We start from the raw sequence: 57,671 nt of genomic DNA on the forward strand, positions 1-57,671 counted from the left end.
ATGGCAGATAAAGAGAGTGAAAACAAGGCGTTACTCGAGCCTTTTCTGTCGGTGACAAAAAACAGCGGTGAAGTTATTCAACTCCACCCCAATAAAAATAACACCGTACAACCGGTCGCTTTAATGCGCCTGGGTCTGTTTGTTCCTACATTGAAATCCACAGCGCGCGGTAAATCAGGCGCGATGGCATCGACCGATGCTACGAAAGAGCTGAAGAACCTTTCTTTAGTAAAATCGGAAGGTTACGAAAAGATTACCATCACCGGTGCAAGGCTGGATATGGATAATGATTTCAAAACCTGGGCCGGTATTATTCAGTCTTTCTCGCGTTATCCCTCAAAGGGCGACACCGTGACGCTGCCGTTTATCGATTTCGTTAAGATGTGCGGGATCCCTTCGGCAAACTCCTCGGCCGCGTTGCGTAAGCGTTTAGATGCCTCTCTGCGACGCATTGCCACCAATACGTTGTCCTTTGAAGGTAATGGCAAAGCCTATCACACACACCTTGTGCAATCGGCGTATTACGATCGTGAAAAGGATCTGGTGCGCATTCAAGCCGATCCTAAGTTGTTCGAGCTCTATAACTTCGACCACAAAGTGTTACTGCAGCTGCGGGCCATTTCGCGTTTGAAGCGTAAAGAATCAGCTCAGGCGTTGTATACCTATCTCGAAAGTTTGCCGACCAATCCGGCGCCAATTTCTCTGGCGCGTTTGCGTATGCGTTTAAACCTGGGCTCGAAAACCACCACGCAAAATCACGTGGTTCGACGTGCGATGGAGCAGCTCAAAGAGATCGGCTATCTCGACTATTCGGAAGTGAAACGTGGCCGCTCAGTGTTCTTCATCATCCACAGCAGGACGCCAAAACTCGATGGCATCAGCAACCTCGAAAGTATCGATTCGCTGGAAGATATCGAATTCGAAGAGTGATTTTACCCGTTCACTGTAGTCAGCAAATCCCCTCAAGCAGTGTCACTTTTTGAGCAAAAGTGACACATGCTCTTCTCATAGCATTCACTGTAATCAGACACCCTCAAGCCATTCACTGTAATCAGCAACGTTCACTGTAATCAGAAACCTTCTGCTTTTGTCATGTCTTCTGATATGTCTTCAACCGCGTTGTGCCCTTTCTAAGCTACTTTTAAAGATAGTGAGTACTTACAAGGGCGGCACCGCTTCACTCAAATTCCCTTTTTATGGCCTTTCTACTGATCACAGTGAACGTTTGTTCAAGCGCTCGCTTTCACTGATTACAGTGAATGCTAATCACAGGGCTGCGTACTGAATACAGTGAACGATAAAATGCAACTTCATGATTTATATGTATCAATAAAGCCAGGTCCAACGTGATTCACTGTAATCAGCAGATTAACTGTTAATACAGCCAGTAAAAGTGACAGGGTTGGTCACTAAGCTGATTACAGTGAACGTTTGGCCTGCCTTCTCACTACAGTGAACGAAAGCGAGGGAAGTTCGTACTGACGCTTATATGCTGCTTTAAGAGCACGTCACGCTGTCACTGATTACAGTGAACGCTGTCACCACTTCCCCTGCCCCACCGGTTTTGCAGCATGACAATCAACAGCTCATCGCGTCGCTTTTACTGAATACAGTGAACGTAGATGCTGATTACAGTGAACATCAGCATCAATCAGCTGTCATCAAGAAAGCCATTTAACGTGATGCATGTGCTGATTACAGTGAATGTCTGAGGGGGCGTTCCGTTGATTTCGGTGAATCGCTTATGGCGATTTCAGCTACATCCATTTGACGGTAAAGATCGGTTTACTGATTACAGTGAACGCTCGTATCAAAGTACTAAACAAGCTTTGCTGATTACAGTGAACGTTCTTCACCGGGTCATAACTTTTACTGATTACAGTGAATATTCTGTCCAACTTGCAGATTTGACTTACTGATTACAGTGAACGTTTAATCGAAGCGCGATAAGCATCTAGTGACTACAGTGAATCTTTTTCTATGATGAGCACACGGTTTTCACTGATTACAGTGAACGTTAGGCGTTGAGAATGAAATGTCATCAAGTTTTACTGATTACAGTGAAGATCCCAACAATGTGAACTTCGTCGTTGCTCGCTTGCCTGCTCCTTTCGTCCACATAGGCTCTACTGATTACAGTGAATCTTTGCCTGCCACTTGCTGATTACAGTGAACCTTTTACTGATTGCAGTGAACATTTGCCCTCTTCGGCTTGCTGACTACAGTGAACGTTCCAGCAATTTCAGCCACAACCACCCTCCTCCTTTCTCTATTTAAAAGCCTACCAAGGAAAAACCAGCTACTGATTACAGTGAACCTTTGTCCCAATGAGCAAGAAAACAGCGGTTCAAAGTTGTACAAATAAACGTAATGGCTAAATAACGATCACTGATTACAGTGAATCTTTGCGTTAAACTGCTCTTAATCAAGGTGTTTCCATATAACTGATTCTTCCTGTGCAGAAGAGATATATTTGCCTCGTGTGCTGGATTTATGTATAAAGTCATAAATCCTACATGTGTGGAGCAAGTATGGCTAACGATGAGAAGCAAGTTCTGAAGGTTGCACAACGTTCAGAAAGAATGCTGATGAGCCTGACAGAACAGATTCAGGCGCAGAAAGAAGAGTTGCGGGAAAACACGTTCTATCAGGTTTACGCTAAAGCGGCGTTAGCCAAACTGCCAAAATTGACGCGTGCGAGTGTGGATTACGCTGTAAACGAGATGGAAGAGAACGGTTATCCGTTCGATAAGCGTGCAGCGGGCAGCTCAACCAAGTATGCGATGTCGATTCAGAACATCATTGATATCTATCACCATCGCGGCGTGCCTAAATATCGCGACCGCCATCATGAAGCCTTCAGCATCTTTGTCGGCAACCTTAAAGGCGGCGTGTCGAAAACGGTCTCTACCGTTTCGCTGGCACATGCATTGCGCGCCCATCCGCATCTGCTGTTTGAAGATTTGCGTATTCTGGTCATCGATCTGGACCCGCAATCCTCCGCCACCATGTTCCTGAACCACCAACGTTCAGTAGGATTAGTGGAAGCTACCGCTGCGCAGGCGATGCTGCAGAACGTCAGCCGTGAAGAGTTGCTCAACGAATTTATCGTTTCATCGATTATTCCGGGCGTTGATGTGCTGCCGGCGTCAATTGATGACGCCTTTATTGCCTCGCGTTGGGAAGAGCTGTGCGCCGCTCACCTGCCGGATCAGAACATCCACGCGGTGCTGTATGACAATGTGGTGGCCAAGCTGAAGAAAGATTACGACTTTATCTTTATCGATAGCGGCCCGCATCTTGATGCCTTCCTGAAGAACGCCATTGCCGCTTCGGACTTGCTAATGACACCGGTACCTCCCGCGCAGGTGGATTTCCACTCCACGTTGAAGTACTTAACGCGTTTACCGGAGTTGATTGGCATCATTGAAGAATCGGGTGCAGCCTGCCGTTTGCAGGGCAACATCGGCTTTATGTCTAAACTATCGAATAAAGCGGACCACAAGCTGTGTCACAGCCTGGCGAAAGAGATTTTTGGTGGCGATATGCTCGATGCTGCCTTACCACGCCTGGATGGCTTTGAGCGCTGCGGAGAGTCGTTTGACACGGTTATCTCGGCCAATCCATCAACCTACGTGGGCAGCACCGAGGCCTTAAAGAATGCGCGTTCAGCGGCGGAAGATTTCGCGAAAGCCGTATTTGACCGTATTGAATTCATTCGCCTGAACTGAGGTTACTATGAGCGCAAAAAGAATCACCATTGGCCGAACCTTCAGCCAGACACCATTGCAGACTGAGGAAAGCGCCGATGGCCATTCTCAGACCTTTATCCTGGCGACGGGTAAACGCGCCCTGTTCACGCTGGAACACATCCCTGCGAAAGAAATCGAAGAGAAAACTTTCGTTAAGATGGAAACCAATGGCCGCGATCAGTCTGGCCTGACGCCAGAATCGCTGCGCGACATCATTCGTACTATTAAATTGCAGCAATTTTTCCCGGCGATTGGCGTAAAGCGTGACGACCGCATTGAGATTCTCGATGGTTCACGCCGTCGTGCTGCGGCTCTTCACTGCAAAACCGGGCTGGATGTGCTGGTCACTGAAGTGGCTATCTCTGCGGAAGAAGCGCGTCGTTTAGCGCAGGATATTCAGACCGCGCGCGAGCACAACCTGCGTGAAGTGGGCATGCGTTTGCTGGCACTTAAAGATGGCGGATTATCGCAAAAGGAAATTGCGCAAAGCGAAGGACTTTCTCAGGCCAAAGTAACGCGTGCATTGCAAGCCGCAAGCGTGCCGCTTGAGCTGGTGACGCTGTTCCCGAATCATTCTGAGCTGACTTATCCAGACTATAAATCGCTGCTGCAAGCTTACGAGAAGCTGCAGGAAACCGGACAAACGGTTGATGCACTGATCGATACCATCGGCATGGATGTTGATACCGTATGCGCACGCGATGGTTTAGCGGAAGATGAAGTGAAGAACGGCATTCTGCGTTTAGTGCGTAACGGCAGCCAGACGCTGATTCAGTCACCGGCGAAAGACAAAACCGTTGCGACGCCTTTGTGGAGCTTCGCCGATAAAGATCGTTTTGCGCGTAAGAAAACGCGCGGACGCATGTTCAGCTACGAGTTTAATCGCCAGTCAAAAGAGTTGCAGGAAGAGCTGGATAGAGTGATTAACGAGACGCTCAACAAGTATCTAAATCAGTAAGCGAAATGCCGCCTTCGGGCGGTTTTTTTTATGCCCTTCTCAATGCCTCGCCAGCGCAATTTCAGCGCTAACTGTATGAAATATCGATTGTCGCTGCGGAAATTTCAGGCTGAAATCGCCATCATTTCAACCAGCAGCTAAAAGGCATCCGGTTCTAACTCACCAATACCGATAAACTAACTGCAGCCAATTTAACCAGCTGCGCGCTAAACCGGCAATCGCCAGTGAAGGCATAAAAGCCGAGCAGCAACCGAATGAAATTTCATCCATTCGCCCAAGCGATTTCATCTCTATTGCCATGAAAAATATAGCTTTTTAAATAAAATTTCAGGCTGAAATCGCCAAATAAGATTGTAATTTCAGCCATCAACTCAAGACCCAAAGCGAGATTAGCCAGATGATATTCAATGATTTATCCACAGAAAACGTGGATAACTTTCAAGACTAACCTTACTCAATCAACGCCAGCGCTGATGAAAATTGCCAGACTGCATCGCGCACGCGCACCGGTTTATTAATCAACCCCAACGCATAAAAACGATCGGCGATTGTCTGCTGCTCTTTAATCACTTCGAAGGCCATCGCACGCGTTTTGTGGCTGCGACGTGTCAATGCGCGTTCTACTGACGCAACTTCCAATCCCAGCTCCTGAGCCAGTAATATTGAAGCTTCGTGACGATGACTATCGATGAACAAACCCGTTTGCTGCAAACTTTCCACCAGCTGTCTGAGGATGTCATCGTGTTGTTCAACGTAATCTCGTCGCGCCAGATAGAACTGATGATTGCGTACGCGCCCTTCACCATTAACCAAAATCCGCAGCTCGGGATTGCTCTCAGCGGCGCTGAGCAACGGATCCCACATCATCCACGCATCAACCGAGAGATAATCACTGGCGGTCAGTGGATACTTAGGCGGCGTATACACCACTTTGAGTTCATCCAGGCCAATGCCCGCTTCTTCCAATAACTGCAGCAGTAGCCAGTGAACGTTCGAGCCTTTATTAACCGATATGCGCTTACCACGCAGATCGCTGATAGTGCGAATATCACTGTTATGCGGCACCACAATGCCAACGCTGCTTGGCGCCGGTGGCTCCCACGCGATATAAGTCACCGCATTGCCGCTCGCCTGGGCGAAGATCGGCGGCACTTCGCCGGTAGTACCAAAGTCGATTTCGTTGTTTTGCAGTGCATACAGCAGCTGTGGCCCAGCAGGAAACTCACTCCACAGCACGCTAATGCCTTGCTGAGCGAAGCAGTGTTCGAGGCTTTGGCGGGCTTTTAACACGCCGAGATTACCAAACTTCTGATATCCGATTCGTAACTCGCGTTCCTGCGTTCCATGCGCATTGGATGAAGACGTAGAAACAAGCGCTTTGCGCCGTCCTTTAATCATTCCCTGATTCGCCAGATGCGTGCGTAAGGTGTGGCGGCTAATACCCAGCAGCGCGGCGGCCTGGGTTTGATTCTGATCTGTCATCGAAAGCGCATTGCTAATCAGGCTGCTGATAACGCGATCAAACAGTTGCTGCGGCTGGTTGGTCAGCTGTTGCTGAAGATAACTATCGAGCGTTGAATCGTTTGACTCGTTAAAGCCATGTTCACTGTAACCAGCAAGTCGCAGCTGTGCGGGCGTCAACGTCTCTTCGCGGCTCAACAACACGGCGTTGTGCAGCGTGTTCTCCAGTTCACGGATATTGCCCGGCCAGCTGTATTCGCGCAGCACTTCAAGCGCATCAGGTGACAGACGTCGTGCCGGACGGCCTAAGCGTCGTGCGTAGAGAGCGAGGAAGTGTTGCGCCAATAGTGGAATGTCTTCACGGCGCTGACGCAGCGGCGGCAGCGGAACCACCGCAATATTCAGGCGATAGAACAGATCTTCGCGGAAACGTCGTTCACGAATCGCCTGTGCTAAATCCACATGCGTAGCCGCGATAACCCGCACATCCACCTTGATCGCTTTGCGCGAGCCCACACGCGTAATCTCGCGCTCCTGCAACACACGCAACAATTTAACCTGCAGTGAAGGGCTAAGCTCACCAATCTCATCCAGCAGCAAGGTGCCGCCTTGCGCGGATTCAAACCAGCCGGGATGAGACTGCGTCGCGCCGGTAAAAGCCCCTTTCTCATGGCCAAACAACTCGGCTTCAGCCAGACTTTCCGTTAACGCACCGCAGTTAACCGCCAGAAAAGGGCCGTGACGCCGCTGGCTGTGATGATGCAGATAACGCGCCACCACTTCTTTGCCTGTGCCGGTTTCGCCGACAATCAGTACGGTGGCATCCGTGGGGGCGAATTTATCCAGCAGCGATTGAAACGCCAGAGAGGCGGGATCGACTAAGCGCGGAGAATCGGTGTGATTATTAAAATTGGTTAGCATGGCATTGAGTCCGTTAACGAGCATATCGCTACGCTAAATGCTCACGCCAACTATTAACACCATGTAAAAAGCATAAGCAGTTGCATATGCAGCAATAGCTGTTGCGTCATAGTTGCAATTGCAACTCGATATGCCGTAATCAACAACCTTAACCCTCTGAAATACAGCACTTCACGCTAATCAACAACCTGGCACGCTTTCTGCTAACAGCTATATAACCAAATAAGCAGTTCAAAATGATCATTTTTTAATAAAGTTATATAGGAAAAGCATAATGGTCGATTCCGCGAACGATAAAATTAATGTCTTCTGGTTTTTACCGACGCACGGTGATGGACGCTACCTCGGCACCACTCAAGGCGGACGCCCGGTCGATTTACCCTACTTACAGCAAGTGGCGCTTGCCGCCGACAATCTTGGCTTCTACGGCGTATTAATTCCCACTGGCAAAAGCTGCGAAGATTCCTGGCTGGTTGCCTCGGCGTTAGCGCCTATCACCAAACGTCTGCGCTATTTAGTGGCGGTGCGCCCGGGCCTGCAGCCGCCAACGCTGGCAGCTCGCATGGCGACAACGCTTGATCGTCTATCCGAAGGACGTTTATTGATTAACGTGGTGACCGGTGGCGATCCCGTCGAGAACAAAGGCGACGGCATTTTCCTCAACCACAGTGAACGTTATGAAGTCACCAAAGAATTCCTCGACGTTTACAGCCGCCTGATGCGCGGGGAGAAAGTGGATTACGAAGGCAAACATATCCACGTTGAAGGTGCGGAGGTGCTGTTCCCGCCGGTGCAGGAGAATGGTCCGCCGCTCTATTTTGGTGGTTCATCTGAGGCGGCGATTGATGTGGCTGCGGAACAGATCGATACCTATCTCACCTGGGGCGAGCCGCCAGCACAGGTTGCCGAGAAGCTGGAAGTGGTGCGCGCGCGTGCGCAACAGCGCGGACGTAAACTTGAATACGGCATTCGTTTGCACGTGATTGTGCGCGAGACCGAAGAAGAAGCCAAAGCGGCGGCAGATAAGTTGATTGGCCATCTTGATGAAGAGACTATTGCGCAGGCGCAGAAAATCTTTGCGCGTATGGATTCTGCCGGTCAGGCGCGGATGAGCGCATTGCATCAAGGTTCGCGCGACAATCTTTATATCTCGCCGAATCTCTGGGCTGGCGTTGGTCTGGTACGCGGTGGCGCGGGCACAGCGCTGGTCGGCAGCCCTGAGCAAGTGGCTGAACGTATCCGTGAATATCAGGCGTTGGGCGTCACCAATTTTATTCTGTCCGGATATCCGCATCTTGAAGAAGCGCATCGCGTGGCCGAATTGTTGTTGCCGCTGCTCCCGCTGGCGAATGCGCAACAGCAGCGTGAACGCACCATTAATACCGGGCCGTTTGGTGAAACCATTGGTGGTGATAAGCGTCCTTCAAAACAGACGAGCGCCAGCTAATGCAGGAGAAGGCAATGGCAACGACACAGGTAATCATTGTTGGCGGTGGCTTTAGCGGCACAGCGTTGGCAATTCATCTCGCACGAACCTCATCGAGCAGATTACTGATTACAGTGGTCGAACCGCGCGCCAGTCTCGGCGGCGGCGTTGCCTATTCCACGCAGGAGCCCGCACACCGCATCAACGTGCCCGCTTCGCGCATGCAGTTAAGTGGAGAAGAGCAGGGCGCGTTTGATCACTGGTATCGCCAGCAGCCGGAATGTTCACTGGATTCAGTAGCGCACTGCGACGACGGCTCGGTCTATCCGCAGCGCAGCCTGTTCGGTCGCTATCTGGCAGAACAGTTTGCGGAAGCTGCGCAGGCGTATCCGCACATCACGCTGCGACATGTGCAGGCCAGCGCCGTGGCCTGGGAAGGCGAGCAGCTGTTACTCAGTAACGGCGAAACGTTGCAAGGTGATGTGCTGGCGTTAGCGATCAGTCATCCGCCGCCTTCGTTGCCGCGGGCGCTGCAACCGTTCTCGGCGCATCCGGCATTGATTGCTAATCCGTGGCAACACGGCGTACTGGACGCCATCGTTCCAGAATCCTCGGTGGCGATTATCGGTACCGGCTTAAGTATGGCGGATGTGGTGGCTTCACTGGGCACCAGACAGCATCGTGGCCCGTTAATCGCATTCTCGCGCCGTGGGCAGCTTTCACGCGACAACCTAAGCGGTGAGTGGCCTGAATGGACGTTAGCCCCGCAGGAAGCGTCCAGCGCGCGTCTGTGGCTGCGACATATCCGCGCCGAGGTCGCGCGTTCCGCTGAACAGGATTTGCCGTGGCAGCGTGTGCTCGATCAGGTGCGTGTGCAAGGTCAGGATATCTGGCAATCGCTGCCTTTGCGCGAGCAGCAGCGCTTTGTCCGCCATTTGCGCTCGTGGTGGGACGTGCATCGCTATCGTATAGCACCGCAGGTATCAGCGGTGATCAACGCACGTCGTCAACAGGGCAATCTGAAGGTGCTGGCCGCGCGCCTTATCGACATCTCTAAACTCGGCAATCAGCTGCAAATAACGCTATGCCCGCGCGATGGTGCCAGCGAAACCCATCGCCTCGATCATCTGATTGTCACCACCGGTCCCGGCCATGAAGCCTTAACCGCCAGCCAGCCACTGCTGCAATCGCTCAGTCGGCAAGGTTTGATTCGTGCTGACCAGCTCGGTTTTGGTATTGATGTCGACAGCCAGTCGCGCACGCTAAATCTCACCGGCCAACCCAACGCACGACTGTTTGTTGTCGGTCCCGCTGCGCGTGCGCGCTTCGGTGAATTGATGGGATTGCCGCAGGTCGCCGATCATGCCGCCGCCGTGGCGCAGCATATTTTACATGAACTGCATATCGCTCATGCCGAGCGATGTCCCCCTTCAGCGCTTTAATCTCTCAACATCCTAAAAATTAACTGACGAACGCCGGGTCGTAACACGATCACGGCCTCGCTATGGAGATTGCTATGCCATCGCAACGTGAAATTCGCTTGAACGCATTTGATATGAACTGTGTCGGACACCAGTCGCCGGGTTTGTGGGCGCATCCGCGTGACCGTTCCTGGCAATACAAAGATTTGGAGTATTGGGTCGATTTGGCGCGCCTGCTGGAGCGCGGCAAATTTGACGGCCTGTTTATCGCCGACGTGCTCGGCGTTTACGACGTACTGAACGGCAACGGCGATGCGGCGATCCGCCAGGCGACGCAGGTGCCGGTCAACGATCCGCTGGCGTTGATTACGCCCATGGCGCTGGTCACTGAACATCTCGGCTTTGGTCTCACCGCGTCGCTGTCGTTTGAACATCCCTATCCGTTTGCGCGCCGCTTATCGACGCTCGATCACCTGACCAAAGGCCGCATCGGCTGGAACATCGTCACCTCGTATCTGGAGAGCGGGGTGCGCAACATTGGGCATAAAACCCAGACCGATCACGACAGCCGCTACGATTATGCCGACGAGTATCTGCAAGTGGTGTACAAACTGCTGGAAGGCAGCTGGGAGCAGGATGCGGTATTGCGTGACCGTGAACGCCGCATTTTCAGCGACCCGCGCAAAATCCATCCCATCAATCATCAGGGCACCTTCTTCAACGTGCCGGGCATTCACCTGTGTGAACCGTCACCACAGCGCACGCCGGTGCTGTATCAAGCGGGTGCATCGAGTCGCGGCAAACAGTTTGCGGCAGAACATGCTGAATGCGTGTTTGTTGCTGCGCCGTCAAAAGTGCTGCTGAAGAAAACCGTCGCTGATATTCGCCGCCGCGCGGCGGAAGCGGGGCGCGATCCTTACAGCATCAAAATCTTCAATCTGCAAACCGTGATTGTCGGCGAAACCGATCTGGCGGCGCAGGCGAAGTGGAAAGAGTACACCAGCTGGGTCAGCTACGAAGGCGCGCTGGCGCTGGTGTCGGGTTGGACCGGCATCGACTTCGGCCAGTATCAGCCGGATCAGGTACTGAAATATATCCACACCAACGCCATTCAATCGGCGGTCGAAACCTTCTCCACCGCCGATCCCGACCGTCAGTGGACGGTAAAAGCGCTGGCGGATTGGGTTGGGATTGGCGGCTTTGGCCCGCTGATTGTCGGCAGCGCGGAAACCGTCGCGGATGAGCTGCAAAGCTGGGTGGAAGAGACCGATGTCGATGGCTTCAACTTCGCCTACGCACTGACGCATGAAACCTTTGAAGATGTGGTGGAGCTGCTGATCCCGGAACTGCAAAAACGTGGCGTCTACAAAAAAGAGTATGCGCAGGGCACGCTGCGCGAGAAGTTATTCGCCGCCGGTCCGCAGCTGCAGGCACCGCATCCGGGCGCGGGCTATCGCGTTAAATCCTCCACGCTGCAGGAGGTCTCATGATCGAAATAGATAACCTCAGCAAACACTATCGCGCGCCCGACGGCCGCATCACTGAGGTGCTGAAATCCATCAGCCTGCAGGTGCCGCAAGCCAACATTACCGCCGTTGTTGGGCCGAGCGGCGCGGGTAAATCGACGCTGGCGAAGTGCATAAGCTTGCTGGAGCAACCGAGCGCCGGCAGCATACGCGTTAACGGCAGCGATCTCTCGCGGCTGGATGGCGAAGCGCTGCGTCAGGCGCGTCGTTCAATTGGCACCGTTTTCCAGTCTTCCGCGCTGCTGCAACGCAAAACCGCGTGGGAGAACATCGCCTTGCCGCTGCACTATCTCGGCGTGGTGGATCGCGATATCGCCGCACGCGTGGGCGAATTGCTCGACAGCGTCGGTCTCAGCCACAAAGCCAAAGCCTATCCCGGCCAGCTTTCCGGTGGTCAGCGGCAGCGTATTGGCATCGCGCGGGCGCTGGCGTTGCGCCCGTCAGTGTTGCTGGCGGATGAGGCCACCTCAGGACTCGATCCCGAAGCCACCGTCACCGTGCTCGACCTGCTAAAAAAACTGCGAGATGACTACAAGCTGGCGATAGTACTGATCACCCATGAAATGGATGCGGTGCGTCAGGCGGCGGATGCGGTAGCGGAAATTCGCGATGGCCAAATCGTGCAGTACGGCGTGGTGAAAGAGTTGCTGGCGCAGCCAGATTCGTTGCTGGGACAGCGCCTGTTCCCGCTGGCGGCGCAGGCGGGCGATGCCGAACTGGTGTTGCAGCTCAGCTATCGCACCGATGTGCCGGTCGCCAGCGACTGGATATCGCGCCTCAGCCAGCAGTTTGCTTTGCGGATCGATCTGCTCGGTGCGCACGTTGAACAGGTGAACGGTCTGCAAGCGGGCCGCCTTAAGGTGGGCATTCACTATCAGCAGGAACGCGTGCCGCTGGCGCGTTTGCTGTCGCAGCTTGAACAGCTGGGCTTAGTTGCCAGCGTTTCCGGCAGCGTGTTGCCGTTGCGGGAGGCGGTATGAGCGTATCAGTGATGAGTCAGGATACGCCGTGGCCAGAAATCCCGGCGTTGATGCTGCCCGCTCTGGGCGAAACCGCATTGATGGTGGTGATCGTGATGCTGTTCGTGGTCACCTTCGGCGGCATCGTCGGTGTGGTGCTGTTTAACACCTCATCGCGCGGTCTGTTTCCGCATCGCGGTATTAACCGGGTGCTGAGTTGGATTGTGAACATGGGACGTTCGCTGCCGTTTCTGGTGCTGATGGCGGCCATCATTCCGTTCACCTTCTGGCTAACCGGCACCACCATCGGTATTCCCGCCGCCGTTGTGCCTATGATCGCCGCAGGCATTCCGTTCTTTGGCCGTCTGGTGGACAACGCGCTGCGTGAGCTGCCTGCCGAAGTCACGGCGGTGGGTTTGGTATGCGGCGGTTCGCGCTGGCAGATCATCCGCTCGGCACAACTCATTGAAGCGCTACCGGCGATTGTTGCGGCGGTGACGCTCAACCTGATCTCAATGATTGAGTACTCCGCGATTGCCGGCACCATCGGCGCGGGCGGGATCGGTTATCTGGCGGTGGTGTACGGTTATCAGCGCTTCGACAACCACATCATGATCGCCACCATCGTGGTGCTAATCGCCCTCATTCAAACCATTCAATTTCTCGGCGACCGTTTGGTCACCGCATTACGCCATCCTCAGGGGACATCATTATGACAACACAAGATTTCGAACTGCGTAAAACCCGCCGCTGGCCGTGGCTGCTACTGATTATAGTGGTCGTTGTACTCGCAGCAGGCGGCTGGTTCTGGCGCGGCCAACAGGCGCAGGCGGTGGTATTTGGTACCACGCTGAAAGTGCATTTTGAACCGGCGATGGCGGGTGAGCAGAAGCTGATCGAATACGTTGGTGAACACATCGCGCCGGATTACGGCCTGAAGCTGGAAGCGGTTGGCGTGCAGGATCCGGTGCAAGCCGACCGTGCGGTAGCGGAAGGGCAATATGCTGCGACGGTGTATCAGCATCAATGGTGGCTGAAGCAAGTGGTGGATGCCAACGGCTTTGCGCTGACCTCAACGCTGCCGCTATTCCAGTGGGCGTTTGGCATCTATTCCGATCGCTACACGTCGGTGGCGGATCTGCCGCAGGGCGCGACCATTGTGGTGCCGGATGACGGCGCCAATCAGGGCCAGGCATTATGGTTGCTGGCGCGTCAGGGCTTAATCACGCTCGATCCTAACGTCGAGCCGCGCACGGCCAAACTGAAGAACATTGTCGGCAATCCGCACGGCTTCGTGTTTAAAGAGCTCGATCTGCTGACCATGCCGCGTGCGCTCAATTCGGTGGATGCGGCGATTGGTTACGTCTCGCAATTCGACGCCGGTAAAGTGCCACGCGAAAAAGGCATTCTCTTCCCGCCTGCACCGCGCACTTTCGCCTCTCAGCTGGTGATTGGCACACCTTATCTGGACCAGGAAAACATCGAGAAGCTGAAAAAAGCCTTCTCCGATCCGCGCGTCCAGCAGTGGTTGAAGACCACCGACGATCCGCTGGTAAAAGGCGTGCTGGTGCCGGTCTCAGCCGAGTAAATTTTTGCTGCTTGCACACCCGGACGCGTCAGGCGTGTCCGGGTTTTTGTGTTGGCGAAAATTCAATTATCTAATTGATTTTAATGTAAATTAATATCAAGAATTGTTGTTTTGGTACAGCCAGCAAAACGCTTATAACAACCTCACCTGCACTACAAAACAACAACGTGAGGCGTTATGAGTTCTCTTCCTTTAGAAAACACCATCCCGGTTTCCGAACCGGTACGTTCGGTCAGTGACGTGGCAAGACTGATCAACACTCGCAGCAAAAATGACAACTACGCGCGCATGATTGTGTTCCTCGCGCTCGGCGGCGTGTTTCTCGACGCCTACGATCTCACCACGCTGTCGTACGGCATCGATGATGTGGTGCGTGAATTTCAGCTCTCGCCGCTGCTCACCGGTTTAGTCACCTCCTCAATTATGGTTGGCACCATTGTCGGTAATCTGGTGGGCGGTTGGCTGACGGATAAATATGGCCGCTATTCGGTGTTTATGGCCGACATGCTGTTCTTTGTGGTTTCAGCGATTGCGGCGGGCTTAGCGCCGAACGTCTGGGTGCTGATTGGCGCGCGCTTCCTGATGGGCGTCGGTGTCGGGATCGATCTGCCGGTGGCGATGTCGTATTTGGCGGAGTTCTCCAAATTCGCCGGTAAAGGCAACAAAGCCGCACGACTCGCAGCCTGGTGCCCGATGTGGTACGCCGCGTCAACGCTGTGCTTCCTGTTGATCTTCGCGCTCTACTTCCTGCTGCCGAAAGAGCATCTTGACTGGCTGTGGCGCGCGTCGCTGCTGTTCGGTGCGGTACCGGCGTTGCTAATCATCGCGGTGCGCAGCAAATTCATGAACGAATCGCCCCTTTGGGCGGCGAATCAGGGCGATCTGAAATCGGCGGTGCGCATCCTGCGTGATTCCTACGGCATCCATGCACACGAAGCGGAACATCAGGCGCCACCGGCCGCTGCTGCGCCGAAAGTGAGTTTCCGCGTGCTGTTTGAGAAACCGTGGCGCGAACGCACCATCGTCGCGGGCGTGATGAACATCTGTATCTCATTTGAATACACCGCCATTGCTTTCTTCTTGCCGTCGATTCTGGCGCAGTTCCTCGGCGCGGGCGTGTTTGAAACCATCTCCGCCTCGCTGGGCCTCAACGCACTGTTCGCCTTCACCGGTGGCCTGCTCGGCATGCGTCTGGCGTGGAAATATCCGTCGCGTCACGTCGCCATCGCTGGCTTTGCCCTGCAATTCTTTGCGCTGATCGCGCTGGCGTTGATAGGTCATCCGGAAGCCATCGCCGGAATCGTCTTTGCGGTATTGATGCTCGGTTTGTGGCTGTTTGCTGAAGGCTTCGGCCCGGGCGCGCAGCTGATGGTTTATCCGGCGCTTTCCTATCCAACCTCAATTCGCGCGACCGGCGTAGGCTTCAGCCGCGCGCTTTCCGGCATCGGCAGTGCGTTAGCACTGTTCATCCTGCCGATTCTGCAGGCCGCGCTCGGCACCAACATGTTTTGGGTGGTTTCGCTGGCAGCGATCATCCCGATCTTCTTCCTGTTGGCGGTGCGACACGAGCCCACGCTGCATGACATCGACGATCTTTCACATCAGGAGTCACCATGAGTTTACTGGCAACAGGTACCGATTATGAGGCGCTGGCAGCGCACTTCCGACCGATCTTCACGCGCATCGCTGAAGGAACGGTAGCACGCGAGCGGGAACGCATTTTGCCGCATCAGCCGATTAACTGGCTGAAAGAGGCGGGATTCGGCACGGTGCGCATCCCAAAAGAGAAGGGCGGTTGGGGCGCATCGCTGCCGCAGCTGTTCCAGCTGTTAACCGAACTGGCGGAAGCCGACTCGAATCTGCCGCAGGCGCTGCGCGCCCATTTCGCCTTTGTCGAAGACCGGCTGAACCAACCGGACAGCGCGGAACGCGATCGCTGGTTTGGCCGTTTTATCGATGGCGAGCTGGTGGGCAGCGGCTGGACGGAAATTGGCACGGTCAAACTCGGCGATGTCATTACGCGCGTCACGCCAGGCGAAAGCGGCTGGACGCTCAGCGGCGAGAAGTTTTACAGCACCGGCACGTTGTTCGCCGACTGGATTGACGTCTATGCACGCCGCAACGATAACCAGGGCGACGTCATCGCTCTGGTGAACGCTCACCAACCCGGCGTGACCCGTGAAGACGACTGGGACGGATTTGGCCAGCGCTTAACCGGCAGTGGTACCACGCGTTTTGACAGTGCCCATGTCGAGCAGGAACACGTCTACGATTTCGCCACTCGCTTCCGTTATCAAACCGCCTTCTATCAGCATGTGTTGCTGGCAACGCTGGCGGGAATTGGTCGTGCGGTGGCACGCGATGGCGCACAGGCGGTGGCGGCGCGAAATCGGGTTTACAGCCACGGCAACGGCGGCGTTACGCGTCAGGATGCGCAGATTCTTCAGGTCATCGGGGAGATCACCAGCCTGGCCTTTGCGGTAGAAGCCACGGTGATCCGCGCGACACATTCACTGCAATCAGCATATGTTGCCCACGTCAGCAGCGATGAAGCGCAAGTTGCCGCAGCGAATGTGCTGGCCGAAGCCGAAGCGGGCCAGGCGCAGGTGATCGCCAGCGAACTGGTAACGCGCGCCGCTACCGAGTTGTTCAACGCGTTGGGCGCATCAGATACGCGCGTCAGCAAAGCGCTGGATCGTCACTGGCGCAACGCGCGAACCGTATCGTCACATAATCCGGTGGTGTACAAAGCGCGCGATATCGGCGACTGGAAAGTGAATGGCACCGCCCCGACGGGGATTTGGCAGATTGGCAGAGGCGAGGGCTGATAAACCAGGTGCGCATGAATGCGCACCCTACAAAACCTTGAAATGCGCACCCTACGAATCCCTGAATTGTAGGGTCGCCATTTATGGCGACCATAACTCACAAACCTCTCAAATCATCACGTTACATCTCAATGTGAATCAGAAACCAATTTAAAACTGTTCAGTTTTAAGCCAAAATTTATATTCTCGATTGCTGATTTATTAATTATGATTGGCCCTGATTTTTTTGAATGGATATCAATAATAGGGAGCAACAGAATGCAATCAGCGCGACGCCTTAGGTTAGGCGCGGAACGTGATTAAAAAGGGGCTGAGACATGACTGAACGCGATATTTTCAGTGAACTAATGACGGGTATGCAGGAGCTGAAAGATCATCAAGACGGAAACATCACGCTTAAGACATACAAGGTCAGCAAGTGCGCGCCGTTGACCATTGCACCACAGGAACTGTGTGATTTACCCGAAAACCTCAACCTGTCTCAGGCCGTTTTTGTGCGTATTACGAATAAAAGATAAATCCAGGCCATTTATCAGGCCCGGATTAATTAATAATTTACTTCTTATCCAGCGACCAGGTCGCGCTGCGCACATCCACTTTCACTGGCAACAGACCCACGCGCGTAAAGGTATCCGCTAACGCCTGCTGCTCATCAAACACCTGTGGTGACATGCGCGATGCGCCATAAGGCAGACGTTTAATGGTGGTTTGCCAGATGGCTTTATCCAGGCCGGTCGATTTCGACAGAATCGCTGCCGCGTCATCCGGGTTCTTGTTCGCCCAATCGCTGAGTTTGCTCAGTTCATCAACTACCTGTTTCGCGGTATCAGGATGCCCTTCCGCAAACGGACGGCTGGCGAGATAGAAGGTGTAATGCGGCACCAATCCTTCTGCGTTGCGAATTTCACGCGCACCGGCGTTGGCTTCCACTTCTGCCAGGTACGGATCCCAAATTACCCACGCATCAATTGCGCCTTTCTGGAACGCAGCGCGCGCATCGGCAGGCGGCAGATACACCGGCGTCACGTCTTTGTAGTTAAGTCCCGCATCTTCCAGCGCTTTCACTAGCAGATAGTTAACGTCAGAACCTTTGTTCAGGCCGACGCGTTTGCCTTTCAAATCGGCCACGCTCTTAATCGCGGAATCTTTCGGCACCACGATGGCTTCCGTTTTCGGGTTAGCCGGAGAATGACCGAGATAGATCAAATCGGCTTTCGCGGCCTGCGCGAAGGCGGGCGGCGCATCGCCGGTAGCCGCCAAATCAATGCTGCCGACGTTTAAGCCTTCCAGCATCTGCGGGCCAGCCGGGAATTCCACCCAACGGATAGCAATGCCTTCCTTTTTAAAGGTTTCATCCAGCGTGCCGCGATATTTCAGCAAGGCAAAGATGTTGGCTTTCTGATAGCCGATGGTGACGGTTTCTGGGTTAGCGGCAAAGGCGTATGTGGAGAGCAGGCCAACGCTGAGAGCTAAAGCGCTCAGGACTGGAAATTTTGCTTTCATGATGATTCTCGTGTGGTTTTTTTGCCACCTTAGCAAAGCCCTTATATAACCAATAAATAACTAATTTCGATCGCTTATAACCGTTTTTTATGTGATCTGGATCATTCACTGTAATCAGCAAACAGGGTTTGGTTTTCCATAGATGCCCATATAATTAGCACGGTAATAATTTGTATAACAAATCAAAATGCCATTACCAAAAGCTTCTGTCAGGATAAGCCATTCCGCTGCCTGCATAAGGTTTTACCCGTTCTATGAAGTGGTTTTCACGAAGCGCAGTGCTGTTTTCTGCCAAAACCTGTCTTGCCGCCTTTCTGGCTTTTTACATTGCTCTGGAACTCAATCTCGATAAACCGGCCTGGTCACTGACTACAGTGTACGTTGCCTCGCAGCTCTATTCGGGCTCGACGGTATCGAAATCGGTTTTCCGTTTCTTCGGCACCCTGCTGGGCGGGCTGTTTACGCTGCTGATCTATCCCGCCACGGTGCAGGATCCGCTGCTGTTCAGCCTGTGCATCTCGCTGTGGGTAGCGGTTTGCCTCTATCTTTCGCTGCACGACCGCACGCCGAAAAGCTACGTGTTTATGCTGGCGGGCTACAGCGCGGCAATCATGGGTTTTCCCGACGTGGTGTCGCCATCGGCCATCACCTACACGGTGATTTCCCGCGTTGAGGAGATCACCGTGGCGATTGTTTGCAGCAGCCTGGTGCATCGCCTGCTATGGCCGGTCTCGATGCGCAATCTGTTAGAGCAGAGCGTTAACCTGTGGTATCAAAATGCGCGCAAGCTGTGCAGCGAGTTGGTCACGGCGATGCCCGCTGAAAAGTCGGTGGAGCGCGAAGATATCTTGATTCAGATGGCCAACTATCCGCTCAATGTCGAAACGCTCATCACGCATTGTGTGTATGAAGGCGATGCCGCGCGGCGTCTGGTGCGTTTAGTTAGCGTGCAGTATCAGCATCTCTCCTATTTCATCCCAACGCTGACGGCAATCGAATCGCGCCTCAACCTGCTGGCGCAGCAGCAAATCCGTTTTCCCGACTACATCGCTGAAGTCTTCCAGCAATTTTTGCTGTGGCTAAACGGTGAAGATCAGCTGCCGGTGCGCGACAAGCTCAGCCACGCGCAAGAGCAGCTGAAACAGGCGTGGCAACAGGGCAGGCTTAACAGCGAAGAGAGCATTCTGCTAATGGGATTACTGGAACGCCTGCTCAATTTTGTGCGCATCGTTGATGCCTATCAAAGCGTTAGCGAACGCGTCAGTGAATGGACGCCCGCCGTCAAAGCCGGAAAGATGGCGCGCGCGCACAAACACGTCGATAAGGGATTGTTGCTGCTGTCGTCGTTCACCGCCTTTATCGCCACCTTCGTCACCTGCGTATTTTGGATCGGCAGCGGCTGGGTGGATGGCGCCACCGCGCCGATGATGGCGGCGGTGCTGTGTTCCTTCTTCGCCGGCATGGACAGCCCAATTGCACCGATGAAGCTGTTCCTGAAAGGTGTGCTGATCTCCGTGGTGATCAGCCTGCTGTATATCACCTTGCTGATTCCGCAGGCGGTGACCTTCGAAGCGCTGGTGATTTGTCTTGCGCCGGGCTTGCTGGCGCTGGGATTGGTTATCGCTAATCCGTCGACCAACCTGATTGGCCTGATTGTCGCCACGCAGATTCCTGGCTTGATTGGCATGAGCCACAACTTTAAGCCCGATCTACAGCTTATAGTGAACGCTATCCTTTCGACGCTAGTGGGCATTACCTTCGCGGTGGTGATCACAGCGCTAATCCGCAACAAGCGTCCGTCGTGGACCGCCAAACGTGCGGTGCGCAAAGGTATCCGCGAACTGCTGCATTTTATCGCCACGGTGCGGCTCAACAGCGTCACGCTGACCGCGCGGCAGCAGTTTGTCTCGCGCACGCTGGATAAGGTCAACATCATCCTGCCGCGTAAACGTGTCGATCCAGTGCCAGAGTTGGTCTCCGGTGGCAATTTGATTGCCGAAGCCTGGCTGGGCGCAAACTGCTACGACTACTACACGCGTCATCGGGAGCTGCTGCTGGCGCATCACATTGAAAGTGCGGCGATGTTCCACGAGCTAAGTCAGTTTCTTAAGCGCCGGCTGAAGTCGTTGCAAACCACGCCGCAACCGGAATTGCTGGTGGAACTGAACACGCTGTTGCTGCGACTGGAAACGGCGGCAATGCAGGAGAACACGCTGTTTGCGCCCATGTTCCATCTGTTCAATATCCGCTTATCGTTGTTTCCTGCGGCGCGCTGGCCGGAAAACCATTACAGTGCTGAACAGCATGTTTAAAACGGAGTTAAGCAGATGAAAATGATCGGTTTGATTGGCGGGATGAGCTGGGAATCCACCGCGCTCTATTACCGTATTATCAATGAACAGGTGAAGCAGCAGCTGGGTGGTTTGCACTCCGCGCGCAGCCTGATGTACAGCGTCGATTTCCACGAAATCGAAAAGCTGCAGGCCGCAGGCGAGTGGCAAAAAGCGGGTGAGATATTGGCAGACGCGGCGATCAGTTTGGAGAAAGGTGGCGCAGATTTTATCGTGCTCTGTACCAACACCATGCACAAAGTCGCGCAGCAGATCACCGATGCGGTCAGCATTCCGCTGCTGCATATCGCCGATGCCACGGCGCAGCGCATTCGTCAGGCGGGCGTGAAAAAAGTCGGTTTGCTGGCTACGGCGTTCACCATGGAGCAGGAATTCTATAAAGGCCGGCTTAATCAGTCGGAGATTGAGGTGCTGGTGCCCGATGCAGCAGGACGCAAAGTGGTGCACGACATCATCTATCAGGAACTCTGTCTTGGCGTGATACGTGATGAATCACGCGCGCAATACCGCAAGATTATTGCCGAGCTGGTGGAGCAGGGCGCAGAAGCCATCATTCTCGGCTGCACCGAAATCACCTTGCTGGTGAAAGCCGAAGACGCTAGCGTTCCGCTGTTCGATACCACCTTAATCCACGCAGAAGACGCCGTAAAACTCGCTCTCTCGTAGGGTCGCCATTCATGGCGACCAAGCGCACCTCACCTATTTATCAGGTGCGCTTCAACTTCCGCGCCAAAATCTGCAACTGCTGCGCAATCTCCGCCACATCCACTTCATCCTGCTGCGGTGCCGCCGTGGTTTCACGCAGTACCAACTCGGTTTCCAGCGTCTTCTCTGTCACATCGCCGCCTTCCAGCTGCGCCAGTAAGCGATCAACACTCACCGCGCCCAACTGCTGCAAATCCTGCCGCACGGTAGTTAACGGCGGCTGATACCACGCGCTTTCCGCCGTATCGTCATAGCCAATCAGCGAAATCTCCGCCGGGATCCTCACGCCATGTTGATGCAGCGCCCGCATCGCGCCGAGCGCCATCTGATCGTTGGCCACCAGCATCGCCTGCGGCAGATGGTCGGGCAACTGCGCCAGCAGCGCCTGATAGCCCGAAGCCGCGCTCCAGTCACCGCTCAACACGCAGAATGGCGTGAGTTGATGCGCCGCCAGCGCCTGCTGCCACGCAGCGAAACGTGCGCGCGCCGATGCAGAACTTGCCGGGCCATTTAACACGCCAATCTGACGATGGCCGAGCGCTACCAGATGATCAACCGCCTGCTGCGCACCGGATTCGCTCTGATACTGGCATTGCGCTACCGCGGCGCTGCGCTCCACGTCGAGAAACAGCACCGGTTTGTTGTCGCACTGTTGCTGAATCTGCGCGGCCTGCGCGGCATCAAGCGGCAGGTTGATCAGCAGCGCATCCACGCGCTGTGCCAGCAGTTCATTCACGGTGTCCTGCGGCGCGCTGTCGGGATTCGCCATGGCGATCACCAGATGATAACCCTGCGCTGCCGCGCGTTGCTGAATCGCCGAAGCGATCTGCGCAGGCGCCATCAAGGCTAAATCACTGGTGGCGAGTCCCAGCGTACGGGTGTTTTTTCCCGCCAGCTGCTGCGCTACGCGATTCGGCACATAGTTGAGCTGCTGCATCGCGGCTTCTACTTTGGCGCGGGTGCGCGGCGAAACCTGTTCGGAATGGTTGAGGACGCGGGAAACGGTTTGATAAGAAACCCCAGCCAGATGAGCAACATCGTCGAGGGTTACGGAGCGCGCAGTCATGAATCTCTCCTGAAGATTAAGCTGCGAGTGTAGCAAATTTTTCCCTGCTGACACGCACTTAAGCCGCTACACTGCCAAAGGTAAAAAGAGGAGAACCGGATGCAACTCAATAACCATCAGATTCAGGATATCAACACCTTGGCGGCTTGGCTGGCGCTGGATCAGATGCCACAAGATGGCACGCTCGACATCGATTTAGCCATTCTCGCCGGTCACGCGGTACTACCGAACGTGGAAGCGGTGATTGCCGTGGCGAAAAAGTATCAGCTGCCGTTATTGATCAGCGGCGGCATTGGCCACTCAACGCCGTTGCTGGTGGAGATGCTCGCCGCGCATCCGCTGTATCGCCAAATCGACAGCAAAGGCAAAAGCGAAGCCGAATTGTTAGGCGATGTCGCCCGCGTCTTTGCCGCGCTGCCGGACGATCTGCTGCTGCTGGAAACCGCCTCACGCAACTGCGGGGAAAACGCCGCCTTCAGCCAGCAGCTGCTGGATGAGCACAAATGGCAACCGCAGCGCGTATTGCTGGTGCAGGATCCGCTGATGCAGCGTCGTACCTGGGAAACCTTCCGCTATCAATGGCGCGATCGTGCGGATGCGCCGGAATTTATCAGCTGGCCGGTGTTTGTGCCGCAGGTGAAGATGGACGCGGGCATGTTGCGCATTATTGGTGCGCCGCCGCAGGGATTGTGGTCGATGGAGCGTTTTCTCTCGCTGCTGATGGGGGAAATCCAGCGCTTGCGTGACGATGAAAATGGTTACGGGCCGCGCGGCAAAGGTTTCCTTGGCCACGTCGAGGTGCCAGAAGAGGTGGAAGCGGGCTGGCAACGCCTGAAGCAGTTGCCAGGCGTGCAGTCAAGGCTATGATGTACCAGTCACTCACACTATCTGCGTAGGGTCGCCATTTATGGCGACCTGGTGCACATAAATGCGCACCCTACGAAAAACCAATCCGGAGATTGTCATCCACGCCGATCCGTTTTATCGACCCTGCACGTACACCTGCAAATTGACATACACCGCGTTCAGCAACGGCGTCACCACGCCGCTACGCTCGCCGCGCACCAGCAGATCGCCAATCACCTGATCGGCCTCAATCTCAAAGCCCTGAGTTAAATCGCGATACATTGACGAGGTCATCGCCGCTTTGGGATTATTGAGCGTCTCATAAATCTTCGCCGTCACCGCCGGGCGCTGCTGATAACCTTCCGCGCTTAGCACCGACAACACTTCACCAAATACACTTTGCAGCAGCGCTTCGCCGCCTTGTGACGTCAGCACCTGTTGCGTATTACCGCGCGCGAGACAACACACCGCACCAAGAGTGCTGAGCAGCAACCATTTTTCCCACAGCTCGCTGATGATGTTGTCGGCAAACACCGTATCAAACTGCGCCGTACGCAGTGCTTCATTCACACGCTGCAAACGCGCATCGTTGTTACCGTCCAGCGCGCCGTAATAGAGGATATGCAGCGGCGTCATCTGCAGCACTTCGCCGTTTTCACCTAACGTGGCGTTGATTTTGCACAGGCCGCCAATCACCTTGTCGCCAAAGCGTGCACGCAGCGTATCGATATGTCGCATGCCGTTGAGGATCGGCATGATCAGCGTGTCAGGACCGACAGCGGGCGCGATGTCGGTCATCGCCTGATCCAGCGCGAAGCTTTTTACCGTCAAAATAATCAGGTCAAAATGCCCATCCAGCGAACCGGCCTGCGCCAGCTGCGGCTGAATCACTTCGCTGCCGGCGGGCGTTTTTAGCACCAGACCGGTCTGCTGCAGTTGCTGAAAGCGGCGCTCGCGCACCAGAAAAGTCACATCACGTCCTGCTTGCGCCAGACGCGCACCGAAATAGCCGCCGGTGGCGCCGGCGCCGACTACCAGAATACGCATGGTCAATTTTCCCGTTGAGAGTGAAAGCCTTACCTTAAAGTGAGCGGCGACGGCTTTCCAGCCCGTAAATGCTGAATCAGATACAAGATTTTAACGATGTTTAAAAAAGGCTCAAACTGTTCGTATTTACTCGTACAATAGGTTTAGGCTGTTGCGCAGCGGCGGGCAATGGTGCGCGCCGCATAATCAGTCGAATGACTAAGGACGCATCATGCCCCGAACCCTCCCCATCGAACGTTATCGCAACATCGGCATCTCCGCGCACATCGATGCCGGTAAAACCACCACCACTGAGCGCATCCTGTTTTACACCGGAATGAGCCACAAGTTAGGTGAAGTGCACGATGGCGCGGCAACCACCGACTGGATGGCGCAGGAGCAGGAGCGTGGTATCACCATTACCTCGGCGGCGGTGAGCTGCTTCTGGCCAGGCATGGACGGCAGCTTTACGCCGCACCGTATCAACATTATCGATACGCCCGGACACGTCGATTTCACCATTGAAGTTGAGCGTTCAATGCGCGTGCTTGATGGCGCGGTGATGGTCTATGACGCCGTCGGCGGCGTGCAGCCGCAGTCCGAAACCGTGTGGCGCCAGGCCAATAAATATCATGTGCCGCGCATCGCCTTCGTTAACAAAATGGATCGTCAGGGCGCGGACTTCTTCCGCGTGGTGCAGATGATGAAAGATCGCCTGCACGCCAATCCGGTGCCGATTGTGATCCCCATCGGAGCGGAAGAGCACTTCAGCGGCGTGGTCGATCTCAACAAAATGCGCGCCATTTACTGGGACGACGCCAGCCAGGGCATGAGCTTCAGCTATGCGCCAATTCCTGCAGAGCTACAGGCACTTGCCGCCGAGTGGCGCGAGAACATGGTGGCAGCAGCGGCAGAAGCCAGCGAAGCACTGATGGATCGCTATCTGGAGCAGGGCGATCTCAGTGAAGACGAGGTCGTTGCCGGATTGCGTCAACGCACGTTGCTCGGCGAAATCCAGCCGATGCTGTGCGGCAGCGCGTTCAAAAACAAAGGCGTGCAGCGCATGCTCGACGCGGTGATTGAACTGATGCCTTCACCGCTCGACGTACCGGCAGTGAGCGGCGTCAACGAGCAGGGCGAACACGACGAACGTCATGCGGATGACAGCGAGCCGTTCTCGGCGCTGGCGTTCAAACTGATGAGCGATCCCTACGTCGGACAGCTGACCTTCGTGCGCGTCTACTCCGGCGTGCTGCGCAAAGGCGACAGCGTATGGAACGCGGTGAAAGGACGCAAAGAGCGCATCGGTCGCATCGTCCAGATGCAGGCCAATGACCGTATCGAGATCGAAGAGATTCGTGCTGGCGATATCGCCGCCTGCGTGGGTTTGAAAGAGGTCACCACCGGCGAAACGTTGTGCGATCCTAATGCGGTGATCACGCTGGAGCGCATGGAGTTTCCCGATCCGGTGATTTCGCTGTCGATTGAGCCGAAAACCAAGAGCGATCAGGAGAAAATGGGCCTGGCGTTGCAGCGGCTGGCGGCCGAAGATCCGTCGTTCCGTCTGCACACCGATGAGGAATCAGGTCAGACGATTATTTCCGGCATGGGCGAGCTGCATCTGGAGATTATCGTGGATCGCATGAAGCGCGAGTTTGGCGTGGAAGCCAACATTGGTCGGCCGCAGGTTACTTATCGCGAAACCATTCGCAAAACGGTGCGCGACGTGGAAGGTAAGTTTGTGCGCCAGTCGGGCGGTAAAGGTCAGTACGGCCATGTGGTGCTGACGCTGGAGCCGCAGCAGGCGGGTGCCGGATTTGCCTTTGAAGATGCTACCAAAGGCGGCGTGGTGCCGCGCGAGTTCATTCCTTCGGTGGAGAAGGGGATTCGTGAAGCGCTGAACAGCGGCGTGCTGGCCGGTTATCCGGTGGTGGACATCAAAGCCACGCTGACGTTTGGTTCGTACCACGATGTCGATTCGTCGGAAATGGCATTCCGCATGGCGGCGATCTTTGGCTTCAAAGCCGCCGCGAAACTGGCCGATCCGGTGATCCTCGAACCGCTGATGCAGGTGGAAGTGGAAACGCCGGAAGAGTATGCCGGTGGCGTGATGGGCGATTTGTCGTCACGCCGCGGTACGCTGCAGGGCATGGATGAACGCTTTGGTGCGCGCATTATTCGCGCCGAAGTGCCGCTGTCCGAGATGTTTGGCTACGCCACCACGCTGCGATCGATGTCGCAAGGCCGCGCAACCTACAGCATGGAGTTTGCGCACTACGCGGAAGCGCCACGCAACGTGGCTGAAAGCATCATCGCCGCGCGCGCCTAGCTTTAGAGTGAAATCAGACCGGGCACAGAGGTAACACTTTGTGCCCGGTCTACTTTTAAATCGACCGGTCGATCATGTGAATTATTTAGCACCAAAAATGGACAGTTAATTTCCGCCGGTAAGCCGATAGTATTCGCAGAATGAGGGATATTTATCGGAAATTAATCATGGATGTCATTTATCTGGATCAGTCTTGCTATCACCAGCAGGGCTTAATTGCGCTGCTGGAACATTCAAATATCACTTGCTGTAATACGCTTCGTGAAATGAAGACGCTGATGAGTGACAGGGAAAAAACCGCCAGCCTTTCACCGATTATTATTTTTGATTTGCCGGTAAACTTCCGCACGGCGCTGGCTCAGATAGATTATCTGACCAGACTGAAAATCACCTTAAATGCGACGCTGATTTTCTTTTCAGATTCAGTGAAAAACAAGATTAATTACAGCACTCATTCCATCACAGCCGATTGTTTTATCGATAAAAAATCTCCAGTCGGCACCATCAGTACCAGGCTGGCGATGATGTTGTGCCAGCATAAAAACGGCCAGCTGTTGGCTGCTCCCGCCATCAATAATCATTTAACCCGTAAAGAATTCAACTTCCTGTGTTGTTTATTCACTTACGAATCGATTGAAGGTGTGGCGAAAATAACCGGTATAAATAAAAAAACACTCTATAGCCATCAGAATAAGATCGTTAAAAAACTCAATTTAAAAAACAGCCTGCATCTCTATCAGCGCTTCACCAATAATTTTTAAATCACCCCGTAGGGTCGCCATTCATGGCGACCTTATTCCCATAAATGCCCATCCTGCAAAACATCGGATAATGTCATCACCGCCCGCGCCATTATTGCGTCGTCGGAGTATAAATAATCCTCAGCGTGCCCTGATAACGCCCCGCTGTTTTTGACGATAAAGTAAAAGGCGGCGTGATGAGTTGTATCGGCGCGGGAACGCACAGCACCGAATTGCTCTGGCCCGGTAACACCACACGTCGCAACACACCTCTGTTAGTGCCGCTCCAGATAATTTCACTGCCGTTCTCAACTGTCTGGCGCGCTTTGGTCAGCGGGTTAATCACTTCAATCGCATAATCGAGACGATTTTGCGCCAGATTTTTGTCCGCGCCTGTGCGATATAACGAAAACAATCCCGTGGCTCTGGCGGGCGCGGCTGCACCTTCGTCCTGAAACAAGATGCTCACTCGGTTGCTGTCAGAATTATTGCCGTCGTACAGGCACATATCCAGCGAACGGCTGCCGCTGACGGTGGTGGTGGCGCGCGCACCGGGGAAGGTTTTTAAACCGAGATCAACCGTGGCGGCCGCATTACCAAACTCCGGCAGATAAATCTGCTGATTACCGTAATCCGTCACCTTAAAGGTCATGCTGGCGATCCAGTCACCCATCTTGGTCACATTGGTACAACCCACGTTCACGTTCTGCGAGTTTCCGGTACAGGAGGTTACTGGCCACTGCATCAGCGACATTTTCAGCGTTGCGCTCCAGGTGCCCGCCGACGGGAATTTACTCAGCTCGGAAGAGGGAAGATAGGCCGAATAATCGGTGCCATCGCCACGCGGCGTGACGGCTCCGCCAAAGGCATTCATCGGCACCTGATTGGTCGCCACCACCACATTATTCAATGAGCGCCTTTTGGTGAGATAGACATTCAGTACCAACGTCTGTTTGGTGCTGCTTTCGGTAAACAATAGCGGCACGGGATAGGGTGACGGAGACGCTTCCAGCCAGACAGGTAATGTCAGGCAGGCACCATATTGATTGCTGGTGCGCGACTGGCAAACCAGCGTGTTGCGGCCCCATTTTGGCGCGTCGTTGGTATCGTAACCGCCATTTTCATTGGTCCAGATCGGCAATTGCGCCGGCACTGACATACGGTCAAACGTCACCGCAACGCTGGTATTGCGTCCAGAAGGCGTGAGCATGGCCGCCTGCGCCAATGTGTTGACCATTAACCAAAACAGCGTCAGCGCGCTAAGAAAGCTACTTTTCATCCAAAATCCCTATTGTTGTTGCGGCGCAGAAGGCGCGGTGCGAGCCAGCGGAACCTCATCCGCCTGGCGGGTGACAATCAGCATTTTTGCTCGTTGCTGCACATCCTGCGGCACTGAAGCCAGTTCGATAGGTTTGCAGTCGCTATCGCCGACGTAACGCACCACGTCATGGGTGCTTTTCACCTTCATTTCACAGCGGTACATCTGCATGCCGCGCACCATGTAGAGATTTTTTATGCGGTGATCGGTCTCAGCGCTGAATCCGCCCTGGCCTAAACCGGACCAGCTGGCGACATTCAGCGGCGTGGCACCTTTCAGTGGAAGCTGTTGATTGATCATCAGCCTGCCGAGCCAGGTGTAGCGCGAAACAATATTCACCTTGCTAACCAACATGCGCCCCGGCGCGATGAACAGCGTGCGTCGTCCGGCACCTTGAGTAATTTCGCTGCGCATACCGTCGGTGGATTCGATGGAATCATTGATGCTGATCGCGCTCTGGGTGTAAGCCGGTACGCTGAAGAGCGTGCGGCCGGTGCCGTGCAGGCTGGCGCTGCCTGCGCCATCAACCGAGATATCCACCCGGGTATCGCGACTCTCATCGCTGCTTGCCACATGCAAACCGACCGCCGCACCGGGCAGGCCGTTGCCCCATTTGCCCCAGTACAGACCGGAACGCGCCACCGCCAAAGAGGAGTTATAGCTGCCGCTGCTGCTAAAGCGTTGAGCGGATGAACCGGACGATGCCGAGCTGACCGCCAGGCTGCCGCTGCCGTATTCGCCGCCGGTTTTGCCATAAACGGAAGCATTCAGCTTGTTCTCCTGATTACCGTTAAGGTTCACGCCAATTTCCTGCTGATTCTGCGCATCGAAATACCAGTTCTGCGCCACGTTATAGCCAATCTGATCTTTGTTATTGCGATCGGTTTGGTAGGTCATGCCGAGCGAACTGTAGCTCGAACGTGAATTGACGGTCGGGGTGCTGACGCGCGAGAGTGAAACTGAGAGGAAGCCGCCGTTATCGCGCTGGGTTCCGCTGCTGCTGGTGCGGGTAAAGAGATTGGCGCTGGTATTAATATTGATGCCGTTGACGCTAAAACCGCGCCCAAGGCCAGCCTGCCAGGTGGTGGTCTGCGTTTTGCTGTAGAGGTTGCGGCGCGCCCACTGCGGCACGACCGCGTTATCATCCAGTTGAACGGGCAGCACATTGCGGCCCTCATTCTTGCTGGCGCTGTAGCCGGCATTCAGATACCAGCTTTTCACCGGCACGCTGAACATTAGGCTACTGCTCTGGTAGCACCCGCTGAAACCGTATTGCCCACCGTTGTTGCTGTAGCAGTCCTGTGCATACAAGGCGCTGCGGTAGAAACTAAGGGAGAATCCATCGTTATAGGCGACCTGCTGGATATTGCCGCGCGAGCCTTCGCTGCCTTTCAGGTAGCTAAAGCGGGTGGTGAGAATGCCGTCGAGCAGCGGGTTATCAAATCCATGACTCCAGTCGAGCGCGCTTTCGATAAAGCGGTTGCGGTTGGTCACGGCAACACCGCCGGTCAGCGCGGCGTCTTGTGTCACAGGCACTTTGATGCCCGCCTGCATCACGCGGCGGTCGGCACCCTGTTGTGATGCAGCGCCGTTGCCCTGCATCTCGCGATTGGGAATGGTTCCGCCTTGTACAAACCATTCAATGTTCTGGCTGGTGGCATTGCCGGTACGACTAAAAGGTACCTGTTCGGTACGTGACAACTGATTATCTTCATAAATGCGCAACGACACGCTGTAGCTGCCATTGGGAAAGGCGCTGGTATCGAGGTTTTGCGTGCCCGCATTGAGGTAAAAGGTGCCCAGCAGTTGCTGCCCGCGATAAGCATCAATACGCGATGGACGCGTAATAAACACCGTCACCGGCGTGCCCTGCGCCGCTTGTGCGCGGTTCATCCAGGCTAGCGTCGAACCGACGCGCGCGCCTTCGATGGTGCTAAGCGGCAACTGGCTTAAGGTAATGTTGCCGCCGGCGTTGCTAAAGATATCGCGCGAATCCATGCGTCCGGCCTGCACGTAATAGCGCTTGCCGAGATCGCGGCGCAGAAACACGTTGTTAAAGCGTACTTCCTGATGACTCTGCTGACGGTATTTTTGCGCCAGATAGTCCCAGTCGATACCGGCATAGCTGTTTTCAGTGAGTCCGAGCGCGCCCGCACCCTGTAGGGATAGCGTCTGGTCATCGCGATTGGTGACGAAATTGATATTCTGCTGATGAATGAACGCCGCTTCCGTTTCGGCGGTCTGCTGGTAGTAGGGCGATGCGTTGTCTACCGCCAGCGGCACAAATTCCGGGCCGAGAAACAGCGCCACTTTGGCATTATTTTCGTCATAGATCAGCGCGAGGGAATCGGTTTCCAGATAGTCGCAGCCTGCTGCGCCGCCGTTGCTGCTGCATGCCTTGTTGCCGTTGCGTGCCAGCGGTTCACTTATCAGATGGTCTAAGCGTTTATCCTGCTGCGGATCCTTTTGATAATGCTGCATCACCGCCCGTGCAACCTGATGCGGTTTTAAGAACGTGACGGTATCAAGCGAGACAGAGGCTTCAAACAGGCCGAGCGATTGCCCGTAAACAGAAAGGTTGACCCACAGCGTCTGGCCGGTAACCAGCGATTCAAAACCAGGCGGAACCTGCGTGGCAGCGCGGGGTGCAAGAGAGGGGATCAGGGTAATGAAAGAGGCGATTAAAACGACGCGAATATTGACCTTCATTACAGCATCCTGCTGAAAAAGAATAATAAGGGGGGCGATCTGCCTAATGCCGCTCACTTAAGCAATATATTGCCTATGTAAGCAGGCGCGCATGAATGCGCACCCTACGAAAACCTCGCCAACTGCTGTAGGGTCGCCATTCATGGCGACCGATTACGCTTAACTGACGTGCATTAGGGGCGAGCTGCCCCCCGAAATAATTGATCAGTCAATACCGACAAATTAGCTCTGCGTGGTGGCCTGAGTAATTAACAAGCTGATCACGCCGGAATAGGTACCGGTTGCCAGCACGCCTTGCGTGGTCTGCGAGATTTTCAGTGGCAATACTGACGAACCGTTGGCGGTACCCGCCGGGAACAGCGAGGCGTAAGTCAGCGGTGTGTTGGTGGTGGTAATCGGTTTTAAATCCGCGCCCAGCGTGACGGTCAAGGGTACCGCTGTACCGGTGACGGTATTGTTAAGCTGAGCAGCGCTCACCAGCGCAACGTTAATATTGGCGGTTTGCGAGTTCGACCAGATTTTGGTGTCCAGTGAATAGGTAGACAAACCACGGCCCGGAATATATTGCATATTAATGGTACCCGGTAATGCGGTTCCGTCCGCCTGGGTCATATCGACCGTCGAATCGACATTCGCATTCACCGTAATATCTTTCTGCACCGCCTGTGCATTAAATACAGCCGTTAACGCAGCAGCGATGACAAGTGGTTTGATTAATTTTTGCATTTGTAGCTCCGTGAAAATCCTTGTACTGGCCGTAAATGACCGTCTCATGGGTAGTAAACTGCTTTATAACAAACAGGTTGTTATTCCTTTAATAGGTGCTGATCATTGTCCGATGACGTACTCGGCAAAATTCCGCGTGTTGAGATCAACATATTTAATTCTGACTTCCTGAGCAGCGCTTAATTCTGCCGAACTCCAGGCTTTGAAGCGCAGTGTTTCATCCGGATAAACCGTGGCGTGTTCTTTTTTCCACTGGCAGCTGCTGATGTGTTGTTTTGAGCAAACCGCCACCTCACGAATCACTACGCGTACCGTACCTGAATTCTTGACTTCGCCCGATGTGGATGCAGTAAGCGATAACCTGGCATTGCGCGGCGGAATATGGACCAGCACGCCCCAGACTAAATTGATGCCGACCTGATTGCTGATGTTATTATTCGGCAGCGATTTATCTTTCAATTCATCCGGGGCAGCAACGGCCTCAAAGTAGACGCGCCAGGCGGTTTCTTTTTCCGGCGGTTGTAATGAAATCAGCCGAATGATGCGTTGAGAACCGGAAGCGAGCGCGAACTTATCCGGTGTGGCGATAAGCGAGCGAGAAACGGCATCCTCAACCAATATCTCTTTTTCAAACGGTGTCGCAGGACGCTCAATTCGCTTGATGCTGACGCGAATAAACTGCGCTTCACCGCTCTGTGATAATGTCTGCACCTGCGCCGCACCCTGATTATTCAGAGTGACTTCCATTGGATAGACACTCATATTTGCCCATGCTGATGGCATAGCAATAAAACCCATGAGGATCAGAGGGTAAGCGAGTTTTTTTAGCAGATAATTATTGGGTGAAATACCCCATGAAAAGCCGTGATGCAGCATCTTTTGCGGTGAATCGTCCATGATAAATCCTTATTAAATCCATTAAAAACCTGTCGGATATTCCCTGTAAAAATCGGTATGGCTATAAGCCAGCGTGGCTTAATCAAGCGGAATAACCGTGCGTTAAGAAAGTTCTCATACGGGCTTTGTTAAGTCACTGTCCATTTTTGTGGTTAATTTTTTTAAGCTGTGCTGCAAAGTGAATACTTGCCAAAATATCGCAACCTAACTTAATGAAATAGCTATAAAAACAAAGATTAATTTACAGGCTTAGAAATGGTCTTGTCAGGTTAAAATAAAATCAGGCTTTACAAAAAATAGCGCATTGGTGGTAAGATCGTACTCGGAAGGGCAAAAAGACCCTTGTTAATCTTAAAATGTTAACCTCAGAAACAATGCCTCCCAAAAGCATCATCAACCGATTCTCAACCGGCTTTAAAATAACGTATGAGAAGGTGGGTGGTTTTTTAAATATTTATAATTGATAACCAGGCACAACACAGCAATATGAAAAGCAAACAGCAACTCACAGCATTAATTTATCATCGTGCCGCAGAGATTAAGTCAAATAAAAACATCTCGTTAGTTATGCAGAAGCATTACAAACTGTTGTTTAGACTGTATCTGACTAAGCCGCTCTATTTTAAAGTCATTTTTAAAGCCAATCGCTTCATTATTGGTTCGGCGATCATGGCGTACTCCTTCACTTCAGCAAACCCAACTCTGCGTGATGTAAAAGACTTTTGTAAGAAAACCGGCCTGATTAGCGACAACACCATTGACTCCTTTCTGCTGTTTATTCGGGTAGGTGGACGTATGGAAGTTAAAAAGGATGCGCAGGATAAACGCAAGTTAACCTACACGGTGACCAACAAAGCACTGGATGAAACCCGCGCCTTAATTAATACCATGATGATCCCTTACGGCATGTTGTATGAAGATTTCGACGTTTCGGCATGCCTGAAAATGGAAAATTTCCATGCCGAATACTTCAAAAAATACGCTGAAATTACCCTCAAGCATGTCTACTTATTCGATATGGTGCCAGAGAGTAAAGCCTTCATTTTCAGGGATGCCGGGCATATGCTGCTGATGGATCTTTACATCGAAAGTCTGCAACAAAAAACCACCGTTATTGAGTACAACTACCTGAAAGCGTCACTGAAATGTGGCGTTTCGCGCTCGCACATCAAACGCTGTCTGCAGGACGCTGAAGCGGCGGGGTTGCTGACGCTGGACAAAGCCAGCAATACGCTCATTTTGCATCTCTCCTTTATGCAGATGGCGCTGGATTATTTTGCGGTCTATATGGCAATGGTCGAGTACGGTTTGCGCGGTTTATCGGGTGTGCCTCCGCTACCGGCGAGCTTACCGCAATAATCTGATTTTTCGCTTATTGGTGAATTGCCATATTCAACAAATCGATTGCCACTATTGTCGTTTTACATTTATTTGTCCGGGTTTTAATAATTCAGCGGGAATTAATACAGGCCAGATTAAGGCCATACATAATATTTACCTGCAATCACCAAGGACAATATGAAATTAACTTCAATAGCTTTGGCATTAGGTTTTAGCCTGCTGGGAAACGCGTTTAATGCTGTGGCCGCCGATCAACCGGTTAGCGGTGGCAGCCTGACTGTCGGTGTTGAAACCGAACCGACCACTTTTAACCCACAGCTTAACGGCCAGGACAAAGCAGAAATCACGCTGCGTAACTTCTGGGAATCGCTGCTGGCGCGCCGTCCGGACGGCAGTTTTGTGCCGTGGCTGGCGCAAAGTTATGAGGCCAGCCAGGATGGCAAAGTGATTCGCTTTAATCTGCGTCAGGACGTCACCTTCTCCAACGGCGAGAAGTTCGATGCCAACGCGGTGGCTGAGAACTTCCGCCAAACTCAGGTCGCGCAATATTGCGCTGGCACCAGTTTGTGCCTGATGGGTTCGCACATCGAGAAAATTGAAACGCCGGACGATCACACTGTGGTGATCACCCTGAAAGAGGTTTACTCACCCTTCCTTTCTTTCGCAGCGGGCTTGCAGATTCTGGCACCGGCCAGCTGGAAATCACCAGAGCTGAAATCGGGCGGCAAAGATCTGGCGGGCACTGGGCCGTTTATTCTCGAAAGCTATGAGAAAGGCCAGCAGGTGACCTACGTTAAAAACCCGAAATATAACTGGGCACCGGCCACCGCGAAGCATCAGGGACTGGCGTATCTCGATCGCGTTACCTATCGCTTCCTGCCGGAATCCTCGGTGCGCACTGGCGCGCTGCTGTCGGGCCAGGTTGATGCCATTGAAGGCATTTCGGGTAACGATGCCGGTGAATTCAAAGACAATCCCGACTTTACCTATCAACATGCACTGAACACCGGTACGCCGTATTCGCTGTTCCTCAACGTGGAATATGGCCCGACGCAGGATGTGAAAGTGCGTCAGGCGTTACTGCAAGGTCTGGATATCGATCCGCTGCTGAAGTCGGTGTATCGCGGCGAGCGTACCCGCGCGTGGGGCATCACGTCGCCCATTGATCCGCTTTACAACAAAGAGCTGGAGGGCAAATACGGTAACAATCCGGATGCGGCTAACAAGCTGCTGGATGAAGCCGGCTGGAAAACGCGTGATGGTGAAGGTTTTCGCACTAAAGAGGGCCAGCGTCTGCGCATTGAGTTAATTCAGGCGCAGGCGACGGTGCGCGATCAGCGCGATGTGCTGCTGCAAGCAATTCAGGCACAGGCGCGTCAGCGTCTTGGCGTCGATCTCAAGCTGAACTACGTGGATTCCGGTACGTATGCGGATGTGCGTAAAAGCGGCAAGTTCGGCACCATCGCCAACTCCAACACGCCAACCGATGGTGTGGATATCGAAAACCACTATCGTCCGATCGCCCAGGGCGGCGCAATTAACTACAGCCGCGTCAACGATGAGAAGATCAATGGCTTGCTGGATAAAGCCGCCAGCACGCTGGATCTTAAGCAGCGCCGCGATTTCTACAGCCAACTGCAGCAAGTCGCGTTACCGCAGCTGGCATTGGCAGTGCCGCTCTACGAACCGGAAGATCAGTTAGCCACCGCCAGCTACGTGCATGGCTACGGTTTCCGCAGCTATAAGCAGATGCCAGAAAGCGTTTACGATGTGTGGGTAACCAAACCGTAATTTTAACTCTGTAGGGTCGCCATTTATGGCGACCTGGCTTTTACATTGGCACCACACGGTCGCCATTAATGGCGACCCTACGCGATGGTTATTTCCGCGCGGATTATTGCCTCGCCATAAAATACCATTTCCCATATTCAACAAATCGATTGCCGTTATTCTCGGTTTACTTTAATCCGCCGGATTTTAATACTTTCGGCAGGATTGAATAAGGAAACGGTCACCATGAGTCAGCTAATTGAAGTTGCCAAGCCCGATGATGCGGAAGAAATATTTGCGCTGTTGCAGCGTGCCTACGCCGCGCTGGTGGCGCTGGATGTGCACTTCACCATTTCACAGGGCAACGTCGAGCAGGTTCGCCGCGTCATCGAGCAGGAAACCGTGCTGGTGCTACGCAAATGGAAACGCGCGGTAGCGACCGTCACGGTGCGTTTTCCGTGGCAGCAGGATGAAAATGCACCTTCATCGCTGCCGTTTATCCACTGGTTCGCCGTCGATCCTGATTACAAAGGGCAGGGCTTTGGCCGCGACATCATCACCTACGCCGAAGAAACTCTGCTGAAAGAGACGCTGAAAGCGCCGGGCGTCTATCTCGCCACCGCCATCAAGCATCCGTGGCTGAGCGAGCTCTATCTGCGTCGCGGTTATCAACCGTTTCATCACCGCACCAATCCATTAGGCGAAGCGCTGGTGTTTCTGAAAAAGGAATTCAACCCGCCAGCCGATCAACCCATCGCCAAAATCGCCTGAACAACTAAAAAAGCACCTGCAACCACCAAGGATCTTATGAAAGCGAATTCAATCACTCTCGCACTGGGTGTCATCTGCCTGCTGGGAAGCGCATCACTTTTCGCCGCTGAGCAACCACGCAGCGGTGGCAGCTTAACCTTTGGCGTCGAAACCGAACCGGTACCGTTTAACCCGCAGCTGAATGGGCAATCCAAGGCGGAAGTGACACTGCGCAACGTGTGGGAATCGCTGCTGGCGCGCCGTACTGACGGCAGTTTCGTACCCTGGCTGGCAGAAAGTTATGAGGTCAGTCCGGACGGTAAAACGTATCGCTTTAGCCTGCGCCGTGATGTCACCTTCTCCAACGGCGAGAAGCTGGATGCCAACGCGGTGGCGGAGAACTTCCGCCATGTGCAGGATGCGAAGTATTGCGCCGGCAGCAGCATCTGCGCCCTGGGCGCGCGCATTGCCAACGTGGCGACGCCGGACGATCACACCGTTACCATCACGCTGAAGCAGGGCTATTCGCCGTTCCTGTCGTTCGCCGCCAAATTGCAGATTCTGGCGCCGGCCAGCTGGAATTCACCGCAGCTGAAAGCCGGTGGCAAAGAGATCGCCGGCACCGGGCCATTTATTATCGAGAGCTACGAGAAAGGCCAGCAGGTGACGTTGGTGCGCAATCCGCATTACAACTGGGCGCCCGCCACCGCCAAACATCAAGGTCCGGCGTATCTGGAACGCGTGACCTATCGCTTCCTGCCGGAATCTTCGGTGCGCACCGGCGCGCTATTGTCCGGTCAGTTGGACGCGATTGAAGGCATCTCCGGCAATGACGCCGGTGAATTCAAAGACAATCCCGACTTCACCTATCAGCATGCGCTGAATACCGGCACGCCGTATTCGCTGTTCCTCAACGTGGAATACGGGCCGACGCAGGATGTGAAAGTGCGTCAGGCATTACTGCAAGGGCTGGATATCGATCCGCTGCTCAAGTCGGTGTATCGCGGTGAACGCACCCGCGCGTGGGGCATTACCTCGCCGGTCGATCCGCTCTACAACAACGATCTCGAAGGTCAGTACGGTAACAATCCCGCCGCCGCCAACCAGCTGCTGGACGAAGCGGGCTGGCAAACGCGCGACAGCGACGGTTTCCGCACCAAAGACGGCCAGCGTTTGAGCATTGAGGTGATTCAGGCGCAGGCAACGGTGCGCGATCAGCGCGATGTGCTGCTACAGGCGGTACAAGCGCAGGCGCGTCAGCGTCTCGGCGTGGACCTCAAACTGCGCTACGTCGATTCCGGCACCTATACCGACGTGCGTAACACCGGCCACTTCGGCTCGATTGCTAACTCGAATACCGAAACCGACGGCATTGATATCGAAAACCACTATCGCCCGGTGAAAGCCGGCGGGCCGATTAACTACAGCCGCGTCAACAGCCCGCAAATCAACGGCTGGCTCGATCAGGCAGCAGCGACGCTGGATATCAATCAGCGCCGTAAATTCTACAGCCAGCTGCAGCAATACGCGCTGCCACAGCAGGCGCTGGCGATCCCGTTGTATGAACCCGAAGACCAGATCGCCACCGCCAGCTATGTGCACGGTGCCGGTTTCCGCAGTTTTAAACAGATGCCGGAGAACGCGTACGACATCTGGCTCAGCGACCACTAATCAGGAGGCGAAGATGAGTCTGGAAAGCATTGTCACCCGCACGCCACGCGCGCGTCGGCCATCGGTGTGGCGCAGCGACCTGACGCGCCGCATCGTCAGCCGTCTGCTGGGCGGCGTACTGGTGCTGTGGGCGGCGGTATCGCTGGCCTTTCTTGGCGTGCATCTGGCGCCTGGCGATATCGTCAGCCTGCTGATCGGCGAGCAGCTGCGCACACCGGCGATTGAGGCGGCGATCCGCGCTGAATGGGGTCTGAACGAACCGCTGTGGTGGCAATATCTGCACTATATGTGGCGCGTGCTGCACGGCGATTTTGGCCGCTCTTACATGCTCAACACCGAAGTCAGCCATCTGCTGGCGACGCAGCTGTGGCCCACCATCAAACTGACGCTGGCGGCGCTGCTGGTCAGCATCATCTTTGCGGTGGTGATTGCCGTCGGCACCGCGCATCGTCGTATTGGTCGCCGCGTGGCTAACGGTGTCGAACTGCTGCTGGCATCCACGCCCTCTTTCTGGATGGGCATCGTGCTGCTGTTTATTTTCAGCTTCACGTTGCGCTGGTTCCCGGTGGCGGGCGATCGCTCGCTGTCGTCGCTGGTGCTACCTGCGCTGGCGCTCGGTCTGGCGCAGGGCGCGGTGATCGCTCAGCTGCTGCGCCGCGAGCTGGAGCGCGCGCTGGATGCGCCATTCACCCTGACGCTGCGCGCGTGGGGCGTGGGAGAAACCACTATTCGTCTGCGCCACGCGCTGCGACATGCGGCGTTGCCCGCCGTTACGTTAACCGGTTGGCTGGTAGGCGGATTGCTGAGCGGTGCGGTGATTACCGAACAGGTATTTGGTCGTCCCGGCCTCGGTAAACTCACCGTCGATGCGGTGCTGGCGCAGGATCTGCCGGTGGTGCTGGCGGTGGCGATTCTCTCAGCGCTGATCTACGTGGTGATGAGCACCCTGGTTGACATCCTGTCGCTGTGGATTGATCCGCGTCTGCGCGGGGAGAGCAAATCATGATTGCCGCGCTGCAACGTCTTCCGGTAGCGCTGCCCGCTGCGGTGTGGGCGGCGATTCTGTTTCTCATTGTATTGGCTATTGCGGTGATCGCGCCGCAGTGGCTGGCGCACAGCGATCCGCTGCTGGCCGATCCGGTTAATGCGCAGCTGCCGCCGTCGGCACAGCACTGGCTGGGCACCGATCAGCTGGGACGCGATCTGTTAACGCGCGTGATCTACGGCAGCCGCTATTCGTTGCTGATCAGCGTGGCGGCGATGGTGCTGGCGGTGGTGTTCGGCACCTTGCTGGGATTGGTGGCGGCGCTGGCGCGTGGCGTGGTGGATGAGCTGCTGAGCCGCGCGGTGGATGTGATCTCCGCCTTTCCCGATCTGCTGTTGGCGCTGATGCTGATCGCCTTCACCGGGCCCGGCACCAACAACCTGATTATCGCGCTCGGCGTCGCGTCGGTACCGCGTTTTGCTCGCGTGGTACGGGCACAAACCTACAGCGTGATGACCTCCGGTTACGTTGAGCAGGCACGCACCTTTGGCCTGTCGCGTTTCACGCTGGTCACCCGCCACATTTTGCCGCACGCCATTGCGCAGGTGCCGGCGCTGGCCACGCTGGGGCTCGGCACCGCGATTATCGGCACCGCCGGATTGAGTTTCCTCGGCATGGGGCCGCAGCCGCCGACCGCAGAATGGGGCCTGATGCTGGCGGAAGGACGCAACTATCTGCGTAACGCGTGGTGGATCGCCGTGTGGCCGGGCGTGTTTATTACGCTGACGGTGATTGCGGTGAATACGCTCGGTCGTTACTGGCAGGCACGTTTTGAAGGACGATCCGCATGAGCCAGCCATTTATTGATATCCAGAATCTCTCAATCCGTTTCGGGCCGCAGCAGGTGGTGAAAAACCTCAACCTGCAAGTCGCGGCGGGCGAATCGGTGGCGCTGGTCGGGGAATCCGGGTCCGGCAAAACCCTGACCGCGCGCAGCCTGCTTGGCCTGCTGCCGGAAGGCGCGGTGTTAACCGCCGACCGTTTTACCATCGACGGCCGCGATATGCGCCACGCCAGCCGCAGCGACTGGCGCGCGCTGCGCGGTCGTCGCATTGGCTATGTGTTGCAGGACGCGCTGGTATCGCTCGATCCGCTGCGCCGCATTGGTCAGCAGCTGAGTGATGCGCTAAGCGCTGCCGGTCATCGCGGCCATTTGCAGGACAAAAGTATTGAACTGCTGAAGGCGGCGGGCATTCACGATGCGGAAAGCCGCCTCGAACGCTATCCGCATCAGCTTTCGGGCGGCCAGCGCCAGCGTGCGTTAATCGCTACCGCGCTGGCCGGCACGCCAACTTTATTGATTGCTGATGAACCGACTACCGCGCTGGATATGACGGTACAGCGCCAGATTCTGCAACTGCTGGCCCAGCGCCGCCGCGACGGCCACGGTTTGCTGCTGATCAGCCACGATTTAGCGGTGGTAGCGGAACTGGCGGATCGCGTGCTGGTAATGCGCGATGGCGAAGTGGTGGAGCAGGGCCACAGCGGCCCGCTGCTCAATCGTCCGCAACACGCCTGGACGCAGCGCCTGCTGCGCGCGGTGCCGACGCCCGCCACGCGCGGTTTGCGCCTCAGCGCGGCAGAACCGACGCCGCTGCCGCCGCGCCCGACACGCAGCAGCGCGCCGCTGCTGGAGGGCATCGGCCTGCACAAAGCCTACGGCGATCGTCTGGTGCTCAACGACATCAACTTCAGGCTGCACGCCGGGGAAACGCTTGGCGTGGTCGGCGAATCCGGCTCTGGCAAAACCTCGCTGGTGAAAGTGGTGATGGGTTTAACCGAACCGGACAGCGGCACGCTGCTGCTGGAAGGGGAGCGCTGGGATCGTCTGCCGGAGAAAGCGCGTCGCGCCCGGCGTGCACGGCTACAGCTGATCGCGCAGGACCCGTTCAGCTCTTTCGATCCGCGCTACACGGTGGAAAAAATTATCGGCGAAAGCCTCGATAGCGCCGGGATTTACGGCGATGCGCGGCGTCAGCGGGTGCGCCAGCTGCTCGATGAAGTGCAGCTCGGCGACCGCTTCCTGCAGCGTTATCCGCAACAGCTTTCCGGCGGTCAGCGTCAGCGCGTGGCAATTGCGCGCGCCTTTGCACCAAATCCGGCGCTGCTGGTGGCCGATGAACCGGTCAGCGCGCTCGACGTTTCGGTACAAGCGCAAGTGCTGGATCTGCTGGCTGACATGCAGGCCGAACACGGCACGGCGCTGCTGTTTATCTCTCACGATCTCGGCGTGATCCAGCATCTGGCGGATCGCGTGCTGGTGATGCAGAACGGGCAAGTGGTGGAGAGCGGGGCGTTGCAGCAGGTGTTCGCCGCGCCGCAGCATCCGTGGACGCAAAAACTGTTACAGGCGCTGCCGGTCATTCCCGACTGGCAGCCCGCGAACGCATACTAAGGAGAGCAGAATGAGTCAGACACAACGCCAGCTGCGGCTGGGCGCGATTATTCAGGGCGTATCCGGCAACATGTCGGCATGGCGTCATCCCGATGCGGTGGCGGATGCCAGCATTAACATCGATTACGTGCTGGATCTGGCGCGCAAAGCCGAGCTGGCGAAGATCGATTTCCTGTTTGTCGCCGACGGTTTGTACATCACGCCGCAGTCGATTCCGCACTTCCTCAACCGCTTTGAGCCGATCACCTTGCTGTCGGCGCTGTCGCTGGTGACTAAAAAAATTGGCCTGGTCGCCACGCTTTCAACCTCCTACAGTGAGCCGTTTACTGTGGCGCGCCAGTTCGCCAGCCTCGACCATCTGAGCGGCGGTCGCGTTGGCTGGAACGTGGTGACCTCACCGCTGGAAGGCTCGGCGAAAAACTTCTCGCGCAGCACGCATCCGGAACATGACGAGCGTTATCGCGTCGCCAGCGAATATTTGCAGGTGGTGAAGGGATTGTGGGATTCGTGGGAAGGCGATGCTTTTGTGCGCGACAAACAGAGCGGGGAATTTTTCGCCGCCGACAAGCTGCATACGCTGAATCATCAGGGACACTACTTCTCGGTGCAGGGACCGCTCAATGTCGGCCGCTCGCCGCAGGGGCGTCCGATTGTGTTCCAGGCAGGCGCTTCTGAAGCGGGTAAAGCCTTCGCCGCCGAAGCCGCCGATGCCATTTACACGCGGCAGGAAACGCTGGAGCAGGCGCGCGAGTTCCGCGAAGACGTGCGTCGCAGGCTGGTGGCGCGAGGGCGGGATGCCGATGATATTCGTGTGTTCCAGGGCATCAGCGTGATTATTGGCGAAACCGAGGAAGACGCCGAGCGTCGCTATCAGCAAACCGCCGAGCTGGTGACCATCGATAAAGCGCTGGAGTATCTTGGCCGCTACTTCGAGCATCACGATTTCAGTCAGTACGCGCTGGATGCCCCTTTCCCGGATATTGGCGAACTCGGCAGCAACAGCTTCCGCAGCACCACCGACAAGATCAAACAGAACGCCCGCGAAAGAGGCTTAACGCTACGTCAGGCGGCGCTGGAAGAAGCCACGCCGCGCCCGAGTTTCCTCGGTACGGCGGAGCAGGTAGCGGAAGGGCTGGCGAACTGGTTCCTGCAGGGCGCAACCGACGGCTTTATCGTGCGCGGCGGCACGCCCACCGCGTTTGATGATTTCGTGGCGCAGGTGATTCCGCTGTTGCAGGCGCGGGGTATTTATCGCAAAGAGTATGCAGGCGAGACGCTGCGCGAGAATCTGGGATTGGCCGAGCCGGAAAACCAGTTCGCCGTGCAGCGTGGTAGTCAGCAGGTAGCTTAATGTTGGCAAGGTCGCCATAAATGGCGACCCTACAAAATTCCGCACATTGCCCGTAGGGTCGCCATTTATGGTGACCATTCCAATCGATAAAAATGGTTACAACGCCGTCACGCCCAGCGCGGCGGCGCGATGCTTCCACTTCCGCACTTCGTCATAAACGCCTGATGTAGCGTAATGTTGGCAAGGTCGCCATAAATGGCGACCCTACAAAATTCCGCACATTTCCCGTAGGGTCGCCATTTATGGTGACCGTTCCAATCGATAAAGATGTTTACAACGCCGTCACGCCCAGCGCGGCGGCGCGATGCTTCCACTTCCGCACTTCGTCATAAACGCCTGATGTAGCGTAATGTTGGCAAGGTCGCCATAAATGGCGACCCTACAAAATTCCGCACATTTCCCGTAGGGTCGCCATTTATGGTGACCGTTCCAATCGATAAAGATGTTTACAACGCCGTCACGCCCAGCGCGGCGGCGCGATCTTTCCACTCCCGCACTTCGTCATAAAACGCCCGATCGCTCACGCTGAACCCGCTGATCAAACTCTCCGCCAGCAGATCCTGATAACGCTTATCGCGGGTCAGCTCGCTCAACGCACCGCGCAGTTTTTCAAGGGTTTCCGCATCGGTTTTGGCCGACGTAATCAGCGGCAGCGCGGCGCACAGCGGCGTTTCGCCGATGATCTCCAGCCCGGTCAACTCCTCTGGATAATTGCGGCGCAGCAGCGCCCAGGTGATGCAATCAATCGCCGCGATATCCGCATCGCCCGCCCGCAATGCCGCCAGCGACTGACGATGGCTGCCGCTGAAACGGGTTTCGCTGAAGAATTTCCCGTTCTGCACCAGCGGGGCAATCACGTAGCGCAGCGAGTTAAAGCCGGAGTGCGAATCGTTGCTGTTGCACACCGCGCGCCGACCGCGAAAATCGCTGAGCGTTAGGTTTTCATCTGCGCTGCGCGCCACCAGCCAGCTGCGATAGCGCATGCCGTCGCAGCCCTGCGCGCTGGAGTGAAAGGTGCCAACCAGCTGCACATCGGGCAGTAGTTCCACCAGCGGATAACCGCAGGTTTGGCTCAGCAGCAATTGGTCATCGCGCCAGTGCGGCAATAAATCCTGCGGCCAGCGAACCTCAGCTGGCACGCCGCGTTGTTGCAACAGCGTCGTTAGCGCTGAGGTCAGGCCGATAGTTGCCTGATGATTGATGTCGTACATCGGTAACGAAAGCGTGGGCATCCTGTGCATCCTTTTGCGTACCCGGATGGGCATTAACCTCGACCGATTTGCGCCAGAAGCGGGTTATCCACTCGCCATAACCAGCGACGCGAAAACCGTGATTACGCTGATGATAGCCATCGCGATACAGCAAATAGACTTTGCGTAATCCATACCACGGCAAACCGGGCAGATCGTGATGTACAGAATGATAGTTGAGATTGAGGAACAGCAAGCGCCACGGCAGCGCGGCTTCGTTATTGACCGAGCGCGCCAGCGGTTCTTCTTCAGCGCGATGCTCGTAGAAGGATCGTACTTTGGTCAGCATCAGCGCCGGATAACTCACGGTCAGCACGAACCACAGCGGCGAGAAGCCGTGCAGCGTCATCCAGTAAAACAGCCCGATCAGCAAGCTGAGATGAATAGTCCACATCGCCATCGCCGGTATATCGCGCTGGATAAAGGCATTCAGCAAGGTTTTGAGGGTCGCGCCCATATCCAGCAGCGGGCCGATCAGCAAGCGGCCGGGAAAGGTGTTGCGCAGATGAATCACCTGCTGCTGCCACGGCTTAAGCTGCGCCCAGCGCGCTGGCGAAAGGTAGTAGGTTTCCGGATCTTCATCGGGATCGGTCAGCGTGTGATTGCGGTGATGCGCCAGATGCGAATCGCGATATAAACCATACGGATACCACACCGCCAGCGGCAGCGTGCCGAACAGCTGGTTGAGCCGGGGAAAACGTGTCGGGTGACCGTGAATCAACTCGTGCTGCAGCGACATATACCAGGTGGTAAACAGGATCAGCAGCAGCGTGCTCAAGGTTAATCCCAGCGTTTGCCAGTAGACAACGCTGGCGAACCAGCCGCCGTAAACCGTCACCATCAATAGCCACGTCGGCAATTCGCTGCGCCACAGCCAGCTGCGTGCCAGTTGATGCACCACCTCGCGCTGTTGCGCGCTGAGATAGGCGGATGTCCCTTTACTCATGGAGAAGCCGAACCTGTGAACAGTAATTAGGCCTCTGACGATGATTGATCACCGTGATGAACACAAAGAATCTCTTTTTCTTACTTATGCAAAAAAGTTGATGAAGCGCGCGAAATCTATTGGCTATCAGTCACCTCGTCTGTGGCGTAACCTTGCTGCATTGAAAACGTTCGAGCCTGCGCGGCTCACGAGGAGAATTTCAGCATGAAAAAGATTGGCTTCTTATCCTTTGGTCACTGGACCCCATCATCACAATCTGCCACCCGTTCGGCGCAGGACGTCCTGCTGCAATCGATTGATTTAGCGGTCGCGGCTGAAGAGTTGGGTGCCGATGGCGCCTACTTCCGCGTGCACCACTTTGCGCGTCAGTTGAGTTCGCCGTTCCCGCTGCTGGCAGCGGTCGGTGCGCGTACCAAAAAGATCGAAATTGGTACCGGCGTAATCGATATGCGTTACGAAAACCCGCTGTACATGGCGGAAGATGCCGGTGCGGCGGATCTGATTTCTAACGGTCGTCTGCAGCTCGGCCTGAGCCGTGGCTCGCCGGAGCAGGTGATCGAAGGCTATCGTTACTTTGGTTTTGATCCGCAGAACGGTGAAAGCGATGCCGATATGGGCCGTCGTCATACCGAGGAACTGCTGGAAGTGTTGCGCGGTGAAGGTTTCGCGAAACCGAATCCGCAGCCGATGTTCCCGAATCCGCCGGGTTTGCTGCGTCTTGAGCCGTTCTCGGCAGGTTTGCGTGAGCGTATCTGGTGGGGTTCTGGTTCTAATGCAACATCCATCTGGGCAGCGCAGCAGGGCATGAACCTGCAAAGCTCAACCCTGAAAGATGATGAAACCGGCGAGCCGTTCCACGTGCAGCAGGCGAAGCAGATTCGTGCTTATCGTCAGGCATGGGAAGCAGCGGGCCATCAGCGTACGCCGCGTGTTTCGGTGAGCCGCAGCATCTTTGCGCTGACCAACGACACCGACCGCGCCTACTTTGGTCGCAGTGGCCAGGATCAGGATTCGGTGGGTTTCCTCGATGAGAAAACCCGCGCTATCTTTGGTCGCAGCTACGCCGCCGAGCCGGATCAGTTGATTAAACAGCTGGCGCAGGATGAAGGGATTGCCGAAGCGGATACGCTGTTGCTGACCATTCCGAACCAGTTAGGCGTGGATTATTGTGCGCACGTGATTGAGAGCATTTTGACCCATGTTGCACCGGAGTTGGGTTGGCGTTAAGTGTTGGGTGCGCAGCAGTGCGCACCGTTTGTCGTAGGGTCGCCATTAATGGCGACCTTGCAAAATCCGGATTGTCATCATCCGTAAAAAACCCGCACCGTTTGTCATAAGGTCGCCATAAATGGCGACCCTACAAAACATCGTTCAAAAACTCATCAAAACGCTGTTTCCAGTGAATCTGTGACGCAATAATCATCATCCACCAGCGGTAGATAGCGCCATTTATCGAATGCGGTACAAGGATGCGAAATACCGCAGCCAACCCAATCGCCCACCTGCAGCGGCTCATCATCCGGTAATAACAGATAAGCGTGCTGATCGTTCACATCACTAATACGCAGATGCGTTGCGGTGCGCGGTGCGCTGCCATCGGCGTTACGGATCCACAGCGGATTCGGCAGATCCTGATCGAAGGGTACATCGCGGCGACCGAAATCCACGAACGCCAGGCCCGGTTCCGGGCGCGATAACACGCGGCCCCAAATTTCCAGCGCGGCAGCAAATTGATGTGTTGCGCCCGGCTGAGCAAAGGGCGCGATGCGCGCATACAATCCGCTGTCGTGCGCCATATAGGCACCTGAACGGATCAGCGGCGTCATCGGCAACGGCAGTTTTGCTGCGGTGAAGCACGCTGTCACCACATCAAACCAGGCGCCGCCACCGGCGCTAAGGATGATGTGATCGCTGCCGAACAGCTGCTTTTCCGCCAGCAATTCAGCGGTAGCGATCATCATCTGGCAGTAATCTTTCACGCGCTGAATGCCGCTTTCATCACGGTTTGCGCCGAGCGCGCCTTCATATCCGGCAACGCCCACCAGCTTGAGCGCGGGGCAGGCGGCGATCGCTTCGGCAATCGCCACTGCGTCCTGCTGAGAACGACAGCCAGTGCGGCCGCCGCTTACTGACATCTCCAGCAGCACCGAAATCTGGCTGTCACCAAGGTTCTGCGCCAAAAGCTTCACGCCTTGCAGCGAATCGACATAGCACAGGAAGCCGTGATCGGGATGCTGCTGCTGCCACTGCGCAATCCAACGAATGCCCGCCGGATCGACCAGTTCATTGGCGAGAAACACATTGCGGATGCCGAACTGGCGTAACGCACGTACTTGTGCGGGTGTGGCGGCACCCAAACCCCACGCGCTGCCTTCGGTAATCGCGCGGCGCAGAATGGCGGGGGACATCGAGGTTTTTCCGTGCGCGGCGAGCATCACGCCGTTTTCGCGGCAGAAGTCCGCCAGCTGGCGCAGGTTATTCTCCAGCGCCGACTGCTTCATGATCATCAGCGGCGAGAACACCCGATCGCTGCTGAGTACTGCGGTGCCGACAGCCAGCGGCGCATCACCGGCACCCGCAACCGATTTAAAACGTGGCGCGGTTTGCTGCGCATCCAGTAATCCATCCGCCTGCAGCGGAAAGCGAATCGACATAGATCCTCCTGTTAGTGCTCAAGTACGCGCGATAAGAACTGCTGAGTGCGCGGGTTCTGCGGATTGACGAAGATCTGCTCGGGCGAACCTTGTTCGGCAATCACGCCCTGATCCATAAACACCACGCGGTCAGCGGTTTTGCGCGCAAAGCCCATCTCGTGCGTTACCACCACCATGGTCATGCCTTCACGCGCCAGGCTGCGCATCACTTCCATTACTTCACCCACCAGTTCTGGATCCAGCGCTGAGGTGGCTTCATCGAAGAACATGATTTTTGGTTCTACCGCCAGCGCACGGGCAATCGCCACGCGTTGTTGCTGACCACCGGAAAGCTGCGCCGGATAGTGATGCGCGCGCTCGGCGAGTCCGACGCGCGTGAGCGCCGCCATGCCGCGTTTATTGGCTTCGGCTTCCGACAGCTTTTGCGCTTTGATCAGCGCCAGCGTGACGTTGCCGAGCGCGGTTTTATGCGGGAACAGGTTGAACTGCTGGAACACCATGCCAACGTGACCGCAAATTTCACTGGCGCGTTTGCGTTGGTGCAGCGGCACGTCGTTGACCCACACTTCACCGCCGTCGGCCACTTCCAGCCCGCTCATGATGCGCAGCACGGTACTTTTGCCAGAGCCGGATGCGCCAATCAGCACCAGCACTTCACCCGGTGAAACATCAAGGCTGATCTCTTTCAGCACCTGGGTTGCGCCAAACGATTTGGTTATCCGGCTTAAGGTAATGGCGGATTTGCTCATGAAATTTGGCTCCTGGTTTGATGATGTTGAACCCAACGGGAAAGTGGGAAGCAGACAGCGAAGTAGAGCAGGGCGACCAGGCCGTAAACGATGACCGGCTGACCGATGCGATCGACAATCGCCTGGCCTTGATGCATCAGTTCGGACATGCCGATCATGCTGACGATCGAAGTGTCTTTGATCAGGGAAAGATACTGGCCCGCCAGCGGCGGCAGCACGATGCCGCGCGTTTGCGGCAGAATCACGCTCATAAAAGTCTGTCGCTTCGACAGGCCCAAAATCCATGACACTTCCCACTGACCTTTCGGCACCGCTTCGATGCCAGCGCGGAAAACCTCTGCGATATACGCGCCCTGATAGATGCTCAGACCAAGAATACCGGCGGCAAACAGGTTGATGTCATAGCCGAAATAGGCCACGCCGAAGTAAATGAACATCAGCGTGATCAGCACCGGCGTGCCGCGAAACAGTTCGGTGTAGATCACCGCAATCTGCTTTAAGACCGGCAGACGGCTAGTGCGCAACACCGCCGCCAGCAAGCCCAGCAGCGTGCTGCCAATAATCGCAGCCACCGACAGCAGCAGTGTGATACCGAGGCCTTTTAGCAGAATCGGTAACGAACTGATGATTAACTCGTTCATAGCGCGCTCTCCCGTTTCACTGGATTAGTCAGCCATTTTCTTGCCCACCACCAGGCGGACTTTTTTATCGGGGTCACCAGCGGCGGGTGGAACATGCGCCGTCCTGCAATCGTACCCAACCAGGAGAACAAGTTGCTCAGCACCAGATACACCAATGCCACCACGCTAAAGGTCTGGATATACAGCAGCGTACGCGCGTTGATCACCGTGGCGGTGCCGGTCAGTTCGGGCAGAGCAATCGCCGACAGCAAAGAGGTGCCGAGCAGCAATTGAATCAGGTTGTTGATAATAGCGGGCCACACCGCGCGCGCCGCTTGCGGCAGCACCACGGTGAGAAACACCTGACGACGCGGAATGCCCAGCACCCATGCGGCTTCAAGCTGGCCTTTCGGCACCGATTGAATGCCCGCGCGGAAGGTTTCGGACAAATACGCACCAACGTTGATCCCCAGCGCCAGCACGCCCGCGGTAAAGGCGCTCATGGTGATGCCGAGCGACGGCAGACCAAAGAAGATGATGAAGATCTGCAGCAGCACCGGCGTGTTGCGGATGAACTCAACGTAGCAGTGACTGATCCAGCGCAGCGGGGCCAGCGGCGACGCTTTCGCCAGCGCTGAGAGCAAACCGAGCGCCACCGCCAGCGCAAACGCCAGCAACGTCACCTGCAAGGTGAGCCACGCGGCGTCAAGAAAAGTGTCGGCGTAGCGCCACAGGGTTAGCCATTGATAACTCATGGTTCTGCTCCTTCGGGCGGCGCAACATCAGCTGCCGCGCCGCGTGGGGATCAATATTGCGGATTCAGCGGGTAACGCGGTTTGTTGCCGAACCATTTCTGATACAGCTGGGCGTTTTCGCCGGAGGCGTTAATTTCAAACAGGAATTCGTTGAGGTAGTTGGTCCAGACCTGATCGCCCTGTTTCACACCGAAGGCGTTGTATTCCAGCGGCACCAGTGCTTCGTTGGTCACGGTCAATGTCGGGTCGAGCTTGGCCTGATAGGCGAGGAAGTTGTTATCCTCGATCATCGCATCGGCCTGGCCCTGTTTCACCGCAAGGATGGCCGCCTGCGATGAGTCGTACTCCTGAATTTTCACGTCAATGCCCAGATTGCGCACTTCATCGCCGTTGGTTGAGCCTTTCACCGTGGCGATGGTTTTGCCGCCCATATCGTGTGCTGACTGGATGCCGCTATTTTTGCGCACCAGCATCGCTTCACTCGCCACCACATACGGATTGGTGAAGCCGATCTCTTTGGCGCGTTCCAGATTGCGGGTGAAGTTACAGAACACCACATCCACTTTATTGGTTTGCAGATTAGGGATGCGGTTGGCGCTGGTGGTGTTGACCATTTCCAGCTTCACGCCCATCTCTTTGGCCAGCGCTTTGGCGAGATCAACATCGTAGCCATCCGGGTTGCCGTCTTTATCGTAAAACCCAAATGGCGCGAAACTCAGGCAATCACCGACGCGCAGCGTGCCGCGTTGCAACACGGTTTGCAGCGCTGACTGCGGTGCGGCGCCCGCTTCTTTTTTCTCTTCGGTTGGCGTACAGCCCGCCAGCGTCAGTAATATCAGCGCGCCGGCTAGCGCGTTGAGACTCACTTTTAGCGATGTTGTCTTCATTGTTATGCTCTCTTTAGAAATTTTGACGAAACGGTGTAATACCGTTATTTCACAGCAAAATAGAAAGGCATCAATTAATAACAGGCTGTCCTGGTGTGGGCGGAGAAAGTAAACATTCGCCAGCCTGTTTTAACCGTAATATTTATTTACGATCGGCGCGGAAGCATTTCATATCGACTTCGACTTTGCAGTCGACTACTAAATCCTGCACGCTACAAATACGTGCCGGTGGATTTCCGCTAAATATCTCACTGAATACTTTATTAAATGAACTGAAATAACGCGCGTCGGTTAATACCGCCGTGACATGTACCACATCTTCCACGCGATAACCGGCTTCGCGCATGATGGTGAGACAGTTTTCAAACGCCAGCTGCGTCTGTTCGATGATACCGCCTTCCACCACTTCACCGTCGCGCATCGGCGTTTGGCCGGAGATGTAAAGCCAGCCATCGGCTTCAACCGCGCGGGCAAACGGCAGTTTCTGCCCGCCGGTGCCGGTTCCGCCTTCGACGCCATAACGTTTAATCGTCATCCGTTCCTGCTCCTGTTGCAGCGAAAATCTGCTTGCTATATTGTCTGATATACCAGACTGCTATCTGCAATACTGGATAGGGCAAGATTTGCACAGGAAATTTTCTTTTGCAATATGTGCACCGCTATTTAATTTTTTGTGATGTCGTCCGGATCGCAAAATAAATTTAAGTTGAGTGCGTATTTAAATTGGAGTGTGATCGCTATCGTAGTTTTATAAAAGTTCAGTGAGCGTGATGCGCCATAATGAGGCACCAAAATTGATCGTGGTAATAAATGGCGGGTGATTAATATTTATTTAATCCGGGATGGGTAAAAGTTGATGCGCGGTGTATCATGCCTCTCTTTCAATGCCTATGCCTTTTATAGCCATGCCACCAAGGAGTGAGTTTATGCCGGATGAAAAAACCTCGCGGGCGCGCGGCGTTGACCGGGTTATTGATATCTTTCGGCAGTTGCACAGCGCACGCCAACCGATGTCGATGCGCGCGTTGATCGACGCAACCGGCGCACCGCGTTCCAGCATCTATGAATTAGTCAGCCTGTTGAGTGAAGCCGGTTTGGTGGAATTGGATGCCGAAGGCGCGGTGTTCTTTGGCCGTGAGATGCACTATTACGGTGCGGATTATATGGCGCACAACGATCTGATCCGTCGGGCGCATCAGTTGATGGTGGAGATTGTGGCGCGCCACGGCGAAACCGTGCAGCTCTGTATGCTGGAAGGCAATAAATACACCGTGGTGCTCTCTGAGAGTAATGCGCATCCGTTCAAAATTACCTCGGATATCGGCGTGCGTGTGCCAATTACCTGGACTGCGACCGGCCGCTTGCTGCTGAGTAACTGGTCGGATAGCGCGATTCTGGATCTGATCCCGGAAGAGGATTATCGCCTCGCCAGCGGCCAGATCCTCGATAAGCAGGCGTTTCTTGATGAAATTCATCACGCCGGAAAACTCGGTTATTGCATGACGGAAGGCTTATCTGAAAGCTTTACCTGCTGCATGGCCGCACCGATCCGTTCGCGCAGCGGTCAGGCCGTTGCTGCTATCTGCTTTATGGTCAGCCGCGATACGCCGCAGGAACGTCGGCAGATGCTGCTGCAGGAATTGATCACCTCCGGACAAAAACTGTCTGATTTCACCTGACAGCGCTCTCGTAAAACTCCGTTACACCTGATTGAAGTGGCGTTTATTCTCGCCACTTAAGGTTGTGTTAAGGTAATTGATAATAATAACTATTCTTTTTACCACGGAGTTATGGGATGAAAACGCGCCTGCTTTTGGCAATGGGATTACTGGCTTCAACGGCGGCCGCCGCCTCCACTTATCCGCTGACCGTCACCGATATGGACGGCAACACGCAAACCATCAGTAAAGAGCCGCAGCACATTATTCTGCAGGATGGCCGCGACATTTTGACGCTGGCGCTGCTGGACCGCGACGACCCGTTTAAGCGCGTGGTGGCGTGGAACAATCTGCCGAAAAAGCAGGACACGCAAACCTGGGATCTGCTGAAAGGGCGCTGGCCGGAAGCGACGAAAATCGTCGATATGGGCTTTAACGATCAGGGCCAGGTCAATCTCGAAAGCGTGCTGGCGCAAAAACCGGATTTGATGATTGCGCAATTGCGCGCCAAACCGGCGCTTCAGCAATCGGGCGTGCTCGCTACCTTGCAGAATCTGCATATTCCTGTGGTGTTCGTGGATTACGAACTGCATCCGGCGCAGAACACTGCACCGAGCGTGACACTGCTCGGCAAAGTGCTGAACCGCGAAACCCAGGCCAAGGCTTACACCGATTTTTATCAGCAGAAATTCGCGCGCATTACACAGGGCGTGGCAGAAGTGAAAAATAAGCCAACGGTGTTTATCGAACCGATCGCCGGGAATAGCGACAACTGCTGCTTCACGCACAGCCACAATGGTTGGGGCGGATTGGTGGAAGCGGTGGGCGGTAAAAATATCGGCTCTGAATTGTTGCCGGGCAACGCCGGATTTGTCGCGCTGGAGAAAATCATCGCTATGAAACCGGATGTTTACATCATGACCGGTTCGAAGCGTCCGAACGCCAATGTGCTGCCGTTTGGTTATGGCGTGCAACCGCAGGAAGTGAAAGCCACCTTCCAGACGCTGCTGAAGCGCACCGGCCTGGCGCAGATTGAGCCGGTGAAACAGGGCCGTGTTTACGGCGTTTATCATCATTTCTATAACCATCCGTACAACATCATCGGCATGGAAATTCTGGCGAAAGATCTCTATCCGCAACAGTTTGCCGATCTGAAGCCCAACGCAGATTTCCGCACCATCGTTAAAAACTTCACTACGTTGCCGGATAACGCGATTGATTTAAGTTACCCGAACAATCAGTAATCGCGGGTTTTCACGGTCGCCATTTATGGCGACCCATCCGTTCAATCAACATTCCTCAATGACAACGATAATTGTTATGTTATAACATAACTAAAAACAGCACTGCGCGTATGCCTATACGCCTTGTGAACGTTGTCATTCAGAGGAGTTGCTATGTCAGCATTAACCCAAAACCAGCATGGTTCTAAAAAACTTCCCGTCACCGTACTTTCCGGCTTTCTCGGCGCCGGTAAAACCACGCTGCTCAATCATATTCTTAATAACCGCGAAGGCCGTCGCGTGGCGGTGATCGTCAATGATATGTCGGAAGTGAATATCGATGCCGCGCTGGTGCGCGAGGGCGGGGCAGAGCTGTCGCGCACCGACGAAAAGCTGGTGGAAATGAGCAACGGCTGCATCTGCTGCACGCTGCGTGAAGATTTGCTGCTGGAGGTGAATCGGCTGGCAAAAGATGGACGTTTCGATAACCTGGTGATCGAATCCACCGGTATTTCTGAACCGCTGCCGGTGGCAGAGACCTTCACCTTCGCCGATGAAGACGGGCAAAGTCTGTCTGAAGTCGCCGCGCTCGATACCATGGTGACAGTGGTCGATGGCTTCAACTTCCTGCGCGACTATGAATCGAACGAAAGCATTCAGTCGCGCGGTGAATCCTTGGGCGCGGAGGATGAGCGCACGGTGGTGGATCTGCTGGTCGATCAAATTGAGTTCTGCGATGTGCTGATCCTCAACAAAACCGACCTGATTGATGAGACGGAAAAAGCGCGATTAATGGCGATCCTGACGTCGCTCAATCCGCGCGCCAACATCATTACCTCTGAATTCGGCAAAGTCGGGCTGGATCAGGTGCTCAACACCGGTTTGTTTGATTTTGATGCCGCCGCACAGGCGCCGGGCTGGCTGCAGGAGTTGCGTGGTGAACACACGCCAGAAACGGAAGAATATGGCATTCGCAACTTCGTGTTCCGCGCACGTCGCCCGTTCCATCCGATGCGTTTTTTCCAGTTGATTGAAAACGAGATGCGCGGCGTGGTGCGATCTAAAGGCTACTTCTGGCTCGCCAGCCGTCCGCGACATGCTGGTTCATGGTCGCAGGCGGGCGGCGTGTCGCGCCAGGGTTTAGCCGGGATGTGGTGGGCCAGCGTACCTAAAGATCGCTGGCCAGAAGATGCTGAAAACCTTGGCTACATTCTAGAGAACTGGGTTGACGGTAGCGGTGACGCGCGCCAGGAACTGGTGTTTATCGGCATCGACATGGATGAAACTGCGCTGCGTAACAAACTGCAACAGGCGCTGTTAACCGATGAGGAAATGGCGCTCGGCCCCGATAATTGGGCAGAATTCCCCGATCCCTTCCAGCGATGGTTTAACTGATTGTAGGGTCGCCATTCATGGCGACCTTTTTTAATTACACCTTTCCCAACCACATCGAAACCTCAACCCCATCATTAAACGGCAGCGACATAAACCCTCTACTGCTGTGCACCAGCTCCAGATATTCCGGGCTGAAATCGGCATCGTCGGCAACAATTAGCGCGCCGGGACGCAAAAACGGCTGCACCAGCGTCACAATCTCCGGGTAGATCGCTTTTGCGCCGTCCAGCACCAGCATATCGATGGTGGCCGGTAGATCGCAGCTCAATGTTTGCAACGCATCGCCCACGCGCACCTCAATCAAATCGCTGACGCCTGCATCGGCGAAATGGTTACGGGCTAACGCCACTTTCCCCGGCTCAAATTCGCAGGTGATGATGTTGCCGCCGCCATTATCGCGTACCGCCGCCGCCAGATGCAGCGTGGAAATGCCGAACGAGGTACCAAACTCAACGATGGTTTTGGCATGGCTGCTGCGCGCCAGCATATACAGCAACTTGCCGGTTTCACGTGAGACCGCCAGCGGGACTTCCTTCAAATGTCCGTAAAGTTCCAGGTAATCGGTTTTGCTGTGCAGCAGGCGATGTTGTTCGGCGTCAGACATCGTTCTGAACGCATCGTTGGTTGGATGCGCCATATTATCGGCCAGCTCAAACAGGTAATTGAGCAGCGGCGCCAGTGGCGCAGAAGTTAAGGTGTACATGTTGTTCTCCGGGCATACCAAGTGGATTTTTCTGTGCCAACAGAATACGATGAATTATTCGCGTTTCACTATTCGTGTTCAGGGGATGATGATGGCTGAGCCACGTAACACTAAGATTTCAGAGAGAAAAAGGCCCAAGCAAGCGCGCTCCAGCGAGCTGGTTTCCGCAATATTGCAAGCGGCTACTCAGGTTTTAGAGCTGGAAGGCGCCGCACGTTTCACCACGGCGCGGGTGGCGGAACGCGCGGGCGTGAGTATTGGATCGCTGTATCAATATTTTCCCAATAAGGCGGCTATTCTTTTCAGATTGCAAAGCGAGGAATGGCAGCGCACCGGCAATTTGTTAGGTGCGATTCTGCGTAATACCGCCAACACACCGCGTCAGCGACTCCACGATCTCACGCTGGCGTTTTTACATTCCGAATGCGAAGAGGCGGCGATGCGCACCGCGCTGAATGACGCCGCGCCTCTGTATCGTGACGCGCCGGAAGTGCAGGAAGCGCGCGCGGCAGGTGAAAACGTCATCAGTGATTTTCTGCGTGAAGTATTACCGCAGTCAGAGGAGAGCGAACGGGCGCGCGCCGCAGATTTATTGAACAGTACGCTGGGCAATGTTGGGAAACACTTTTCCGAATCGCCGCGCACGCCAGCAGAGATTCAGGCTTACGCGCACGAGATGGCGGAGATGTTTTGTGCCTGGATCAGGGAAAAAGGCGCCGATTTACAGTAAAAGATGGACTGGAAATCTCTGAAAGCGGTTAACAAACTCATTATTCACATTCTCAATAATCCACACCGCGAGTAAGCTTAACAAAACCTTTATAGAGCCGAATGAGCAAACGGGAGAGCAAAATGGCAGTGAAGATGATTGCGGTGGATATGGATGGCACTTTTCTCGATGACAACAAACAGTACAACGCGCAGCGCTTTGCGCGTCAGTATGCGTTGCTGAAAGAGAAGGGCATTCGTTTCGTGGTCGCCAGCGGCAATCAGTATTATCAGTTGCTGCGCTACTTTCCTGACATCAAAGATGAGATCGCTTTTGTCGCGGAAAACGGCGCCTGGGTTTCTGACAGCAATGAAGAGATCTTCTGCGGTGAACTGGCGCAGGAACGCGTGCATCAAATCCTCGATATTCTCGCCAAAGAACCGGACATTAGCACCGTGGTTTGTGGTCGCAACGGCGCGTACGTGCACACGTCAATGTCCGACGAAGTGATTGCCATGCTGGCGAATCATTATCATCGTCTGGAAAAGCGCGACAATCTCTACGATATCGACGACACCATCTTTAAGTTCTCGCTGAATCTAGCGCACGAAGGCGTTGATGCCTTGATGGAGCGGTTGCACGCTGAGCTGGGCGCGATTGAAAACATTATGCATCCGGTTTCCAGCGGTTTTGGTTTTGTTGATTTGATCATTCCCGGCTGCCACAAAGCGCACGGCATCGCG

At 55.0% G+C, this 57,671-nt stretch carries 48 protein-coding genes (1 of these 48 running past the window's edge); 31 read left to right on the forward strand and 17 right to left on the reverse strand.

All coding sequences use genetic code 11. The features are described 5' to 3' along the window. The 3 genes from NR302_RS19680 to NR302_RS19690 all read left to right on the forward strand — a co-directional run bounded on the left by NR302_RS19680 (nt 1) and on the right by NR302_RS19690 (nt 4,710). On the forward strand, nt 1-930 hold the full coding sequence (locus NR302_RS19680; RefSeq protein ID WP_007886110.1) for a RepB family plasmid replication initiator protein: 930 nt from the start codon (nt 1-3) through the stop codon (nt 928-930). 1,601 nt (nt 931-2,531) lie between these two features. After that, a complete protein-coding gene (locus NR302_RS19685) occupies nt 2,532-3,731 on the forward strand; it encodes an AAA family ATPase (RefSeq protein WP_008109176.1) in 1,200 nt (399 codons plus the stop codon). Between the two features lie 7 nt (nt 3,732-3,738). Then, a complete protein-coding gene (locus tag NR302_RS19690; RefSeq protein ID WP_008109175.1) occupies nt 3,739-4,710 on the forward strand; it encodes a ParB family protein in 972 nt (323 codons plus the stop codon). A gap of 450 nt (nt 4,711-5,160) precedes the next feature. Here the strand turns inward: NR302_RS19690 and NR302_RS19695 are convergent, their stop codons facing one another. Continuing rightward, nucleotides 5,161-7,092 (reverse strand): sigma-54-dependent Fis family transcriptional regulator, encoded by a 1,932-nt coding sequence (locus tag NR302_RS19695; protein WP_258145530.1) that lies wholly within the window; start codon nt 7,090-7,092, stop codon nt 5,161-5,163. 274 nt (nt 7,093-7,366) lie between these two features. Between NR302_RS19695 and ssuD the strand changes: the two genes are divergently transcribed. The 9 genes from ssuD (at nt 7,367) to NR302_RS19740 (ending at nt 17,358) form a co-directional block, all read left to right on the forward strand. After that, nucleotides 7,367-8,539 (forward strand): FMNH2-dependent alkanesulfonate monooxygenase, encoded by a 1,173-nt coding sequence (gene ssuD / locus NR302_RS19700; RefSeq protein WP_258145531.1) that lies wholly within the window; start codon nt 7,367-7,369, stop codon nt 8,537-8,539. 14 nt (nt 8,540-8,553) lie between these two features. Next, entirely contained in the window at nt 8,554-9,960 is a 1,407-nt protein-coding gene (locus NR302_RS19705; protein WP_258145532.1) for an FAD/NAD(P)-binding protein, read from the forward strand. Nucleotides 9,961-10,034: 74 nt separating this feature from the next. Next, on the forward strand, nt 10,035-11,429 hold the full coding sequence (locus tag NR302_RS19710; protein ID WP_258145533.1) for an LLM class flavin-dependent oxidoreductase: 1,395 nt from the start codon (nt 10,035-10,037) through the stop codon (nt 11,427-11,429). After that, nucleotides 11,426-12,445 carry a methionine ABC transporter ATP-binding protein gene (locus NR302_RS19715; protein WP_258145534.1) on the forward strand — a complete coding sequence of 340 codons (1,020 nt, stop codon included), beginning with the start codon at nt 11,426-11,428 and terminating at the stop codon, nt 12,443-12,445. The genes NR302_RS19710 and NR302_RS19715 overlap by 4 nt, the downstream gene beginning before the upstream one ends. Beyond that, nucleotides 12,442-13,140, forward strand: coding sequence for a methionine ABC transporter permease (locus tag NR302_RS19720; RefSeq protein WP_258145535.1), 699 nt, complete (start codon nt 12,442-12,444; stop codon nt 13,138-13,140). Before NR302_RS19715 ends, NR302_RS19720 begins: the two co-directional genes overlap by 4 nt. Beyond that, nucleotides 13,137-14,012: a MetQ/NlpA family ABC transporter substrate-binding protein gene (locus NR302_RS19725; protein ID WP_258145536.1), complete on the forward strand. Its 876-nt coding sequence runs from the start codon at nt 13,137-13,139 to the stop codon at nt 14,010-14,012. Before NR302_RS19720 ends, NR302_RS19725 begins: the two co-directional genes overlap by 4 nt. A gap of 177 nt (nt 14,013-14,189) precedes the next feature. Beyond that, nucleotides 14,190-15,629, forward strand: a complete 1,440-nt coding sequence (locus tag NR302_RS19730) for an MFS transporter (protein ID WP_258145537.1) — start codon at nt 14,190-14,192, stop codon at nt 15,627-15,629. After that, on the forward strand, nt 15,626-16,840 hold the full coding sequence (locus tag NR302_RS19735) for an acyl-CoA dehydrogenase family protein (RefSeq protein WP_258145538.1): 1,215 nt from the start codon (nt 15,626-15,628) through the stop codon (nt 16,838-16,840). Before NR302_RS19730 ends, NR302_RS19735 begins: the two co-directional genes overlap by 4 nt. A gap of 317 nt (nt 16,841-17,157) precedes the next feature. Then, complete coding sequence (locus NR302_RS19740; RefSeq protein WP_258145539.1) at nt 17,158-17,358, forward strand: hypothetical protein; 201 nt, start codon at nt 17,158-17,160, stop codon at nt 17,356-17,358. Between the two features lie 37 nt (nt 17,359-17,395). On the opposite strand, the gene NR302_RS19745 is transcribed toward NR302_RS19740, so the two are convergent. Then, the gene (locus NR302_RS19745) at nt 17,396-18,343 is read right to left on the reverse strand and encodes a sulfonate ABC transporter substrate-binding protein (RefSeq protein WP_258145540.1); all 948 of its coding nucleotides are present in this window, start codon (nt 18,341-18,343) and stop codon (nt 17,396-17,398) included. A gap of 254 nt (nt 18,344-18,597) precedes the next feature. Between NR302_RS19745 and NR302_RS19750 the strand changes: the two genes are divergently transcribed. Further along, nucleotides 18,598-20,655, forward strand: a complete 2,058-nt coding sequence (locus NR302_RS19750; RefSeq protein WP_258145541.1) for an FUSC family protein — start codon at nt 18,598-18,600, stop codon at nt 20,653-20,655. A 15-nt stretch (nt 20,656-20,670) separates the two neighbouring features. Further along, nucleotides 20,671-21,360, forward strand: coding sequence for an aspartate/glutamate racemase family protein (locus NR302_RS19755; RefSeq protein ID WP_258145542.1), 690 nt, complete (start codon nt 20,671-20,673; stop codon nt 21,358-21,360). A gap of 40 nt (nt 21,361-21,400) precedes the next feature. Here the strand turns inward: NR302_RS19755 and NR302_RS19760 are convergent, their stop codons facing one another. Beyond that, nucleotides 21,401-22,465 carry a LacI family DNA-binding transcriptional regulator gene (locus NR302_RS19760; RefSeq protein WP_258145543.1) on the reverse strand — a complete coding sequence of 355 codons (1,065 nt, stop codon included), beginning with the start codon at nt 22,463-22,465 and terminating at the stop codon, nt 21,401-21,403. A 99-nt stretch (nt 22,466-22,564) separates the two neighbouring features. On the opposite strand from NR302_RS19760, the gene NR302_RS19765 reads away from it, so the two are divergent. Further along, nucleotides 22,565-23,332 carry a YdcF family protein gene (locus NR302_RS19765; RefSeq protein WP_258145544.1) on the forward strand — a complete coding sequence of 256 codons (768 nt, stop codon included), beginning with the start codon at nt 22,565-22,567 and terminating at the stop codon, nt 23,330-23,332. 114 nt (nt 23,333-23,446) lie between these two features. On the opposite strand, the gene NR302_RS19770 is transcribed toward NR302_RS19765, so the two are convergent. Further along, nucleotides 23,447-24,358: a ketopantoate reductase family protein gene (locus NR302_RS19770; RefSeq protein ID WP_258145545.1), complete on the reverse strand. Its 912-nt coding sequence runs from the start codon at nt 24,356-24,358 to the stop codon at nt 23,447-23,449. A 211-nt stretch (nt 24,359-24,569) separates the two neighbouring features. Between NR302_RS19770 and fusA the strand changes: the two genes are divergently transcribed. Beyond that, nucleotides 24,570-26,666, forward strand: a complete 2,097-nt coding sequence (fusA, locus tag NR302_RS19775; protein ID WP_258145546.1) for an elongation factor G — start codon at nt 24,570-24,572, stop codon at nt 26,664-26,666. A 167-nt stretch (nt 26,667-26,833) separates the two neighbouring features. Continuing rightward, nucleotides 26,834-27,427 (forward strand): LuxR C-terminal-related transcriptional regulator, encoded by a 594-nt coding sequence (locus NR302_RS19780; protein WP_258145547.1) that lies wholly within the window; start codon nt 26,834-26,836, stop codon nt 27,425-27,427. A gap of 91 nt (nt 27,428-27,518) precedes the next feature. Here the strand turns inward: NR302_RS19780 and NR302_RS19785 are convergent, their stop codons facing one another. From NR302_RS19785 to NR302_RS19800, 4 genes are all read right to left on the reverse strand, one after another. Continuing rightward, nucleotides 27,519-28,685, reverse strand: coding sequence for a CfaE/CblD family pilus tip adhesin (locus NR302_RS19785; protein ID WP_258145548.1), 1,167 nt, complete (start codon nt 28,683-28,685; stop codon nt 27,519-27,521). Between the two features lie 9 nt (nt 28,686-28,694). Further along, a complete protein-coding gene (locus NR302_RS19790) occupies nt 28,695-31,433 on the reverse strand; it encodes a TcfC E-set like domain-containing protein (RefSeq protein WP_258145549.1) in 2,739 nt (912 codons plus the stop codon). Between the two features lie 222 nt (nt 31,434-31,655). Beyond that, nucleotides 31,656-32,159 carry a CS1 type fimbrial major subunit gene (locus NR302_RS19795; protein WP_008107322.1) on the reverse strand — a complete coding sequence of 168 codons (504 nt, stop codon included), beginning with the start codon at nt 32,157-32,159 and terminating at the stop codon, nt 31,656-31,658. Between the two features lie 102 nt (nt 32,160-32,261). Continuing rightward, nucleotides 32,262-33,056: a fimbrial protein gene (locus tag NR302_RS19800; RefSeq protein WP_258145550.1), complete on the reverse strand. Its 795-nt coding sequence runs from the start codon at nt 33,054-33,056 to the stop codon at nt 32,262-32,264. Between the two features lie 486 nt (nt 33,057-33,542). Between NR302_RS19800 and NR302_RS19805 the strand changes: the two genes are divergently transcribed. The 8 genes from NR302_RS19805 to NR302_RS19840 all read left to right on the forward strand — a co-directional run bounded on the left by NR302_RS19805 (nt 33,543) and on the right by NR302_RS19840 (nt 43,379). Beyond that, nucleotides 33,543-34,415 (forward strand): hypothetical protein, encoded by an 873-nt coding sequence (locus NR302_RS19805; RefSeq protein ID WP_258145551.1) that lies wholly within the window; start codon nt 33,543-33,545, stop codon nt 34,413-34,415. Nucleotides 34,416-34,574: 159 nt separating this feature from the next. Further along, a complete protein-coding gene (locus NR302_RS19810) occupies nt 34,575-36,188 on the forward strand; it encodes an ABC transporter substrate-binding protein (protein ID WP_258145552.1) in 1,614 nt (537 codons plus the stop codon). Between the two features lie 225 nt (nt 36,189-36,413). Further along, nucleotides 36,414-36,938 (forward strand): GNAT family N-acetyltransferase, encoded by a 525-nt coding sequence (locus NR302_RS19815; protein ID WP_061717677.1) that lies wholly within the window; start codon nt 36,414-36,416, stop codon nt 36,936-36,938. 36 nt (nt 36,939-36,974) lie between these two features. Further along, nucleotides 36,975-38,588 (forward strand): ABC transporter substrate-binding protein, encoded by a 1,614-nt coding sequence (locus tag NR302_RS19820; RefSeq protein ID WP_258145553.1) that lies wholly within the window; start codon nt 36,975-36,977, stop codon nt 38,586-38,588. Between the two features lie 13 nt (nt 38,589-38,601). Next, nucleotides 38,602-39,594, forward strand: a complete 993-nt coding sequence (locus NR302_RS19825) for an ABC transporter permease (protein ID WP_061717675.1) — start codon at nt 38,602-38,604, stop codon at nt 39,592-39,594. Further along, on the forward strand, nt 39,591-40,424 hold the full coding sequence (locus NR302_RS19830; protein WP_258145554.1) for an ABC transporter permease: 834 nt from the start codon (nt 39,591-39,593) through the stop codon (nt 40,422-40,424). Before NR302_RS19825 ends, NR302_RS19830 begins: the two co-directional genes overlap by 4 nt. Next, on the forward strand, nt 40,421-42,028 hold the full coding sequence (locus tag NR302_RS19835; protein WP_258145555.1) for an ABC transporter ATP-binding protein: 1,608 nt from the start codon (nt 40,421-40,423) through the stop codon (nt 42,026-42,028). Before NR302_RS19830 ends, NR302_RS19835 begins: the two co-directional genes overlap by 4 nt. A 10-nt stretch (nt 42,029-42,038) precedes the next feature. Beyond that, entirely contained in the window at nt 42,039-43,379 is a 1,341-nt protein-coding gene (locus NR302_RS19840) for an LLM class flavin-dependent oxidoreductase (RefSeq protein WP_258145556.1), read from the forward strand. A 446-nt stretch (nt 43,380-43,825) separates the two neighbouring features. On the opposite strand, the gene NR302_RS19845 is transcribed toward NR302_RS19840, so the two are convergent. Further along, nucleotides 43,826-44,611, reverse strand: coding sequence for a phosphate/phosphite/phosphonate ABC transporter substrate-binding protein (locus tag NR302_RS19845; protein WP_374990657.1), 786 nt, complete (start codon nt 44,609-44,611; stop codon nt 43,826-43,828). Then, nucleotides 44,508-45,575, reverse strand: a complete 1,068-nt coding sequence (locus NR302_RS19850) for a fatty acid desaturase (protein WP_258145558.1) — start codon at nt 45,573-45,575, stop codon at nt 44,508-44,510. Before NR302_RS19850 ends, NR302_RS19845 begins: the two co-directional genes overlap by 104 nt. Before the next feature lie 204 nt (nt 45,576-45,779). Here NR302_RS19850 and NR302_RS19855 point away from each other — a divergent pair, with 204 nt between their 5' ends. After that, on the forward strand, nt 45,780-46,802 hold the full coding sequence (locus NR302_RS19855; RefSeq protein ID WP_008104762.1) for an LLM class flavin-dependent oxidoreductase: 1,023 nt from the start codon (nt 45,780-45,782) through the stop codon (nt 46,800-46,802). 155 nt (nt 46,803-46,957) lie between these two features. Here NR302_RS19855 and NR302_RS19860 read toward each other — a convergent pair whose 3' ends face one another. The 6 genes from NR302_RS19860 to NR302_RS19885 form a co-directional block, all read right to left on the reverse strand. After that, nucleotides 46,958-48,229, reverse strand: coding sequence for an alanine racemase (locus tag NR302_RS19860; protein ID WP_258145559.1), 1,272 nt, complete (start codon nt 48,227-48,229; stop codon nt 46,958-46,960). An 11-nt stretch (nt 48,230-48,240) separates the two neighbouring features. Beyond that, entirely contained in the window at nt 48,241-48,978 is a 738-nt protein-coding gene (locus NR302_RS19865; RefSeq protein WP_008109157.1) for an amino acid ABC transporter ATP-binding protein, read from the reverse strand. Next, a complete protein-coding gene (locus NR302_RS19870) occupies nt 48,975-49,619 on the reverse strand; it encodes an amino acid ABC transporter permease (RefSeq protein WP_008109156.1) in 645 nt (214 codons plus the stop codon). The genes NR302_RS19865 and NR302_RS19870 overlap by 4 nt, the downstream gene beginning before the upstream one ends. Continuing rightward, entirely contained in the window at nt 49,616-50,353 is a 738-nt protein-coding gene (locus NR302_RS19875) for an amino acid ABC transporter permease (RefSeq protein ID WP_258145560.1), read from the reverse strand. Before NR302_RS19875 ends, NR302_RS19870 begins: the two co-directional genes overlap by 4 nt. A gap of 50 nt (nt 50,354-50,403) precedes the next feature. Beyond that, nucleotides 50,404-51,240 carry a transporter substrate-binding domain-containing protein gene (locus NR302_RS19880; protein WP_258145561.1) on the reverse strand — a complete coding sequence of 279 codons (837 nt, stop codon included), beginning with the start codon at nt 51,238-51,240 and terminating at the stop codon, nt 50,404-50,406. Nucleotides 51,241-51,382: 142 nt separating this feature from the next. Next, a complete protein-coding gene (locus NR302_RS19885) occupies nt 51,383-51,775 on the reverse strand; it encodes a RidA family protein (RefSeq protein WP_008109150.1) in 393 nt (130 codons plus the stop codon). Nucleotides 51,776-52,166: 391 nt separating this feature from the next. Here NR302_RS19885 and NR302_RS19890 point away from each other — a divergent pair, with 391 nt between their 5' ends. From NR302_RS19890 to zigA, 3 genes are all read left to right on the forward strand, one after another. Further along, a complete protein-coding gene (locus NR302_RS19890) occupies nt 52,167-52,919 on the forward strand; it encodes an IclR family transcriptional regulator (RefSeq protein WP_008109148.1) in 753 nt (250 codons plus the stop codon). 116 nt (nt 52,920-53,035) lie between these two features. Beyond that, entirely contained in the window at nt 53,036-54,142 is a 1,107-nt protein-coding gene (locus NR302_RS19895) for an ABC transporter substrate-binding protein (RefSeq protein ID WP_258145562.1), read from the forward strand. Nucleotides 54,143-54,295: 153 nt separating this feature from the next. Next, a complete protein-coding gene (zigA, locus tag NR302_RS19900) occupies nt 54,296-55,516 on the forward strand; it encodes a zinc metallochaperone GTPase ZigA (protein ID WP_258145563.1) in 1,221 nt (406 codons plus the stop codon). A 34-nt stretch (nt 55,517-55,550) separates the two neighbouring features. On the opposite strand, the gene NR302_RS19905 is transcribed toward zigA, so the two are convergent. Further along, nucleotides 55,551-56,219, reverse strand: a complete 669-nt coding sequence (locus NR302_RS19905; protein ID WP_258145564.1) for an O-methyltransferase — start codon at nt 56,217-56,219, stop codon at nt 55,551-55,553. Nucleotides 56,220-56,310: 91 nt separating this feature from the next. Here NR302_RS19905 and NR302_RS19910 point away from each other — a divergent pair, with 91 nt between their 5' ends. After that, a complete protein-coding gene (locus NR302_RS19910; RefSeq protein ID WP_154190738.1) occupies nt 56,311-56,949 on the forward strand; it encodes a TetR family transcriptional regulator in 639 nt (212 codons plus the stop codon). Nucleotides 56,950-57,071: 122 nt separating this feature from the next. Then, nucleotides 57,072-57,671: the 5' portion of a Cof-type HAD-IIB family hydrolase gene (locus tag NR302_RS19915; RefSeq protein WP_008109141.1), read on the forward strand. The gene runs 222 nt beyond the window's last position; 600 of the gene's 822 nt are visible here — the first part of the coding sequence; the start codon lies at nt 57,072-57,074; its stop codon lies off the right edge, out of view.

This window comes from Pantoea sp. SOD02 (genome assembly GCF_024707505.1).
In the GTDB taxonomy this organism is placed as follows: Bacteria; Pseudomonadota; Gammaproteobacteria; order Enterobacterales; family Enterobacteriaceae; genus Pantoea; species Pantoea symbiotica.

Bases quoted from the DNA above. Each gene is read 5' to 3' on its own strand.
- NR302_RS19680 (WP_007886110.1), top strand. From the start codon at position 1: ATGGCAGATAAAGAGAGTGAAAACAAGGCGTTACTCGAGCCTTTTCTG.
- NR302_RS19685 (WP_008109176.1), top strand. From the start codon at position 2,532: ATGGCTAACGATGAGAAGCAAGTTCTGAAGGTTGCACAACGTTCAGAA.
- NR302_RS19690 (WP_008109175.1), top strand. From the start codon at position 3,739: ATGAGCGCAAAAAGAATCACCATTGGCCGAACCTTCAGCCAGACACCA.
- NR302_RS19695 (WP_258145530.1), bottom strand. From the start codon at position 7,092: ATGCTAACCAATTTTAATAATCACACCGATTCTCCGCGCTTAGTCGAT.
- ssuD (WP_258145531.1), top strand. From the start codon at position 7,367: ATGGTCGATTCCGCGAACGATAAAATTAATGTCTTCTGGTTTTTACCG.
- NR302_RS19705 (WP_258145532.1), top strand. From the start codon at position 8,554: ATGGCAACGACACAGGTAATCATTGTTGGCGGTGGCTTTAGCGGCACA.
- NR302_RS19710 (WP_258145533.1), top strand. From the start codon at position 10,035: ATGCCATCGCAACGTGAAATTCGCTTGAACGCATTTGATATGAACTGT.
- NR302_RS19715 (WP_258145534.1), top strand. From the start codon at position 11,426: ATGATCGAAATAGATAACCTCAGCAAACACTATCGCGCGCCCGACGGC.
- NR302_RS19720 (WP_258145535.1), top strand. From the start codon at position 12,442: ATGAGCGTATCAGTGATGAGTCAGGATACGCCGTGGCCAGAAATCCCG.
- NR302_RS19725 (WP_258145536.1), top strand. From the start codon at position 13,137: ATGACAACACAAGATTTCGAACTGCGTAAAACCCGCCGCTGGCCGTGG.
- NR302_RS19730 (WP_258145537.1), top strand. From the start codon at position 14,190: ATGAGTTCTCTTCCTTTAGAAAACACCATCCCGGTTTCCGAACCGGTA.
- NR302_RS19735 (WP_258145538.1), top strand. From the start codon at position 15,626: ATGAGTTTACTGGCAACAGGTACCGATTATGAGGCGCTGGCAGCGCAC.
- NR302_RS19740 (WP_258145539.1), top strand. From the start codon at position 17,158: ATGACTGAACGCGATATTTTCAGTGAACTAATGACGGGTATGCAGGAG.
- NR302_RS19745 (WP_258145540.1), bottom strand. From the start codon at position 18,343: ATGAAAGCAAAATTTCCAGTCCTGAGCGCTTTAGCTCTCAGCGTTGGC.
- NR302_RS19750 (WP_258145541.1), top strand. From the start codon at position 18,598: ATGAAGTGGTTTTCACGAAGCGCAGTGCTGTTTTCTGCCAAAACCTGT.
- NR302_RS19755 (WP_258145542.1), top strand. From the start codon at position 20,671: ATGAAAATGATCGGTTTGATTGGCGGGATGAGCTGGGAATCCACCGCG.
- NR302_RS19760 (WP_258145543.1), bottom strand. From the start codon at position 22,465: ATGACTGCGCGCTCCGTAACCCTCGACGATGTTGCTCATCTGGCTGGG.
- NR302_RS19765 (WP_258145544.1), top strand. From the start codon at position 22,565: ATGCAACTCAATAACCATCAGATTCAGGATATCAACACCTTGGCGGCT.
- NR302_RS19770 (WP_258145545.1), bottom strand. From the start codon at position 24,358: ATGCGTATTCTGGTAGTCGGCGCCGGCGCCACCGGCGGCTATTTCGGT.
- fusA (WP_258145546.1), top strand. From the start codon at position 24,570: ATGCCCCGAACCCTCCCCATCGAACGTTATCGCAACATCGGCATCTCC.
- NR302_RS19780 (WP_258145547.1), top strand. From the start codon at position 26,834: ATGGATGTCATTTATCTGGATCAGTCTTGCTATCACCAGCAGGGCTTA.
- NR302_RS19785 (WP_258145548.1), bottom strand. From the start codon at position 28,685: ATGAAAAGTAGCTTTCTTAGCGCGCTGACGCTGTTTTGGTTAATGGTC.
- NR302_RS19790 (WP_258145549.1), bottom strand. From the start codon at position 31,433: ATGAAGGTCAATATTCGCGTCGTTTTAATCGCCTCTTTCATTACCCTG.
- NR302_RS19795 (WP_008107322.1), bottom strand. From the start codon at position 32,159: ATGCAAAAATTAATCAAACCACTTGTCATCGCTGCTGCGTTAACGGCT.
- NR302_RS19800 (WP_258145550.1), bottom strand. From the start codon at position 33,056: ATGGACGATTCACCGCAAAAGATGCTGCATCACGGCTTTTCATGGGGT.
- NR302_RS19805 (WP_258145551.1), top strand. From the start codon at position 33,543: ATGAAAAGCAAACAGCAACTCACAGCATTAATTTATCATCGTGCCGCA.
- NR302_RS19810 (WP_258145552.1), top strand. From the start codon at position 34,575: ATGAAATTAACTTCAATAGCTTTGGCATTAGGTTTTAGCCTGCTGGGA.
- NR302_RS19815 (WP_061717677.1), top strand. From the start codon at position 36,414: ATGAGTCAGCTAATTGAAGTTGCCAAGCCCGATGATGCGGAAGAAATA.
- NR302_RS19820 (WP_258145553.1), top strand. From the start codon at position 36,975: ATGAAAGCGAATTCAATCACTCTCGCACTGGGTGTCATCTGCCTGCTG.
- NR302_RS19825 (WP_061717675.1), top strand. From the start codon at position 38,602: ATGAGTCTGGAAAGCATTGTCACCCGCACGCCACGCGCGCGTCGGCCA.
- NR302_RS19830 (WP_258145554.1), top strand. From the start codon at position 39,591: ATGATTGCCGCGCTGCAACGTCTTCCGGTAGCGCTGCCCGCTGCGGTG.
- NR302_RS19835 (WP_258145555.1), top strand. From the start codon at position 40,421: ATGAGCCAGCCATTTATTGATATCCAGAATCTCTCAATCCGTTTCGGG.
- NR302_RS19840 (WP_258145556.1), top strand. From the start codon at position 42,039: ATGAGTCAGACACAACGCCAGCTGCGGCTGGGCGCGATTATTCAGGGC.
- NR302_RS19845 (WP_374990657.1), bottom strand. From the start codon at position 44,611: ATGCCCACGCTTTCGTTACCGATGTACGACATCAATCATCAGGCAACT.
- NR302_RS19850 (WP_258145558.1), bottom strand. From the start codon at position 45,575: ATGAGTAAAGGGACATCCGCCTATCTCAGCGCGCAACAGCGCGAGGTG.
- NR302_RS19855 (WP_008104762.1), top strand. From the start codon at position 45,780: ATGAAAAAGATTGGCTTCTTATCCTTTGGTCACTGGACCCCATCATCA.
- NR302_RS19860 (WP_258145559.1), bottom strand. From the start codon at position 48,229: ATGTCGATTCGCTTTCCGCTGCAGGCGGATGGATTACTGGATGCGCAG.
- NR302_RS19865 (WP_008109157.1), bottom strand. From the start codon at position 48,978: ATGAGCAAATCCGCCATTACCTTAAGCCGGATAACCAAATCGTTTGGC.
- NR302_RS19870 (WP_008109156.1), bottom strand. From the start codon at position 49,619: ATGAACGAGTTAATCATCAGTTCGTTACCGATTCTGCTAAAAGGCCTC.
- NR302_RS19875 (WP_258145560.1), bottom strand. From the start codon at position 50,353: ATGAGTTATCAATGGCTAACCCTGTGGCGCTACGCCGACACTTTTCTT.
- NR302_RS19880 (WP_258145561.1), bottom strand. From the start codon at position 51,240: ATGAAGACAACATCGCTAAAAGTGAGTCTCAACGCGCTAGCCGGCGCG.
- NR302_RS19885 (WP_008109150.1), bottom strand. From the start codon at position 51,775: ATGACGATTAAACGTTATGGCGTCGAAGGCGGAACCGGCACCGGCGGG.
- NR302_RS19890 (WP_008109148.1), top strand. From the start codon at position 52,167: ATGCCGGATGAAAAAACCTCGCGGGCGCGCGGCGTTGACCGGGTTATT.
- NR302_RS19895 (WP_258145562.1), top strand. From the start codon at position 53,036: ATGAAAACGCGCCTGCTTTTGGCAATGGGATTACTGGCTTCAACGGCG.
- zigA (WP_258145563.1), top strand. From the start codon at position 54,296: ATGTCAGCATTAACCCAAAACCAGCATGGTTCTAAAAAACTTCCCGTC.
- NR302_RS19905 (WP_258145564.1), bottom strand. From the start codon at position 56,219: ATGTACACCTTAACTTCTGCGCCACTGGCGCCGCTGCTCAATTACCTG.
- NR302_RS19910 (WP_154190738.1), top strand. From the start codon at position 56,311: ATGGCTGAGCCACGTAACACTAAGATTTCAGAGAGAAAAAGGCCCAAG.